Origin of the sequence: Collinsella sp. AF33-16 (assembly GCF_003475325.1) — a bacterium.
Classification (GTDB): domain Bacteria; phylum Actinomycetota; class Coriobacteriia; order Coriobacteriales; family Coriobacteriaceae; genus Collinsella.
In genome coordinates this window covers 1-50,865 of record NZ_QRQC01000018.1, presented here as the reverse complement: position 1 = coordinate 50,865, position 50,865 = coordinate 1, and the positions used below count along the sequence as shown (strand labels likewise).

General features: G+C 60.1%; 46 protein-coding genes. 39 read left to right on the top strand and 7 right to left on the bottom strand.

Annotated elements, in window-relative coordinates; all coding sequences use genetic code 11:
- Window positions 1-108: 108 nt before the first annotated feature.
- Window positions 109-765: a transcriptional regulator gene (locus DWZ52_RS07820; RefSeq protein WP_233547289.1), complete on the bottom strand. Its 657-nt coding sequence runs from the start codon at window positions 763-765 to the stop codon at window positions 109-111.
- A 352-nt stretch (window positions 766-1,117) separates the two neighbouring features.
- On the opposite strand from DWZ52_RS07820, the gene DWZ52_RS07815 reads away from it, so the two are divergent.
- From DWZ52_RS07815 to xdh, 5 genes are all read left to right on the top strand, one after another.
- Window positions 1,118-2,512, top strand: coding sequence for a uracil-xanthine permease family protein (locus DWZ52_RS07815; protein ID WP_055285183.1), 1,395 nt, complete (start codon window positions 1,118-1,120; stop codon window positions 2,510-2,512).
- A 195-nt stretch (window positions 2,513-2,707) separates the two neighbouring features.
- Complete coding sequence (ssnA, locus tag DWZ52_RS07810; protein WP_118385267.1) at window positions 2,708-4,063, top strand: putative aminohydrolase SsnA; 1,356 nt, start codon at window positions 2,708-2,710, stop codon at window positions 4,061-4,063.
- 148 nt (window positions 4,064-4,211) lie between these two features.
- Complete coding sequence (gene ygfK / locus DWZ52_RS07805) at window positions 4,212-7,211, top strand: putative selenate reductase subunit YgfK (RefSeq protein ID WP_118385266.1); 3,000 nt, start codon at window positions 4,212-4,214, stop codon at window positions 7,209-7,211.
- A gap of 11 nt (window positions 7,212-7,222) precedes the next feature.
- A complete protein-coding gene (locus DWZ52_RS07800; protein ID WP_055252516.1) occupies window positions 7,223-7,702 on the top strand; it encodes a 4Fe-4S binding protein in 480 nt (159 codons plus the stop codon).
- Between the two features lie 12 nt (window positions 7,703-7,714).
- The gene (gene xdh / locus DWZ52_RS07795) at window positions 7,715-10,492 is read left to right on the top strand and encodes a selenium-dependent xanthine dehydrogenase (protein ID WP_118385265.1); all 2,778 of its coding nucleotides are present in this window, start codon (window positions 7,715-7,717) and stop codon (window positions 10,490-10,492) included.
- A gap of 599 nt (window positions 10,493-11,091) precedes the next feature.
- Here xdh and DWZ52_RS09860 read toward each other — a convergent pair.
- On the bottom strand, window positions 11,092-12,090 hold the full coding sequence (locus tag DWZ52_RS09860) for a hypothetical protein (protein WP_147352151.1): 999 nt from the start codon (window positions 12,088-12,090) through the stop codon (window positions 11,092-11,094).
- Between the two features lie 529 nt (window positions 12,091-12,619).
- Between DWZ52_RS09860 and DWZ52_RS07785 the strand changes: the two genes are divergently transcribed.
- A complete protein-coding gene (locus DWZ52_RS07785; RefSeq protein WP_118385264.1) occupies window positions 12,620-13,999 on the top strand; it encodes an ATP-binding protein in 1,380 nt (459 codons plus the stop codon).
- A gap of 499 nt (window positions 14,000-14,498) precedes the next feature.
- On the opposite strand, the gene DWZ52_RS10240 is transcribed toward DWZ52_RS07785, so the two are convergent.
- Window positions 14,499-14,624, bottom strand: coding sequence for a hypothetical protein (locus DWZ52_RS10240; protein ID WP_255412934.1), 126 nt, complete (start codon window positions 14,622-14,624; stop codon window positions 14,499-14,501).
- A 258-nt stretch (window positions 14,625-14,882) separates the two neighbouring features.
- Between DWZ52_RS10240 and DWZ52_RS07780 the strand changes: the two genes are divergently transcribed.
- The 3 genes from DWZ52_RS07780 to DWZ52_RS07765 all read left to right on the top strand — a co-directional run bounded on the left by DWZ52_RS07780 (window position 14,883) and on the right by DWZ52_RS07765 (window position 20,928).
- Window positions 14,883-15,617, top strand: a complete 735-nt coding sequence (locus DWZ52_RS07780) for a 3'-5' exonuclease (RefSeq protein ID WP_158572430.1) — start codon at window positions 14,883-14,885, stop codon at window positions 15,615-15,617.
- Window positions 15,618-15,867: 250 nt separating this feature from the next.
- Complete coding sequence (locus tag DWZ52_RS07770) at window positions 15,868-18,354, top strand: hypothetical protein (protein WP_118385261.1); 2,487 nt, start codon at window positions 15,868-15,870, stop codon at window positions 18,352-18,354.
- 450 nt (window positions 18,355-18,804) lie between these two features.
- The gene (locus DWZ52_RS07765; protein ID WP_158572429.1) at window positions 18,805-20,928 is read left to right on the top strand and encodes a DUF262 domain-containing protein; all 2,124 of its coding nucleotides are present in this window, start codon (window positions 18,805-18,807) and stop codon (window positions 20,926-20,928) included.
- 130 nt (window positions 20,929-21,058) lie between these two features.
- On the opposite strand, the gene DWZ52_RS10265 is transcribed toward DWZ52_RS07765, so the two are convergent.
- Both DWZ52_RS10265 and DWZ52_RS07755 read right to left on the bottom strand, forming a co-directional pair.
- Complete coding sequence (locus DWZ52_RS10265; protein ID WP_118385259.1) at window positions 21,059-22,045, bottom strand: hypothetical protein; 987 nt, start codon at window positions 22,043-22,045, stop codon at window positions 21,059-21,061.
- 122 nt (window positions 22,046-22,167) lie between these two features.
- On the bottom strand, window positions 22,168-22,821 hold the full coding sequence (locus DWZ52_RS07755) for a transcriptional regulator (RefSeq protein ID WP_022094290.1): 654 nt from the start codon (window positions 22,819-22,821) through the stop codon (window positions 22,168-22,170).
- A gap of 277 nt (window positions 22,822-23,098) precedes the next feature.
- Between DWZ52_RS07755 and dpaL the strand changes: the two genes are divergently transcribed.
- From dpaL to hydA, 5 genes are all read left to right on the top strand, one after another.
- Window positions 23,099-24,313 (top strand): diaminopropionate ammonia-lyase, encoded by a 1,215-nt coding sequence (gene dpaL / locus DWZ52_RS07750; RefSeq protein WP_118385257.1) that lies wholly within the window; start codon window positions 23,099-23,101, stop codon window positions 24,311-24,313.
- Between the two features lie 74 nt (window positions 24,314-24,387).
- Window positions 24,388-25,773, top strand: coding sequence for a YgeY family selenium metabolism-linked hydrolase (locus tag DWZ52_RS07745; protein ID WP_055252228.1), 1,386 nt, complete (start codon window positions 24,388-24,390; stop codon window positions 25,771-25,773).
- 201 nt (window positions 25,774-25,974) lie between these two features.
- Window positions 25,975-27,177, top strand: a complete 1,203-nt coding sequence (gene ygeW / locus DWZ52_RS07740) for a knotted carbamoyltransferase YgeW (RefSeq protein WP_118385256.1) — start codon at window positions 25,975-25,977, stop codon at window positions 27,175-27,177.
- Between the two features lie 150 nt (window positions 27,178-27,327).
- Window positions 27,328-27,942, top strand: a complete 615-nt coding sequence (locus tag DWZ52_RS07735) for a nucleotidyltransferase family protein (protein ID WP_158551151.1) — start codon at window positions 27,328-27,330, stop codon at window positions 27,940-27,942.
- 9 nt (window positions 27,943-27,951) lie between these two features.
- On the top strand, window positions 27,952-29,319 hold the full coding sequence (gene hydA / locus DWZ52_RS07730) for a dihydropyrimidinase (RefSeq protein WP_117786812.1): 1,368 nt from the start codon (window positions 27,952-27,954) through the stop codon (window positions 29,317-29,319).
- A 79-nt stretch (window positions 29,320-29,398) separates the two neighbouring features.
- Here the strand turns inward: hydA and yqeC are convergent, their stop codons facing one another.
- Window positions 29,399-30,136 carry a selenium cofactor biosynthesis protein YqeC gene (yqeC, locus tag DWZ52_RS07725; RefSeq protein WP_117786813.1) on the bottom strand — a complete coding sequence of 246 codons (738 nt, stop codon included), beginning with the start codon at window positions 30,134-30,136 and terminating at the stop codon, window positions 29,399-29,401.
- 102 nt (window positions 30,137-30,238) lie between these two features.
- Between yqeC and yqeB the strand changes: the two genes are divergently transcribed.
- The 23 genes from yqeB to DWZ52_RS07610 all read left to right on the top strand — a co-directional run bounded on the left by yqeB (window position 30,239) and on the right by DWZ52_RS07610 (window position 44,950).
- The gene (gene yqeB / locus DWZ52_RS07720) at window positions 30,239-31,033 is read left to right on the top strand and encodes a selenium-dependent molybdenum cofactor biosynthesis protein YqeB (protein WP_117786814.1); all 795 of its coding nucleotides are present in this window, start codon (window positions 30,239-30,241) and stop codon (window positions 31,031-31,033) included.
- 9 nt (window positions 31,034-31,042) lie between these two features.
- The gene (locus tag DWZ52_RS07715) at window positions 31,043-32,086 is read left to right on the top strand and encodes an XdhC family protein (protein ID WP_118385254.1); all 1,044 of its coding nucleotides are present in this window, start codon (window positions 31,043-31,045) and stop codon (window positions 32,084-32,086) included.
- 321 nt (window positions 32,087-32,407) lie between these two features.
- Complete coding sequence (gene rplE / locus DWZ52_RS07710; RefSeq protein ID WP_006235260.1) at window positions 32,408-32,965, top strand: 50S ribosomal protein L5; 558 nt, start codon at window positions 32,408-32,410, stop codon at window positions 32,963-32,965.
- A gap of 79 nt (window positions 32,966-33,044) precedes the next feature.
- A complete protein-coding gene (locus tag DWZ52_RS07705) occupies window positions 33,045-33,230 on the top strand; it encodes a type Z 30S ribosomal protein S14 (RefSeq protein WP_022094280.1) in 186 nt (61 codons plus the stop codon).
- Window positions 33,231-33,349: 119 nt separating this feature from the next.
- On the top strand, window positions 33,350-33,748 hold the full coding sequence (rpsH, locus tag DWZ52_RS07700) for a 30S ribosomal protein S8 (protein WP_006235262.1): 399 nt from the start codon (window positions 33,350-33,352) through the stop codon (window positions 33,746-33,748).
- Between the two features lie 33 nt (window positions 33,749-33,781).
- Window positions 33,782-34,318 (top strand): 50S ribosomal protein L6, encoded by a 537-nt coding sequence (rplF, locus tag DWZ52_RS07695; RefSeq protein WP_006235263.1) that lies wholly within the window; start codon window positions 33,782-33,784, stop codon window positions 34,316-34,318.
- A gap of 75 nt (window positions 34,319-34,393) precedes the next feature.
- Window positions 34,394-34,762, top strand: coding sequence for a 50S ribosomal protein L18 (gene rplR, locus DWZ52_RS07690; RefSeq protein WP_006235264.1), 369 nt, complete (start codon window positions 34,394-34,396; stop codon window positions 34,760-34,762).
- A gap of 14 nt (window positions 34,763-34,776) precedes the next feature.
- Window positions 34,777-35,301: a 30S ribosomal protein S5 gene (gene rpsE, locus DWZ52_RS07685; protein ID WP_055252236.1), complete on the top strand. Its 525-nt coding sequence runs from the start codon at window positions 34,777-34,779 to the stop codon at window positions 35,299-35,301.
- A 2-nt stretch (window positions 35,302-35,303) separates the two neighbouring features.
- Window positions 35,304-35,486: a 50S ribosomal protein L30 gene (rpmD, locus tag DWZ52_RS07680; protein WP_006235266.1), complete on the top strand. Its 183-nt coding sequence runs from the start codon at window positions 35,304-35,306 to the stop codon at window positions 35,484-35,486.
- Between the two features lie 3 nt (window positions 35,487-35,489).
- A complete protein-coding gene (gene rplO / locus DWZ52_RS07675) occupies window positions 35,490-35,939 on the top strand; it encodes a 50S ribosomal protein L15 (protein WP_006235267.1) in 450 nt (149 codons plus the stop codon).
- On the top strand, window positions 35,933-37,219 hold the full coding sequence (gene secY / locus DWZ52_RS07670; protein WP_035137447.1) for a preprotein translocase subunit SecY: 1,287 nt from the start codon (window positions 35,933-35,935) through the stop codon (window positions 37,217-37,219). The genes rplO and secY overlap by 7 nt, the downstream gene beginning before the upstream one ends.
- A gap of 18 nt (window positions 37,220-37,237) precedes the next feature.
- The gene (locus tag DWZ52_RS07665) at window positions 37,238-37,864 is read left to right on the top strand and encodes an adenylate kinase (RefSeq protein WP_055252238.1); all 627 of its coding nucleotides are present in this window, start codon (window positions 37,238-37,240) and stop codon (window positions 37,862-37,864) included.
- Complete coding sequence (map, locus tag DWZ52_RS07660) at window positions 37,861-38,649, top strand: type I methionyl aminopeptidase (protein WP_006235270.1); 789 nt, start codon at window positions 37,861-37,863, stop codon at window positions 38,647-38,649. Before DWZ52_RS07665 ends, map begins: the two co-directional genes overlap by 4 nt.
- A gap of 234 nt (window positions 38,650-38,883) precedes the next feature.
- The gene (gene infA, locus DWZ52_RS07655; protein WP_035137443.1) at window positions 38,884-39,102 is read left to right on the top strand and encodes a translation initiation factor IF-1; all 219 of its coding nucleotides are present in this window, start codon (window positions 38,884-38,886) and stop codon (window positions 39,100-39,102) included.
- Window positions 39,103-39,252: 150 nt separating this feature from the next.
- Window positions 39,253-39,366 carry a 50S ribosomal protein L36 gene (rpmJ, locus tag DWZ52_RS07650; RefSeq protein ID WP_006363204.1) on the top strand — a complete coding sequence of 38 codons (114 nt, stop codon included), beginning with the start codon at window positions 39,253-39,255 and terminating at the stop codon, window positions 39,364-39,366.
- 14 nt (window positions 39,367-39,380) lie between these two features.
- Window positions 39,381-39,755 (top strand): 30S ribosomal protein S13, encoded by a 375-nt coding sequence (rpsM, locus tag DWZ52_RS07645; RefSeq protein ID WP_022094275.1) that lies wholly within the window; start codon window positions 39,381-39,383, stop codon window positions 39,753-39,755.
- Between the two features lie 14 nt (window positions 39,756-39,769).
- Window positions 39,770-40,174 (top strand): 30S ribosomal protein S11, encoded by a 405-nt coding sequence (gene rpsK / locus DWZ52_RS07640; protein WP_006235274.1) that lies wholly within the window; start codon window positions 39,770-39,772, stop codon window positions 40,172-40,174.
- Window positions 40,175-40,193: 19 nt separating this feature from the next.
- Window positions 40,194-40,790, top strand: a complete 597-nt coding sequence (rpsD, locus tag DWZ52_RS07635) for a 30S ribosomal protein S4 (protein WP_006235275.1) — start codon at window positions 40,194-40,196, stop codon at window positions 40,788-40,790.
- Between the two features lie 32 nt (window positions 40,791-40,822).
- Complete coding sequence (locus tag DWZ52_RS07630) at window positions 40,823-41,764, top strand: DNA-directed RNA polymerase subunit alpha (RefSeq protein WP_006235276.1); 942 nt, start codon at window positions 40,823-40,825, stop codon at window positions 41,762-41,764.
- Window positions 41,765-41,794: 30 nt separating this feature from the next.
- On the top strand, window positions 41,795-42,262 hold the full coding sequence (gene rplQ, locus DWZ52_RS07625; RefSeq protein ID WP_006235277.1) for a 50S ribosomal protein L17: 468 nt from the start codon (window positions 41,795-41,797) through the stop codon (window positions 42,260-42,262).
- A 91-nt stretch (window positions 42,263-42,353) separates the two neighbouring features.
- Entirely contained in the window at window positions 42,354-43,178 is an 825-nt protein-coding gene (gene truA, locus DWZ52_RS07620) for a tRNA pseudouridine(38-40) synthase TruA (protein WP_118385253.1), read from the top strand.
- A gap of 161 nt (window positions 43,179-43,339) precedes the next feature.
- Window positions 43,340-44,380, top strand: a complete 1,041-nt coding sequence (locus tag DWZ52_RS07615) for a glycosyltransferase (protein WP_158572428.1) — start codon at window positions 43,340-43,342, stop codon at window positions 44,378-44,380.
- Between the two features lie 132 nt (window positions 44,381-44,512).
- A complete protein-coding gene (locus DWZ52_RS07610) occupies window positions 44,513-44,950 on the top strand; it encodes an arginine repressor (RefSeq protein WP_006235280.1) in 438 nt (145 codons plus the stop codon).
- A gap of 184 nt (window positions 44,951-45,134) precedes the next feature.
- Here DWZ52_RS07610 and DWZ52_RS07605 read toward each other — a convergent pair whose 3' ends face one another.
- On the bottom strand, window positions 45,135-47,339 hold the full coding sequence (locus DWZ52_RS07605; RefSeq protein ID WP_118385251.1) for a transglycosylase domain-containing protein: 2,205 nt from the start codon (window positions 47,337-47,339) through the stop codon (window positions 45,135-45,137).
- A gap of 162 nt (window positions 47,340-47,501) precedes the next feature.
- On the opposite strand from DWZ52_RS07605, the gene DWZ52_RS07600 reads away from it, so the two are divergent.
- Window positions 47,502-49,460: a U32 family peptidase gene (locus DWZ52_RS07600; protein ID WP_158567540.1), complete on the top strand. Its 1,959-nt coding sequence runs from the start codon at window positions 47,502-47,504 to the stop codon at window positions 49,458-49,460.
- A gap of 96 nt (window positions 49,461-49,556) precedes the next feature.
- Window positions 49,557-50,768 carry a tyrosine--tRNA ligase gene (gene tyrS / locus DWZ52_RS07595; RefSeq protein ID WP_117758837.1) on the top strand — a complete coding sequence of 404 codons (1,212 nt, stop codon included), beginning with the start codon at window positions 49,557-49,559 and terminating at the stop codon, window positions 50,766-50,768.
- The last annotated feature ends 97 nt before the right edge of the window (window positions 50,769-50,865 follow it).

The following is a 50,865-nucleotide window of genomic DNA, read 5'->3' as shown; positions in this document are numbered from 1 at the left end:
AGCCTCCCATTTCTCATGTCCAAGAAATGGGAGGCAGTTCAGCGTGCGAGCTGCAGGGTCTTTTGTCAGGTGACGAATCGCTTGTGGAGCCGCGCTCCATTTTGCTCGTTAGCCCTCCTTGCGGACTTTTTGCAGGTAGCGGTAGACGCTGGGCTCCGAGATGCCCAGCGAGGTGGCGGCGCAGGCCACGGCGCCCTTGAGCATGAACACCCCGTTGCCGTTGAGGTGGCGAATGACGTCCACGCGGTCGCTCTGACCAAGCGACGCTACATCCAGCCCGCGCGCGCTCAGCAACTCGGCAATGCTGCGGTCGATGAGCTCCTGTGTGGACTCCGAAAGGCTTTCGACCTCGATAGGGGCGGGCTCCGTGCGCGTCGGCGCCGCGTCGAAGCACGCCATGAGCTGCTGCGCCATGGCGTTGATGGAACGCACGGTCGAGAGGTCGGTGTTGACGCAGAGCATACCGACGATCTCGTCATTCTCGCGGATAAAGTACGTCGCTGACTCCAACGTCTTGCCGCCGGCGCCGCGGCCCTCGTAGCCCGTAATAAACGGCAGGTCGCGATACTTGGCGTCGTGCATGATCTTGAGTGCCAGATCGGTGGCGGGGCCGCCGACCTTGCGGCCGCTCACGATGCCGTTGCGAATATCGACGATGGCGTGGTCGGGATCCGAGAAATCGTGCAGCACGATTTCGCTGTTCTTGCCGAGTACCTGCTCCAGAAAATCGACCATCGGCAAAAAGCGACGTACGGTCTCGTTCACGGGCAACTCCTTTGGGTGAAATCGGAAATGTTCATAACAATTTTTTCTCATGGTAACACGCTGCCCATCATCTCGTATATCCGCAGGTACATTGCGTAATGCAGACGAACGGTAGGAATTTAGCGGTAAACGGTTGACCAAAAGAAAAGTTAGATGTTATTTTGACCAGACACTTTCCTGAACTGCGGAAATGCGTGATTTCAGCTGAAGAATAGTCTGATAACAAAAAATTATTATTGAGAATGAGAATCATCTTTAATACGATATGCAATGAAGGCACAACCTCAACCCCGCACTGCGTCACAATAGAGCGTTAGATGCGAAAACAACTACTTCGAGGATTGGTGGTCAAATGACCCAGGAGACGGTTACGAACGGCACTGAAGCCCTGTTCACTCGCGAAGGCATGCCTCCCGTTAAGGAAATGATCCCGTGTGCCCTTCAGCACGTACTGGCATCGTTTGCCGGCATCATTACCCCGGCGGTCATCATGGCCGGCGTCTACGGCTTTAATAGCCAGCAGAGCACCGACATCATCCAGGTCGCGCTCATTCTTTCGGCGATCGATACGGCCCTTCAGGCCTTCGCTCCCTTCCGTCGCATCGGCGGCGGCCTGCCCATCGTCATGGGCGTTTCGTTCGCGTTCCTGCCGGCCCTGCAGGCCATGGGTGCCTCGGGCTTTAGCTTTGGTGCGCTGCTGGGCGGCGAGATTGTCGGCGGCGCCGTCGCGGTCCTCTTTGGTCTGGCCTACAGCAAGATCAAGTGGCTGTTCCCGCCCGTCGTGACCGGTACGGTCATCTTCTCCATCGGCGTTTCGCTGTATCCCACGGCCGTCAAGTATATGGCCGGCGGTATGGGTACGCCGCTGTGGGGCACCCCGCAGGCCTGGTGCGTCGCTCTTATCACCTTCGCCGTGGTCTTTGCGCTCGCCAACTTTGGCAAGGGCACGCTCAAGCTGGGATCCGTGTTCTTTGGCATGATCGTCGGTATGATCGTCTCCATCCCCTTTGGCATGATCGACTTCTCCAGCGTCGCCACCGCTCAGGTCTTTGCCCTTCCCAAGCTCATGCCCTACGCGCTCGAGTTTGATCCCGAGGTCTGCATTACCCTCGCCGTCGTGTTCCCCATGGTTGCCATCCAGGTTATTGGTGACGTCTCCGCCGCCTGCCTGGGCTCCATCGACCGTATGCCCACCGAGCGCGAGCTCTCCGGCGCCATCGTGTCCCAGGGCCTCACCTCTATGGTCGGCGGTCTGCTGGGCGGTCTTCCCACCAGCGCCCTTGGCCAGAACGTGGGCATCATCTGCTCCAACAAGGTCGTCAACAAGTGGGTCTTTGTGATCATCGCGGCCGTCTTTGCCATCGCCGGTCTGTTCCCGCAGCTCTCTGCCGTCCTTTCCGCTATCCCGCAGCCCGTCATCGGCGGCGCGACCGTCGGCGTCTTTGGCACCATCACCATGAACGGCGTGCGCATGTTTACCCGCGAGGGCCTCACGCAGCGCACTACCACCATCGTCGGCACCTCCGTCGTCTTTGGCCTGGGTATCTGGATGGCCAGCGGCTGCCTTGCCGGCGAGGGTATGCCCGCCTGGGTGTCCACCGTCATCGGCTCCAATGCCGTAACTCCCACCGCCATCATGGCCATTGTCCTTAACCTGATCCTTCCGCAGACGCCGGTTGTGGCTCAGCACATCGATGCTGCCAAGGACGCTGCCGTGGATCTGGTCTTGCCCGAGAGCAAGAAGTAACCAATTCGGTGCTATTCGTCGGCGGACGCATCGCCTCGTCCGCCGACGTCATGCGGCGCCAAGCCGCACTTCAAAGGGTTTGCCCCTTTGGTGAAGCGTTGACGGGAGAGGGCCCGTTTCCGGTGTAGGCCGGCGCTTCGCACTCCGCTATGTCAGAGGTGTCAAACCCCGCCTCTGATGTTGAAGGGAGCATTTATGCTTCTGGTCGCTAACGGTTCCGTCTTTACTCGCAACGCTCAGGCCCCGTTCATTCCAAACGGTGCGGTCGCCATTGACGGAGATACGATCGTCGAAGTAGGTCCCGAGTGCGAGCTCAAGGCCAAGTACCCGGATGCCGAGTACGTCGACGCCCAGGGCAACCTCATCATGCCCGGACTCATCAACTGCCACACCCACATCTACTCGGGTCTGGCCCGCGGCCTTGCCATTAAGGGCTGCAACCCCACCAACTTCCTGGAGAATCTTGAGCAGCAGTGGTGGAAGATCGACGACAACCTGACGCTCGACGGCACCAAGGCCAGCGCCTACGCCACGATTCTTGACTCCATCCGCGATGGCGTCACCACGATCTTCGATCACCATGCGAGCTTCTGCGAGATCCCGGGAAGCCTCTTCACCATTAAGGACGCAGCTCAGGAGCTAGGCATGCGTTCGTGCCTGTGCTACGAGGTCTCCGATCGCCGCGGCCAGGAAAAATGCGACCAGGCCATTGCCGAGAACGCCGAATTTGCCCAGTGGGCCGCCAAGGAGCGTCGCGATAACGACAACCACATGATCGCCGCCATGTTTGGCGGACATGCCACCTTTACGCTTTCGGACGAGACCATGGACAAGATGGCCGAGGCCAACAACGGTCTGACCGGCTTCCACATCCACGTGTGCGAGGGCATGAACGACGTGTGGGATTCCCGCCTCAACCGCGGCGGCATCAGCCCCGTCGAGCGCCTGCTGCAGCACAACCTGCTGGGTCCCGACACCATGCTGGGCCACTGCATCCACGTGACGCCTGCCGAGATGGATATCGTCAAGGAGTCCGGCACCTGGCTCGTCAACAACCCCGAATCCAATATGGGCAACGCCGTGGGCTGCGCCCCCGTGCTCGAGTTCTTCCGCCGCGACATCCCCGTGTGCATGGGCACCGATGCCTACACCCACGATATGCTCGAGAGCCTCAAGGTCTTCCTGATCATCCAGCGCCACAACGCCGCCATGCCCAACGTGGGCTGGTGCGAGGCCATGACCATGCTGTTCGAGAACAACGCCAAGATGGCGAGCAAGTACTTCGATCGCAAGCTCGGTGTGCTCGAGGCCGGCGCTGCCGCCGACGTCATCGTCATGGACTACAAGCCCTTTACGCCGCTGAGTGAGGAGAACATCGACGGCCACATGCTCTTTGGCATGATGGGCAAAAACTGCCGCACCACCATCATCAACGGCCGCGTCCTGTACAAGGATCGCGAGTTTGTCGGTATTGATGAGGACAAGATCAACGCGTGGACCATGGCTGAGTCCAAGAAGCTCTGGAGCACGCTCAACGATCGCGCCTACTAATTACAAGTAGATTCACGCGCGTCGGATGTTTCGCCACATCCGACGCGCGTATAGGCGGCCTCCGCGGGGTCGCCGGCGCTGTGCTAGCGCTGCACCGTATTTGCGCCCGCCGCGCGGTCTCGCCGGGCGTTACAGAGAGGAGCTCATTATGAGCGACATCATGAGGCCGATCCCGTTTTCGCAGCTGATGAACTGGATCATCGAGGAGCACAAGACCCAGGACGCCATCTTTGGCGTGCGCAAGATGGTCACGACCAACCAGGAGGGTGCGCTTCCCATTTTTGACGAGCGCATCGAGACTCCGTTTGGCCCGGCCGCCGGTCCCAACACGCAGCTTGCCCAGAACATCGTGGCCTCTTATGTGGCCGGTTCCCGCTTCTTTGAGCTTAAGACCGTTCAGGTTATGGACGGCGAGGAGCTCTCCAAGTGCGTCAACAAGCCCTGTATCGTGGCGCAGGACGAGTGCTACAACTGCGAGTGGTCGACCGAGCTCGAGGTTCCGCAGGCCTTTGCCGAGTACGTGAAGGCATGGTTCGCCTGCCACCTGATCGCTCGCGAGTATGGTCTGGGCAGCCCGGACGGCTTTGTCTTCAACATGTCCGTGGGTTATGACCTGGAGGGCATTAAGAGCCCCAAGGTCGATGCGTACATTGAGGGCATGAAGGACGCCAGCGGCTCCGAGGTTTGGAACGAGTGCCGCACGTGGGCGCTCGCTAACCTGGACAAGTTTGAGCATGTCGATGCCGCGTTTGTCGAGTCCATCCCGTCGCGCGTCTCCAACTCCATTACCGAGTCCACGCTGCATGGCTGCCCGCCGGCGGAGATTGAGCGCATCGCGACCTACCTCATCACCGAGAAGGGCCTCAATACCTACATCAAGTGCAACCCCACGCTGCTGGGCTATGAGTTTGCCCGCCAGCGCCTCAACGAGCTGGGCTTTGACTACATCGTCTTCGATGACACGCACTTCCGCGAGGACCTGCAGTGGGCCGACGCCGTGCCCATGTTCGAGCGCCTGATTGCCCTGTGCGCCGAGCACGGCCTGGAGTTTGGCGTCAAGCTGACCAACACGTTCCCCGTCGACGTGACCAAGGACGAGCTGCCCTCCACCGAGATGTACATGTCCGGCCGTTCGCTGTTCTCGCTGACGATCGAGGCCGCCCGCCGCATCACCGAGCAGTTTGACGGCAAGCTGCGCATCAGCTATTCCGGCGGTGCCACGGTCTACAACATCCGCGCCCTGTATGACGCCGGCATTTGGCCCGTTACCCTGGCGACCGATGTGCTCAAGCCCGGTGGCTACGAGCGCTTTAGTCAGATGGCCGGCGAGTTTACCGACCTGGACGGCAAGCCGTTCGCGGGCGTCTCTCTCGAGGCCGTGACTGCGATCCAGACCGACTCGCTCACCAACCCGCTCTACAAGAAGCCGCTGCGCCCGCTGCCCGACCGCAAGGTCGCCGGCAAGAGCCCGCTTTCCGACTGCTTTACCACGCCGTGCCGCACGAGCTGCCCCATCCAACAGGATATTCCCGCCTATCTGGCGGCTGTTGACGAGGGCCGCTACGAGGACGCGCTCAACATCATCATCGAGCGCAACGCCCTGCCGTTCATTACCGGCACCATCTGCCCGCATCCCTGCGGCCGTGCCTGCGAGCGTGCATTTTACGAGCCCGAGGGCGCCCAGATTCGCGCCAGCAAGCTCAAGGCCGCCCGCGAGGCCATGACCGCCGTGCTGCCCAAGCTGCGCGCCCAGGCCATCGCAAACGACGGCGAGCGCAACGTTGCCGTTATCGGCGGCGGCCCGGCCGGCCTGGCGACGGCGTTCTTCCTGACGCGCGCCGGCGTGCCCGTCACCATCTTCGAGGCCCGCGATTCGCTCGGCGGCGTGGTCCGCCACGTGATCCCCGAGTTCCGTATTGCGAGCGACGATATCTCCCACGATGCCGAGCTCTGCCTGGCCTTTGGCGCCAAGGTGCAGCTCAACGCTCGCGTGGATTCCATTGAAGAGCTCAAGGCCCAGGGCTTTACCGACGTGGTCGTGGCCACCGGTGCCTGGATGCCCGGCTCTGCGGGCTTGGGCGAGGGTGCCGAGCTCGACGTGCTGGAGTTCCTCGAGACCGCCAAGAAGGGCGAGAAGCTCGAGCTGGGCGAGGACGTCGTGGTCATCGGCGCCGGCAACACCGCCATGGATGCTGCCCGCGTGGCCAAGCGCCTGGCTGGTGTGAAGAACGTGCGCCTGGTGTATCGCCGCACCAAGAAGCAGATGCCCGCCGACGAGGAAGAGCTTGATCTTGCTCTTGCCGACGGCGTTGAGTTCTGCGAGCTGCTGGCGCCCAAGGCACTCAACGGCGCCGTGCTGACCTGCGACGTTATGGAGCTTGGCGAGCCGGATGCAAGCGGCCGTCGCAGCCCCGTCGCCACGGGCGAGACCGTCGAGCTTCCCGCCACCACGGTGATCTGCGCCGTGGGCGAGGGCATCGATGCCAGCCTGTACGATGCTGTGGGCGTCGAGCACGACCGTCGCGGCCGCCTTGCCGCCACCTCCACCGGCGTTGAGGGCGTCTGGGCTGCAGGCGATTGCCGTCGCGGTCCGGCCACCGTGGTCGAGGCTATTGCCGACGCCGCCGAAGTCGCCCGCGCCATCGCCGGCGTGGACTTTAACAAGTACGCCGACTGCAACGAGCAGGCCGGTCGCGAGGACACCTGCTACGAGCGCAAGGGGTCGCTGTGCCGCGACAAGCGCAACTGCACTAAGACCCGCTGCCTGGGCTGCGGTTCGGTGTGCGAGGTCTGCTGCGACGTGTGCCCCAACCGCGCCAACGTGGCCATTAAGGTGCCGGGCCTGGCCAAGCATCAGGTCGTCCACGTCGATGGCATGTGCAACGAGTGCGGCAACTGCGCCGTGTTCTGCCCCTACCAGGAGGGTCGTCCCTACAAGGACAAGCTCACCCTGTTCTGGAGCGAGGAGGACATGGAGAACTCCGAGAACGAGGGCTTCCTGGCCGTGGGCGAGGATCACTTTAAGGTCCGCGTCGCCGGCACGGTCCGCACCGTCTCGGTCGATGCCGTCAACACTGGCCTTCCCGAGGCCGTCCGCCTGACCATCAGGGCTGTGCGCGACAACTATTCGTACCTTCTTAAGAAATAGGCGAGTCTCTTATGGCCAAATCCATTCAACATAACGTGGCCTACGTTGCCTGCGGAAGCGGTTGCGCCTCCGCAGGCGGCGACGCCCGCTGCAGCGAAGGCTGCATTGGCTGTGGTGCCTGCGTCACGGCCTGCCCCCACGGCGCCATTGCGCTGGTCGATGGCATCGCCCGTGTGGATCGCTCCAAGTGCACGGGCTGCGGCCTGTGCGGCATGGCGTGCCCGCAGCGCGTGATTGCCTTCGTTCCCGGTTATCAGAACATCCTGGTGCGCTGCAATAACACCGATAAGGGCGCCATTGCGCGCAAGATCTGCGACACGAGTTGCATCGGTTGCGGTATGTGCGCCAAAAAGTGCCCCGCCGGCGCTATCCGCATCGAGGACAACTGCGCCCATATCGATGGCGCGGATTGCTTGTCGTGCGGCATGTGCGCCGTCGTCTGCCCGCATGGCGCCATCCACGACCGCACCGGCATCGCCGCCGGCGTGTAGAAGGGAATCACCATGGCACAGGAATTCACTTTTACCGTTAACGGTGTCGAGCACACGACGACGGAGAATAAACCACTGCTGCGCTATCTGCGCGACGACCTGCACATTCACTCCGCCAAGGACGGCTGCTCCGAGGGCGCCTGCGGCACCTGCACCATCCATGTGGACGGTGCGGCCGTCAAGGCGTGCGTGCTGACCACCGCTCTTGCCGCCGGCCGTAACATCGTGACCGTCGAGGGCCTGCCCGAGGACGTGCGCGAGGCCTTTGTGTACGCCTTTGGCGCTGTGGGCGCCGTGCAGTGCGGTTTTTGCATCCCCGGCATGGTCATGGCGGGTGCGGCGCTCATCGCCGAGGACCCCGAGCCCACCGAGGAGCAGATCAAGTACGCCATTCGCGGCAACGTCTGTCGCTGCACCGGCTACAAAAAGATTATCGAGGGCATTTCGCTGGCAGCTGCGGTGCTCCGCGGCGAAAAGCAGATCGACGAGGATCTGGAGCGCGGCGATGACTACGGCGTGGGCAAGCGCGCCTTTCGTATCGACGTGCGCAAGAAGGTGCTCGGCGAGGGCAAATATCCCGACGACATCGACGAGCTCGATCAGCCGGGTCTGACCTACGCCAGCGCCGTGCGCTCCAAGTATCCGCGCGCCCGCGTGCTCTCCATCGACACCTCCAAGGCCGAGGCCCTGCCCGGTGTGGTGGGCATCCTGCGCGCCGAGGACGTGCCGGTCAACCAGGTCGGCCACCTTATCCAGGACTGGGACGTCATGATCGCCCAGGGCGATATCACCCGCTGCGTGGGCGATGCCATCGTGCTGGTGGTTGCCGAGGACGAGGCGACGCTCGAGAAGGCCAAGAAGCTCGTAAAGATCGATTACGAGCCGCTGGAGCCCGTGCGTAACATTGTCGAGGCCAGGGCTGCCGACGCCCCGCGCCTGCACGACAGCTTCTTTGCCTTTGGCAACACGGTGGAGCTCAAGGACAACGTGTGCCAGAGCCGCCATGTGACGCGCGGCGACGCCGCCAAGGCGCTGGCAGAGAGCGCGTTTACCGTGACGCAGCGCTTTACCACACCCTTTACCGAGCATGCCTTCTTGGAGCCCGAGTGCGCCGTCGCCTTCCCGTACAAGAACGGCGTCAAGGTGCAGTCGACCGACCAGGGTGCCTACGACACGCGCAAAGAGTGTGCCCACATGTTTGGCTGGGATAACGAACCCGAGCGCGTGGTTGTCGAGACCATGCTCGTGGGTGGCGGCTTTGGCGGTAAGGAGGACGTTTCGGTCCAGCATCTGGCCGCGCTTGCTGCCTATAAGCTCCAGCGTCCTGTGAAGTGCAAGCTCACGCGTGCCGAGTCGCTCGCGTTCCATCCCAAGCGCCACGCCATGGACGGCACCTTTACGCTGGGTTGCGACGCCGAGGGCAACTTTACCGGTCTGGACTGCGAGATCAACTTTGACACCGGCGCCTACGCGTCGCTGTGCGGCCCGGTGCTCGAGCGCGCCTGCACGCATGCCGTGGGCCCCTACAAGTACCAGAACACCGACATTCGCGGCTTTGGCTACTACACCAACAACCCGCCCGCCGGCGCGTACCGCGGCTTTGGCGTGTGCCAGTCCGAGTTTGCACTCGAGAGCCTGATTGACTTGCTGGCCGAGAAGGTCGGCCTGGATCCGTGGGAGATCCGCTACCGTAACGCCATCGAGCCGGGCGAGGTTTTGCCCAACGGCCAGATTGCCGATTGCTCCACGGCGCTTAAGGAGACGCTGCTTGAGGTCAAGGATGCCTACTATGCGCATCCCGGACACGCCGGTATTGCCTGCGCCATGAAGAACGCCGGCGTGGGCGTGGGCCTGCCCGATGCCGGCCGCTGCAAGATTCGCATCGAGGACGGCGTGGCTGTGGTCTATGCCGCCACGTCCGACATCGGCCAGGGCTGCAACACCGTCTTTTTGCAGGACGTTGCCGAGGCCTGCGGTCTGCCGCTGAGCTGCATTGCCAACGGCGAGTGCTCCACCGAGAACGCTCCCGACTCCGGCACCACGTCTGGTTCGCGTCAGACGGTCGTGACCGGCGAGGCCGTGCGCGGTGCCGCCTTCCTGCTGCGCGATGCCATGGTTGGCATCGAGGCTGGCAAGCCCGCGCCCGATGCTCCCGTGAGCGCGCATGGCGACGGCGTCAAGATCGAGTACGACGACGGTCGCGCCTACCAGCTGCGCACGCAGGAACTCGTCGCCGGCCAGGGTATGCATCCTCAGGACCCCGTGACTGCCATCAAGGCGCTCGAGGGCTGTGAGTTTGGCTACGTGTACCTGGAGCCGACCGACAAGCTGGGTGCGGACGTTCCCAACCCCAAGAGCCACATCTGCTACGGCTTTGCCACACATGTGGTCATTTTGGACGACGACGGCCGCGTGAGCGAGGTCTATGCCGCGCACGATTCCGGCAAGGTGGTCAACCCCATCTCCATCCAGGGTCAGATCGAAGGCGGCGTGCTTATGGGTATGGGCTATGCGCTTACCGAGGACTGGCCGCTCAAGGACTGCGTGCCCCAGGCAAGGTACGGTACGCTCGGGCTGTTCCGTGCGCCCGAGATTCCGGATATCCACGCCATTTACGTGGAGAAGGACGAGCTGCTGCCCGTGGCATACGGCGGCAAGGGCATCGGCGAGATCGCGACGATTCCCACGGCGCCTGCCGTGCAGAACGCCTATCGCGCGTTTGACGGCAAGCTGCGTCCCGATCTGCCCATGGTGGATACGCCCTACAGCCGCGCCCGTCACCGCGGGTAGGGTAGAGCGCGGACAGCCATTGCTGACGGGCTGTTCGCGCTCAACACCAACTGCATATGCTGCATCTTTGGCCCCAGCTCCATCGCGAGCCGGGGCCTTTTGCTTAGAGCGGAAACTGCGTCCCGAAATGAGCGCTCAGAATGGGATTCGTTTTCCGAATCGGCCCTCCAGCGGAAAGCGTGTCCCGGAATTCGGCTCCAGAGTGGGATGCGTTTTCCGGCTGAAGCCTCAGGCGGAAACGGCGTCCCGGAATTCGGTCTCAGAACGGGATGAACTTTCCCAACGGGGCCGCATGCGGAAGCTGTGTCCCGGAATCATGCCTCAGAATGGGATGCGTTTTCCGCTGGCCGGTCGTTTGGAAAGCGCATCCCAGTTTGAGTGTTTATTCCGGGATGCGGTTTCCGCTGAAGGACTCAACCGGAAAGCCTGTCCAGCTCTGAGACGGGATTCCGGGACACGCTTTCCGCCAGGCCCGCCATCCGGAAAGTGCATCCCGTTTTGAGCGTCCAGGCTAGGACGCACTTTCCGTTGGCGTGGTCGTTGGGAAAACGCGGCCCAGATAGGGGGATGCGATCTGGCGATGCGTGGCCTAGCAGCTTCTACAGGTCTACCTCGTTGAGCCATGTCGGCAGCGCGGTCTGCCGGATGCCTGCCGTCTGCAGCTTTTTGGCGAGCATTCCTGCCGGGCGGACCTCGTTCATGGTAAAGCGCAGCAGAGGGTGGCCGTAGAGCGATAGGTGCGCCTCGCGCTGTCGTTCGGCAACGAGCGCCTCGGCGGTGGTGCGTCCGGCCAGCATGGTCTGGTCGGTATATTTGATGAGCCCGTCGAGCTCGCCCAGCGTGAGTTCCTGCGCCTGGCGCTCCCAGGCAAAGTCCGTTCGTATGGGTTTGGCCGAATCGAAGGGGTCCGTCAGCTCGTATTGAAGCCAGTCGGGTGCAAAGCCCGTCTCGATCATGACGGCTCGGGCGACCGATTCTCCACCACTCTCGGCGCGGGCGTCGGCATATCGAAGTGTTGTGAGGGCGGTGCGAATCGCGCGACCATTGCAGGCGGTCGCTCGTTGCTCGACGGCCTCCATCAGCTGTTCCCGCGCAAGGCCGAGCTTTGAGATCGTCGAATCGGCAATGGGCATGCCGTCGGCAAAACCGGTCTGCAACAGGCAATCTGTGACCGTTTGGATGGGCGGCGTTACCGATATGCCGGCTCTGCGTATTGCTCCGGCCGGCTCAATCTGGTGCCGCTGAATATGTGCGCCCGGGCGAGCCGACGGCTTTGTCGAGCTGCAAACATGCACGACATTCAGGTGTCGCCACGAGACCTCGAGCCCCAGCAGGCAAGCTGCCGAAAACGAGCAGAACGTCCAATCGGGGTGGATGATCGCAAGGGCGCGGAGGATTTCGCAATGGCGTTGCGCTCGGTTGAGTTCATCCCAGCGCGTTTTTCGCGCAAACAACCCCGGCATGGGCGAGACAACCGTGCCGCCGGTGCGCCGAAGGAACGCTTTTCGGATTGCCGTGCTCGGGGGAATCAGACAGCGCCCCTCTTGTTCGGCTTGAGTGAGCAGTTGGTCGATGAGTTGGTCATTGCAATGGGTCATGAGCTACCGCCTCCTTTTGGGTAGCAAAAACGTATCAGCTGGAACTTGCCGCTCAGCTGACCAAAAGCTGACCAAAATCTAACCATGCAGGTAGATGACCTGCTTTTGGCGACATATTTCTTGTTTGAATCGGTGGGCGGTAATCGGCGACCGTGAACGGTAACTGGATATGAAGTCTTGGTAAGTTTCGGGACGTGTACTTTTTGAAAAAGAGCATTCTATCTGCTGTTTTGTGTTTCTGGATCGCATATTTGAAGGCATGTGATAAGGGCGGCGGACTGTCGCCTTGTATCTGCGGAAACTGTGTCCCGGAATTGCCACTCGGAATGGGATGCGCTTTCCGGATGGGATGCTTGGCGGAAACTACGGCCCAGTTTTTGGCTCCAGAACGGGATACATTTTCCGAAACGGTCCACGTACGGTGGTGTACCGCCCCTTTTCGTGCTCCGCTTGTCGAATTACGTTATAGCTAGCCATATTATAGGAAGGTATAATATAGCTAGCTATAACGTAAAGGAAGGATGGCCCTATGTTTATCGGAAGAACAGTGGAAATGTCCGAGCTCAATCGACTGTATGGCACGGGCTCCTTTGAAATGCCTGTGATTTACGGCCGCCGCCGTGTGGGTAAAACGCGCCTTATCACAGAGTTCATCCAAGGCAAGAAGGCTATTTACTTTCAAGCTCGTCGTACCAATGCAGAGGCAAACCTGCACGGCTTTAGCCAGGCAATACTTGCAAGCTCGGTTGGTGCTGCGGGCGTGTCGTTTCGTAGTTTTGACGAGGCGTTCGATGCATTGGCCACCATGGCTCGCACGGAACGTTTGGTTGTCGTGATTGACGAGTATCCCTATCTCGCCCAATCGAATCCCGAAATCAGCTCGTTGCTGCAAGACAAGATCGACCACTTATACAAAGAGACCAGGCTCATGCTGATCCTATGCGGCTCGTCTCTTTCGTTTATGGAGGAACAGGTGTTGGGCTACGAGAGCCCACTATACGGTAGGCGTACGGCCCAGTTTAAGATCATGCCGCTCGATTTTACGACGACCCTCGGGTTGTGGCAGAGCATGGGTCGCGAAGACGCTGCAGTTTGCTATGGCATGACGGGTGGCATTCCTGCATATATCGAGAAAGTCGATCCTGCCGCACCGCTCAAGGACAACATCAAACGTCTTTTTCTTACTCCTACGGGCTATCTCTTTGAGGAGCCGAGTAACCTGCTATTGCAAGAGTGCCGCAATCCCGAGCAATATGATGCGATCGTACAGGCAATTGCCCAGGGACGCTCGAAGAACTCGGAGATTGCGAGCTCTACGGGAATCCCTGCGAGCAACGTAAAGAGCTATGTGGATAAGCTGGCGTCGCTTGGGATTGTCGAGCGCGAGCTGCCCCTAAACGAGACGAGCAATAAGCGAGCCGTGTATCTGCTGAGCGATCAGATGTTTAGGTTCTGGTACAAGTTTGTTCCGCAGAACATCGGGCTGATTCAAAACGATATGGCCGCGATGGCGTATAAGCGCATTGAGCCGCATCTGTCCGACTATATGGGCGCGGTTTTTGAGCTTATCTGCCGGCAGTACGTGTACGAACTTGCGCGCGCGGGCGAGCTCGATGTGATTCCGGCAACGGTGGGCCGTTGGTGGGGAACGGACAATCGGACGCGTACGCAGGAAGAGATCGATTTGATTGTCGACGACGGAGAGGGCGCGGCGCTCTTTGCGGAGTGCAAATGGCGTAACGAACCGGTAGGCGAGGATGTTCTGGAAAAGCTCGTGTACCGAAGCGAGCTCTTTAGGCGGCAGCATAAAAGCTACGTGATCTTCTCGAAGCGTGGCTTTACGCAGGGATGTCGGGATGCCGCGGAGAGTAGGGGAGACGTCAAGCTGATCTCGTTTGCCGAGATGTGAGGGCGGGGATAATGAAGCGCGTCCTGATTTGATGCTGGGAATGGGATGTGCTTTCCTTTTGCGACCTTTGGCGGAAAGTGCGTTCCAGATTTCGGCTTCAGAATGGGATGCCGTTTCCGGATCGGCCCTCAGGCGGAAACTACGACCCGGAATTCGGCTCCAAAACGGGATACGCTTTCCCGGTGGCATCTCTAGCGGAAACTGCATCCCGGAATGAGCTCTCGGAACGGGACACGCTTTCCCATCGGGGCTTCAAACGGAAACCGTGTCCCGGAATCGAGCCTCAGGGTGGGACGCATTTTCCGGTAGAGGCCTGGGACGGAAGGCGTGTCCCAGAATCCGGCTAATCCGATGGCCAGGTGGTTGAGCGAGCGGGCTCCGAGGCTCCATTACTGAAAATTCATTTGTTAAACCTGGCAACCGTAGGTAGAATAAAGTCGACGGCAGCCCAAGGGTGATAGCTGGGCAGCGCCGTTACTTAGTTCAAGGGGTCAATGCCTTAACGGCGTCGACCCCTCTTCTTTTGCTTCGTACGCTGCTTAAGTGCCTCGGAAAGTCCGATAAGCGCCGTGAGGAGCGAGACCAAAGCGGTCAGGAGCTTCACGAAATCAATCAGATCGGTCATGGGCATCACCTCCCGTCGCATGGAGGGCGCTGCCCGGCACATGGAACTGCCGTCAACAACTGCAATTCTATCAAAGTACTGCTATAAATACGAATATATGTTCGATAATAACAGTGACGTGATTCTCTCAAAGTGTGGCTTTACGCAAGGATGCCGGAAAGCCGTGCTGTGCGATTTCATGTCCGCGCGGGCGCCTATCCTTACGGCAATGTAGCCGCCTATGTAACGAGCGGCAGTTGACGGAGAAAGGCCCTGACCGTGCCAGACAAAAAGACGCCGGGTATCTCGGCTATCGATACGACGAACTTTGCGCGCCAGATTGTGCTGGACTTTGAGTTTGCGCCGGTGCCAAAGCAGCGCCAGCGCCGTGGGCTGCGCAACGAGATTATCGAGGTCAGCGCCGTCAAGCTCGATTACCACGGCAACGTTATGGGCGAGTTCTCGCAGTTTGTGCAGACGGAGTTTGCCGAAGGCGTTGCGTTTCCCGTCCGCGAGCTCACAGGGATATCGGCCGTGGACACCGCGATGGCCGATCCGCTCTATGTGGTGATCAAAAGGCTCGGCGATTGGATCGGTCGCTACTCCGCCCAGATAGTTTGCTGGAGCGGGACGGACCGTCGACAGCTTTTGACCGAGTGCCAGGCAAAGCACATCGACCTTTCCGCATTTCCTACGGACTGGGCCGACCTGCAGGCGTTTTACACCTCGATCATGGACGTGGGCAGCCACGGGCGTGTCTCGCTGGGCGACGCGGCAACGTGGTTTGGCATCGAGTTCGACGAGTCGACGGGGCACGCCCACAGCGCTCTGGCCGATGCGCGCGTGACCGCCAAGCTGCTCAGGCAGGTGATGGACGGGGACTATCACGTGAGCCCGCGCGCCCAGGAGATCCGTCAGCGGTGGGGGATGGGCGAGCGAGCTCAGACGCGTCTTTCCAGCAAGTGCCCCGAGCTGGGCGACCTGCTGCTAAAGCTGAAGACGGAGGGGAGGTAGGGGGCTCATTTGGCGACAAGCGGACGGAATGGTTGCGCGAGGGATTCCGGAATCAGCATCAGAGGGCTGTGCTTGAGATGCTATTTAAGGACACGCTGACACTCGCCGAGACCAAGCAGGTCAAGAGTATGGACATCGAGATGGCATCCATTGTCGGAGAGCGGCTTGCTAACATGATTCGCTGGACGGATAGGCAGAGACCCGTGACGCTGTGTGCGTTATCGTACACAATGAGGTGTATAGGCTGCCAGTGGCGAACTATCCCGACGAGGTTCTGAGCAACTGCATCACCGAGATTTTCGAATACTTCTACGAAGAGGGATTTGGCGGCGTAGAGCAATCTGATTTTACGCGTTTGCAGGAGGAAGCCGGTATGGCAGACGAACTTGTTTTTAGTGGTGGCGAGATAGTCTACACCATGTCTCAACTGCCCAAAGTTACATCTGCGCCGCTGAACGGTAGCGCCGTACTGGTCGGTTTTAAGGACGCTCCCGATGGGGAGGAGGTCCTTTTTGATTTTGACCCTCGGGCTGAAAAGGCTACGAAGCTCGACTATGAACTTGCAGCCGTTAGCGGGCTCCTCACGGGCGCGTTGAATATCCTTTGGCAGAAAGACTTCAACCTAGAGGGTGCCAAAGAGTGGGGCGACGAGAAGGTTGGTAAATTTGTTCTTACGATTGCCAAGTCTGCGGGTATGGCAAAGGCGGATGCAACTCTAGAAGACGCTATTCGCTTTCTAGAGAAAGAGTTTCCTCTTGCCGCGGACAAGCTGACTGCCGAGTTTGGCGGCGGGCTCCAACATCATCTGCGGGATTTCTCGCACCACCCGAGTTTGGTTGGCCTTGCGTGTTCGATCCTCTCGCAATTCACGGGCAAAGGCTATGGTACCGATACAGCCGGCCGGTTTGTCGCCTTTGACCTGCCTGCCACCGCCTTCGATCCCGACTGCCCTCTTATAGGCAGGAACGTTCCAGAGAAGATCGCGTTTGGCACTCTGTTCTGGGCGATGCATCTCGTGAGCGACATGGCGGGGTCTAGTTCAAACCCCGGTAAGGGGACGGGCATTCCCGGCGTCGTGCTGTCCCTGCTAAAGGAGCTCTCCTCCCTGCCTGTTTTTCAAGACATGCAGATTGCCTATAAGGGCGAGGATATTCGCATTCAGCAATGGATTTCAAAGCTGTTTAACGGAACGGCGTTCAAAACCGAGGACGGCAAGCCCATTCGTTTCGACCTTCGGACGGAAGTCGGCCTCCTCGACCAAGCTTTAAGCCAGGTGCCAGCAGTCGTGGCCAACGAGGTTATCGTTCGTTGTCTCTATATGCTTTCAAGGCTCAAGGCCGAGCTAGAACGTTGCGAAGTGAGCAAGGTTTCCGGCTTGCACAAGCTCAAGGCTTCGTATTTTATGCCCTATAACAGCAGGGTCCTCACTCGCATGGTCACGGTTTCGAGCACTTCGTTCGTTTTGGCGAATCTAGCGACGGCGGCGGTCAGGGCGGGTATCGAATGCGAGGGGAACAAGGTCGTGTTCGCCCAGAAGCTCTTCTTGCGAATAAACTACGTTGGAGTTGGACGCCTTGCGTTTGCCCTCCATGCCGACTGGGGCTATATGGCGGAGGAAATGTCCGAGGCTTGGACTGAGCGCGCCAGGCGCCGCCAGGATATCTTCGATGGATTTCACTTTTATAGCCTAGATAGAGAAACGACGAGGATTGCCTTCTCGCTGAAGCTTGCCGCCATCAACTACGACTGCGGGAACGAGAAGAACGAAGTGCGCAAAGGGCAAAAGAGGAGCTGGGCCCGCGCGTGGCAGGATTCGGTCGCGGATGGCCTAGGCATTGATGCAGACGGCTACTTTTTGAGCGAGGAAGATGCGTGCGGAGCCCTTGAGACAGTTTCGCGGCGGCGAGGCGGTAAAGTTCGCGCCTTACTTGTTGCACAGGAGCTGGTTGAGTTTCGCCTCTATTCCCAGATGGGAGATGAAGAGAAGAAGGAATACAAAGGTTTGAAGGAGAGTGGATCTTGGGTTAAACGAGAATTTCCCAGGAGACAAGACGCGGTTGATTTGGACGCCGTACGTTCCCTAGAGAAGCAATGCGGGGCGCATATCCGTGAGCTCTCAGGTACATTGCCAAAGGTCTTGGTAGGCGGCGCCATTGCCGTGGCGGCGGCCCTGGGCACAGGAGGAGTGGCCGCGGCATTGGCTCCGGATATTGCTGTCGGTATCTTTGGAGGCTCGTTTGTCGGCCTTCACGGGGCTGCGCTCGTCAATGCGAGTCTTGCTGCTGCTGGCGGCGGCGCCTTGGCCGCCGGCGGCATGGGCATGGCCGGTGGCACCGCTTTAATTGCTGGCGGCGGCGCTGCGTTTGGCCTTTTGGGTTCTAGCGGCGTTGCCCTGGCGGCGTCGATGGGGGAGGACTATGCGCAGTTCGTGCTCGTTGAATGCTCAAGGCTTCTCGCATTTCTTGATGTGGCAACTGACCGCTGCCCGCATGAGGGAGCCATTTTGGTGCAGAAGGCGGCCGAGGCCGTGCAGCGCAGCATCGCTGGTGTTGAGGAGGATGTCGAGAAGGAGAATGGAAAGGGGGACCGTAGGAATGGCAGGTTGCTTAAGCAGTTGAAGAAGGGTCTTGGGTATTTGACTTCGACCCTTAAGCAGATCGAGAAGATGCAGAAGCGCCTTGGTGCCGCCGGTGAGAGCGAGCCGCTCAACAGCTTGCCGGCATCGGGTGGCGAATAGGTCGGGGCGATTCGGCTGCAATTCCGTGTCATCATCGCCACCGCTTAAGATGGTCCCGTGTTTGCCCATCTTTTTGCGAGGCGCGATGAGCATGTCGGCGACTTGCTCGATGTCTGATTTGCCCTTCGATCAGTTCTTGTCGAGCTCCTTTGGGCGGGAGGGGCAGCGATCTAGATATCCGCTCTTGGCATATGAGACAAGAAACCCGTAAGTCTGTGGCAATGTCAAAAGGCATACACAAGTGTCAGTCTTTTGACATCGTATGATTTTGGGGAGTGGCGTGCAGCGATCGCGCGCCACCATGACGGCGTAAGTGTTTGCTTTCGTTGTAGAATCTAACGATATGAGCATCCCGGTTGCTCCAGTGCTTCGATGCTCTGGTCTTTAGCGCCTTTCGTTCAGTGGAGGACTGACCGCAAGCGGCGTAAACAAGAAAGGGGACAACCACAAATGAAAGCAACCGAGGCAAATCTACTCGACCTTATGGGCGTGGCGAAGATGCAATTCGTCATTCCCGTGTACCAGCGAGTTTACTCGTGGAGTGTAAAAGAGTGCGAGGTGCTTTGGGATGACGTTATGCGAGCGGGTCGTGATGGCGTATCGCACTTCGTGGGGTCGATGCTCTATATCCCCGAGTCCGAGAGCTCTGCCACGAGTATTTCGCGCGTGCTCCTGATTGACGGGCAGCAGCGCATGACGACGTTTTCGTTGATGATCGCTGCTTTGGCTGACTATCTGGAGGGTAATCCCGACAAGGCCGACTTCCTTGGCGATCTCAAGATCTCAGCGCTGCGGAAGAACTACCTCTTTAACGATGACGACTACAACGGTCTGGCGCGCTATAAGCTGGTGCTCTCGCAGGACGATAAAGAGACGCTGTTCTCCATCGTGTCTGGGGCTCCCGTGCCAGATGAAAAATCGGATCGCATTGTCGAGAACCATGCGTTCTTCTGTGAAAAGATGCACGGGAAATCATTCGACCCTGCAAGGCTTTGGGCGGGGCTAAACCGCGTGCAGGTCATCGACACTAAGCTCACCGCTGGCGTTGATAATGCACAGCTCATATTTGAGTCCATGAACTCCAAGGGCAAGCCGCTCACGCCCATTGACCTCATCCGTAACTACGTTCTAATGTCGCTTCCCAACGACGAACAGACCAAGCTTTATGAGGGTTATTGGCATCCACTCGAGTGCTTGTTCGGAAAAGGCGGCGAGGACGAGTTCAATGCATTTATCTGGTACTGGCTGTGGCTTAAAGTTCCCAATAGGATGCCGAAGGAGAACGAGGCCTACTACGAGTTTAAGCGCTATTTCGCCGACGACTACGATGGTGACACCGAGGGTCTGCTTAAGGAGCTGCGTGGGTATGCACATAGATACGCCAGCCTGTTCCTTGGTAAGGAGAAGGACGACGGACTACGCCGAGTGTTCGGCAGAATCGTAAGCCTCGACGTGAAGCAGATAAGGCCCCTCTTAATGTTGCTTTACTCGGTTTACGAGGGGAATGGGCTAGACCGCAATGCGTTTCTGCGTATCTGCGAGACTATCGAGTCGTTCCTGTTCAGGCGGGCGGTTTGCGGCAGGCTTACCACGGGCCTAAATAATTTCTTTGCCGGCATGTATCGCAATCTCGAGCAACGGGACGATATAGAGGAGTACGTTACGGCTATGCTCCTTATCCATAGCGGCGGCATGACCGCGTACTTCCCGACAGACGAGTATTTTGTCGAGGAGTTTAAGACGCGTGACTGTTACAACCGCTTCTCCAAAAAGCGCTATTACTTGGAGCGCATGGAGAACTGGCACCACCCGAAGGAGCCCATCTCGGCTGATAATTACCAGATCGAGCATGTCATGCCCCAAACGATCGATGATGTGCACGGCTGGAAGGAATCGCTTGGCGAGAACTGGGAAGACATCCACGACAGGCTGTGCAACAACTTGGGAAATCTAACGCTGACGGGCTACAACCAGGAGTACTCAAACCGGTCGTTCTCGGACAAGCTCAATCTTCCTGGCGTGGGGCTTAGGTGCAGTCCGCTCCACCTGAACAAGTCAATCGCCTCGCATGAAAAATGGGGTGAGGAAGAGATTGGGCAGCGCGCGGACGAGCTGGCGAAAGAGGCGTGCGAGATATGGAAATATCCCGACCTTCCGGCAGATGTCGTCGACAAGTATCGTCCCTCTCGCGGTGAGTCTGACGAGGCTCCTGTCTGGACTCTGCAGGAGAACCACCCCACCTTTGCCGAAGGCGGACTCAACCAGAAGCTTTTCGATGAGGTGTGCGAGTCCGTTCTGAGTGGCAACTCTTCGTGGGAGTCCTATATAGCCAAGTACTACGTGGGCTTCAGGTCGGGCAAGCGAAAACTGCATGCCGTGTTAGAAGGCAGGACCAGCAACGGTGGTTGGATCGCCGTTGGCCTGGCAAAGAGCGTGGACGACCTAATTGATCCAGAGGACATGTGTCAGGACAAACGCGCACAGGGCGGATTTGGCCCGGGCTTACCCACTTACGTTGCGCTTCGGAACGCCGATGACATTCCTGCGGTGCTCGATCTCATAAAGCAGTGCTAGGTTGAAGGCCGGGAATCTAATTCCCGGCCCTTGCCAGCTCAAAATCGTCGATGGCCCATTCGCCCGTCTACGCCCCCACAATCCCGCGAGTCGCTTGATTTGGTTTACGGCCCTCAGTTTTCGGCATCTGTTACTCGTCGTCTCCGTCGTTGGGGTCGCCCTTGAGGGTGTTGATGTCCAGGTACTGGTTGTCGTCCTCTTTTTCCTGCGTTGCCGACTCCGCTTGGGTGGGGCCGGAGAACAGCCGGAATCCCTCAAACGCAATGACACCGAGCAGGGCAATGACAATGGCGATAAAGGCAACCTTGACTGCCTGCGGAAATTCCGAAAAACGCAGCGCCTTTTCCTCGGCGTAATAATCGGCGAAGCGCTCTTCGCCCGTGCTTTTGGTATACGCCGGTGCGGACGCGGCCTCCGGGTCACATTCCGGTGCAGGCGTGGCGGCGTACGGATCGTTGAGATAATCGCTCGATGTGGTGCCATAATCCTCGGTCTCGATGCGACCGGCGTCAGCATAGCCATCGGAATAATCGGAATATGCCGCACCGCCTTCATAGTCCGCGGCGCTCGTGTTGGCGGCAAAAAGCGGGTTAACTGGAACGTCGAGCGCCGACATGCCGGTAGAGGTCTCATCCAGATCGGCTGCAGCCCAGGAATCGTAGGCAACCTGACGGGCAACGGGCTCATCGAGCCTTGTGATCGGAGGCTTGCGTGCCGCAGGAACGGGCAACTGCTGGGCGTTGTACATAACGGTGCTGTCGGCCGATTTGCCCTGCGTCGCTGCAGCGAGAAATGCCGCCGTCTCGGACGGGTCGCTTGCAGGGCGGGGAGCGGGCGTGGGCGCCGAAGTGGGTGCGGGCGTAGGCGCGGGCGTCGAAACAGACGACTGCGCAGGAGTCGGCGCAGATGCGGGCTTAGGCGCAAGTGCGGGATTGGGGCTTGACGGGCGAGCCCCGCCGCCCATGAGTTCGTCGGCGGTCCACGGGCGATCATCCATCACGTCGTCAAGGCTCAGCGAAAACAGGTCGTCTTCACCCTCATCGAACATGCGGTGCACATGTCCATCAATTGCCGGAATCAATCCGCGACCGGTGCATGATGCCTTGCTCAACGCCATTCTGTTCCACCCTTTCGAAATACCAATGACATCGATTATATGGAACTTCCCAAGCGGCTCGGTCTTGGATTCATGCTTTCCAGAACTCGCGCCCAAAAAGGGGAGGGGTGCAGGCGCGCTGACTATTTGTCGCCGGCCGCCGCCTTGGCCTCATTGAGGTAGCTATAGAAGCTGTATTTGGAGATGCCAAAGAACTCGCAGGCGCGCTCGCTCGACTTGGAAATGAGGAAGGCGCCGCGACGGTCGAGGTAACCAATGGCACGAATGCGCTCGTCTTTGGTCATGAGTGCCGCGGGCTTGCCCACAAACTGTTCGCACTCGTGCAGCAGGTCCTCGAGCAGGTCGCCGATGTTCTTGGTAATGGGCTCGGGCTCGGTATAGCCCGTGCCGCCGGTGCCGGTAAAGGCGTCGAGTGAACGCTCAAAAGCCTTCATAAGCGTAATGTCAAAGTTGATGCCCAAAATGCCGACGGGCTTGCCCTCGTCGTTGCGGATAAAAATGGTCGAGGACTTGAGCAGCTTGCCATCGGTGGTTTTGGTGAGGTATGGTTCGCGGTCGTGCACGTCGGTGGTGCCCTCGTGCATGGACTCAAACACAATATGACTGGGGCCGTCACCCAGTTTGCGCCCGCTGACGTGGCCGTTTTCGATCACTACGATGGAGTGGTCCACGTCCTCGGTCTCCAGATCGTGGACGACGACTTCGCAGTTGGGGCCAAATTGGAGCGCCAGACCGTGTGCGAGGCGCTTGTAGAACTCAATCTGTGCGGGGGTCATGGGTGCCTTCCTAAAAATTAGTTTGGGCTCACTTTGCCATAAACCACACTTGACCGCAAACAAATCCATCAACAAGGCAATTCATGACCGTTCGGCGGCGAAAAGGTACCGATTACGGCAACAAACAATTTGTTAGGTTTACCAATCAAAAAGTGTGATAGAACAGTACTAACAAACTTTTTGTTTGGCATCCACATAAAAGTTCAGTCGCATGAATGGGAATGGGCTGAAACGCGTATGCGGGGGCCGGCAAGAGAGGACTTAAGGAGTTCACCGTATGGCCGATAAGATCCAGTGGGCGGGCAACACGATGCCCAAGAGCGATGACAAGCACTTGGGAATCATGAGTCTCGACCACGTGAAGAAGGCCCGTGCCTTCCACCAGTCGTTCCCTCAATATACCGTCACCCCGCTTGCCCGCCTGGACGGTCAGGCTGGGCGCCTGGGTCTGTCCAACCTGTGCGTTAAGGACGAGAGCTATCGCTTTGGCCTCAACGCCTTTAAGGTTCTGGGCGGCTCGTTTGCCATGGCCAACTACATTGCCGACGAGACCGGCAAGGACGTTGCCGAGTGCACTTTCGATTACCTGACCTCCGATCAGCTTGCCAAGGACTTTGGCCAGGCAACCTTCTTTACCGCCACCGACGGCAATCATGGCCGCGGCGTGGCATGGGCTGCCAACAAGCTGGGCCAGAAGGCCGTCGTGCACATGCCCAAGGGTTCCACCAAGCCCCGCTTTGATAACATCGCCGCCGAGGGCGCCACGGTGACCATCGAAGAGGTCAACTACGACGAGTGCGTGCGCATGGCGGCCGCCGAGGCCGACGCCTGCGAGCGCGGCGTTATCGTTCAGGACACCGCCTGGGAGGGCTACGAGAAGATCCCGTCCTGGATCATGGAGGGCTACGGCACCATGGCTTCCGAGGCTGCCGAGCAGCTGCGCGAGATGGCCATCAACCGCCCGACGCACGTGTTTGTCCAGGCTGGCGTAGGCTCGCTCGCCGGCGCCGTGGTGGGCTACTTTACCAACCTGTATCCCGATAACCCGCCCACCTTCGTCGTGGTTGAGTGCGCGCCTGCCGCCTGCCTGTACAAGGGCGCTGCCGCCGGCGACGGCGATCCGCGCATCGTGGACGGCGACATGCCCTCCATCATGGCCGGCCTGTGCTGCGGCGAGCCCAACATCCTGGGCTGGGATATCCTGCGCAACCACACCACTGCCTTCGTGTCCTGCCCCGACTGGGTCACCGCTCGCGGCATGCGCACCCTGGGCGCTCCCGAGAAGGGCGACCCGCGCGTCATCTCCGGCGAGTCCGGCGCTGTGACCACCGGCCTGGTCGAGACTCTCATGCTCGATCCCGAGTACGCCGAGCTCACGGAGCTCATCGGCCTGGACAAGACGAGCTCCGTGCTCTGCTTCTCCACCGAGGGCGATACGGATCCCGACCAGTATCGCCGTATTGTTTGGGAAGGCGAATATCCCACTTGCTAATCGTTAGGGCGGAGTAAATAGGTATCGCTCCGCCACCTCACAGGTAGATTCCTTCGTTTGAAAGGTTATGAACAATGGCTAAAGAACTCGATTTCGACGCTATCAAGGCTGCTGCTGAGTCTCATCGTGCTGATATGACTCGCTTCCTGCGCGCTATGATCTCCCACCCCTCTGAGTCTTGCGAGGAGGGTGAGGTTGTCGCCTGCATCAAGGCCGAGATGGAGAGCCTTGGCTATGACGAGGTCAAGGTCGACGGCCTGGGCAACGTCATGGGCTTTATGGGCGAGGGCGACAAGATCATCGCCATCGACTCCCACATCGACACCGTCGGCATCGGCAACATCGAGAACTGGGACGCCGATCCCTATGAGGGCTACGAGACCGACGAGATCATCTACGGCCGCGGCGGCTCTGACCAGGAGGGCGGCATGGCTTCTGCTACCTACGCTGCCAAGATGATGAAGGACATGGGCCTCATCCCCGAGGGCTACAAGATCATGGTCGTCGGCACCGTCCAGGAAGAGGACTGCGACGGCATGTGCTGGCAGTACATCTACAACAAGGACGGCATTAAGCCCGAGTTCGTCATTTCCACCGAGCCCACCGATGGCGGCATCTATCGCGGTCACCGCGGCCGCATGGAAATCCGCGTCGACGTTCACGGCACCTCCTGCCACGGTTCCGCTCCCGACCGCGGCGATAACGCCATCTACAAGATGGCCGACATCATCGCCGACGTCCGCGCCCTCAACAACAACGGCTGCGACGAGTCGACCGACATCAAGGGCCTCGTCAAGATGCTCGACCCCAAGTACAACCCCGAGCACTTCGAGGATGCCCGCTTCCTGGGCCGCGGCACCTGCACCGTCAGCCAGATCTTCTACACCAGCCCCAGCCGTTGCGCCGTGGCTGACTCCTGCGCCATCTCCATCGACCGTCGCATGACCGCCGGTGAGACCTGGGAGTCCTGCCTAGACGAGATCCGCAACCTGCCGGCTGCCAAGAAGTACGGCGACGACGTGAAGGTCTCCATGTACATGTACGACCGTCCGTCCTGGACCGGCGAGGTCTACGAGACCGAGGCTTACTTCCCCACGTGGATCAACAAGGAGACCGCTCCGCACGTCAAGGCCCTCGTCGACGCCCACAAGGCCATGTTCGGTGACGAGCGCATCGGCTGCGAGCCCAGCATGGACAAGCGCACCGGTCGTCCGCTGTGCGACAAGTGGACCTTCTCCACGAACTGCGTTTCCATCCAGGGCCGCTATGGCATCCCCTGCGTCGGCTTCGGCCCGGGTGCCGAGTCTCAGGCTCACGCTCCCAACGAGGTCACCTACAAGGACGACCTGGTCACCGCTGCCGCCATGTATGTGGCTGCCCTGAACCTCTACGATCCGAGCCAGGCCGATGGCGACGCCACCGTGTTCCGCGCCGGTCTGACCAACAACAAGATCGATTAGTCCCATTCCTCGATCTTGTTGAGCCGGGGACAGCTCGTGTCCCCGGCACCCCCTGTTGACTTGGGGCCCGCGGTCGTTATCTCCCATGCTTCCTCAACGGTAGCGGGTCCTCGTCATAGTGCTCTGCATGTTCTAGCCACACGCGCATGCCGGAGCACATCTACTCATTGCGATCGTTTCATCTTTGGAAAGGACATTTACATGGACGCCAAGTTTACCGAGCTCGTCGAGCAGCTGAACGGCCTCGATTTTAAGGGCATGTACGGCAGCGACTTCCTGCACACCTGGGATAAGACCACCGATGAGCTCAAGGCGCTCTACATCGTCGCCGACGCCCTGCGCGAGCTGCGCGAGAACAACGTTTCGTCCAAGATCTTCGATTCGGGTCTGGCCGTCTCCCTGTTCCGTGACAACTCCACCCGTACGCGCTTCTCCTTCTCTAAGGCAGCCAACCTGCTCGGTCTTGAGCTGCAGGACCTGGACGAGAAGAAGTCCCAGATCGCTCACGGCGAGACCGTCCGCGAGACCGCTACCATGATCTCCTTCATGGCCGACGTCATCGGCATCCGCGACGACATGTACATCGGCAAGGGCGACGCCTACATGGCCGAGGTCTCCGAGTCTGTCCAGCAGGCCTACGAGGACGGCGTTCTGGATCACCGTCCCACGCTCATCTCCCTGCAGTCCGACTCCGATCACCCCACGCAGTCCTCTGCCGACATGCTCTACCTCATCAACGAGTTTGGCGGTCTTGAGAACCTCAAGGGCAAAAAGGTTGCCGTCACCTGGGCCTACTCGCCCTCTTACGGCAAGCCGCTGTCCTGCCCGCAGTCGCTGATCAGCCTGCTGCCCCGTTTTGGCATGGACGTCACCTTGGCCCACCCCGAGGGCTACGACCTCATGCCCGAGGTCGTCGAGCGCGCCAAGGGTTATGCCGCCGAGTCCGGCACCACCTTTAAGCAGGTCAACACCATGGCCGAGGCCTTCGAGGGCGCCGATATCGTGATCCCGAAGAGCTGGGCTCCGTTTGCCGCCATGGAGAAGCGCACCAACCTGTACGCCGAGGGCGACGACGCCGGCATCGCTGCACTCGAGAAGGAGCTGCTCGCTCAGAACGCCACGCATCAGGATTGGTGCTCCACGACCGAGCTCATGGAGAAGACCGCCAACGACCAGGACACCATCTTTATGCATCCGCTGCCCGCCGACATCTCCGGTGTCTCTTGCGAGCACGGCGAGGTCAACGCCGACGTCTTCGACATGCACCGCGTGGGTATGTACAAGGAGGCCAGCTACAAGCCGTACGCCATCGCAGCCATGATGTTCCTGCAGAAGGTTGCCGATCCCGCCGCTACCCTCAAGGCCCTCGACGAGCGCAACACCGCCCGTTGGTTCCAGGCCTAAAGCTGGGTTGAGGTAAGCCATGTAAAGGGGGCGCTCTGCCAACCGGCGGGGTGCCCCTTTTTGCATCGTGGGCGTGCGGGATAAGCGCTTTCGATGTAGATGCCCCGCGACGCGAGTTATGGGTACGATGGTTCCAGGGGAGGTATCGCCATGAAACTTGGTTGCGTCATTATGGCTTCGGGCGAGGGCAAGCGATTTGGCTCTAACAAGATGCTCGCCGATATCTATGGCGAGCCGCTGATTGCCCGGACCATTGATTCGGTTCCCCGGGGCTTTGACGTTGTGGTTTCGACGCGTTGGCCCGAGGTCGCTCAGATTTGTGATGACAAGCATTGCCCGTGCGTGCTGCACGATGGCGAGCTGCGCAGCGAAAGCGTCCGTGCGGGCCTTTCGTGGGGAGTCGAACGCAACTGGAAAGGTTGCCTCTTTTTGCCGGGCGACCAGCCGCTCGTGAGTTCGGATTCTTTTGAGGCTATGGTTCGTGCATTTGACGAGCGTGGCCGCAAGCATCCGGTGCGTCTTGCGTGCAACGGTGAGCCTTCGAGCCCGGTGCTCTTTCCGGCGGAACTGTTCGATGCACTTATGTGTCTTGAGGGTAAGGACGGCGGCGGTTCGATCCTCAAGGACCGTACCGACGTGGTGCTGGTCGAGGCGCGTGCCTACGAGCTGTGGGACGTCGATACCGTCAAGGGACAGCGACGCATAACGGAGCATATCGCCGCCTGCTCGTATTTTGATCGCGTGGCCAACTGCATCAATCAATAAGGAGCAATTATGATCATCATCAAAAACGGCGCACTCGTGACGCCCCAGGGGCTTCGCCGCGCCGATCTTGCCATGGATGGCGATAAGATCGTGCGGATTGCCGCGGCGATTGAGCCGGCCGAGGGCGATACCGTCGAGGATGCTGCGGGCTGCTGGGTGTTCCCGGGCTTTATCGATGGGCACACGCACATGCAGTGCTGGACCGGCATGGATTGGACAGCCGATAGCTTTGAGACCGGCACGCGCGCGGCTGCCTGCGGCGGCACGACGACCATTGTGGACTACGCGACGGCCGATCGCGGCGTGACCATGCCCGATGCCTTGGTCGAGTGGCGTCATCGCGCCGACGGCACCTGCACCGCCAACTATGCCTTCCATATGGCGCTTGCCGAGTGGAATGAGCGCAACCGCGCCGATCTTTCGGCCATGCGCGAGGCGGGCGTGTCGTCGTTTAAGACCTACTTTGCCTACGACCATCTGCGCCTGGACGATGCCGAGACGCTCGAGGTGCTGGAGGAGCTCAAGCGCGTGGGCGGTATCCTGTGCGTGCATTGCGAGAACGGCACGTTGGTCAACGCGCTGCAGAAGCGCGTGTTTGAGCAGGGTATCCACGGGCCCGAGGGCCATGCGCTCAGCCGTCCGGACGTGTGTGAGGCCGAGGCCGTGAGCCGCCTGCTGTATCTGGCGCACTTGGCCGGGGACGCTCCGGTCAACGTGGTGCACCTTTCGACCAAGCTGGGGCTCGAGGCCATTCGCGCTGCCAAAGCGCGCGGGCAGAAGAACATCTATGTCGAGACATGCCCTCAGTATCTGATGCTCGACGACACCTGCTATCTGGAGCAGGGCGAGGACGGCTTTGCGGGCGCCAAGTACGTGATGAGCCCGCCGCTGCGCCATGCCGGTGACCGTGCCGCGCTGCGCGAGGCGCTTGTGGCTGGCGAGATCGATACTATTGCCACCGACCACTGCAGCTTTAATCTGCACGGGCAAAAGGACCGAGGACGCGATGATTTCCGCGCGATTCCCAACGGCGGGCCCGGCGTGGAGCATCGTCCCGTTGCGATTGCCACGAGCTTTGAGGGACAGCTGGGTCCCGAGGATCTGTGCCGCTTGATGAGCGAGAACCCGGCGCGCGTTTTTGGCATGTATCCGCGCAAGGGCTGTCTTGCCGAGGGCGCCGATGCCGACGTGTGCGTGTGGGATCCGTGCGCGCGTTGGACGATCAGCGCCGCGACGCAGCATCAGGCCGTGGACTACACGCCGCTCGAGGGCTTTGGGGCACATGGCCGCGCCAAGGCCGTGTTTGTGAACGGCGTGCTGGCGGCACGCGACGGCGAGCCCACCGGAGCCCAACCCGGCCGCTACGTGCCCCGCTAACAGGAAGACCGCCGGGGTAGCTAATTTGGGAGATGATTTTTCGGGACGGGGTAGCAAAAAGAGCCCCGTCCCAAATTTGCTACCCCTGGAGGCTGGTGGCGATGAGGGGGCGGTTGAGGGCTGCCTCGAAGCGATCTGCCATTGTTGGGTCGGCAAGCGTGTCGGCTTGGTTGAGCATGACGCGTGCGGTGCTGAGTCCCAGCGCCTGCATCTCGGCATTGAGCACCTGGGCGACGCGCTCGGGCGTGGCGATGTCGGTAGGCTCGCAGCCGCAGCGCTCGCAGAAGAGCTCGGGGCGGTGGACAACCTCGGCGACGGGCCTGCCCAGCCCCGAGGCGCCGACGACCCAGACAACGTTTGCCGTGGCGGCGGGAATTACCGGCTCCCAGGCGGCATGCGCCTTGAGCGGGAGTCGCTTGCTGCCATCTGCCTCGGCCAACACATAGTCAAAGCGCTGCGCCAGCTGGTCGATCGGCTCAGCGGGGGCGGAGAGCTTGCCTGTCTCCGGGTCCAAAACACCCGCCTGGCAGATGCTTCCGCGGACAAGTTCCGCGCATGCCTCGCAGGTGCAGCCGGGAACATGCGGGGTCCCCGGCTTCCAAGGCGCGGCGTCCAGGCGACGGCTCGACCCGTCCCATGGCACGCCGGCGACGGGAAACATGTGCGTGGTGGTGCAGAGGAGCACGCGCCCGCCGCCGCGCATGAGCTCGAGACCCAGCATCTTCAGCAACGTCGACTTGCCGCCGCTGCCGATAATCGCGGTAATGCCCGGCTCGATCTTGAGCGCGGAGGCAAGGTTTCCGCTCGTCGTTTCCATCTGTTCACCGCCGTATAATACTGTGATAATAAATAATCATCAGAGTAGCGGCCGAACCGCTTTTGCTCTGCTCAAACCGTAGCACAGGGAGGTGCCCCGGGAATGCTCGTTTATGTTCGCGGCGCCGGCGATATCGCCACGGGCGTCGCCGCTCGCTTGGTGCGCGCCGGCGTTTCGGTCGTTATGGCCGATATCGCGGTTCCCACGTGCATCCGCCGCACAATCTGTTTTTGCGAGGCCATTCGCCTGGGCGAGGTCGAGGTCGAAGGCATTCGCGCTCGCTTGGCACGGACGCCGGCTGAGGCGCTTGAGATTACCGAGGCTGGAGACGTCGCCGTTGTGGTGGACCCTCAGGCCAAGATGCTCGATGAGCTTAAACCCGCGGCTGTGGTCGACGCGATTTTGGCTAAGCGCAACTTGGGCACCACGCGCGACATGGCGCCTGCCGTCATCGCTGTGGGGCCGGGCTTTACCGCGCCGGTTGACTGCGACGCCGTGGTCGAGACCATGCGCGGACATTTTCTCGGCCGTGTCATTACCCAAGGTTCGCCCCAGCCCAACACGGGCGTGCCGGGCATTATCGCCGGCTATGGCAAGGAACGTGTTATCCACAGCCCCGCCGCCGGCGTGTTTAGGTCCGACCGCACCATCGGCGACATCGTGAGTGCCGGCGATGTGATCGGGTATGCGGGTGATACTCCCATGGTCACGCAGATTGACGGCTGCTTGCGCGGGCTTTTGGCGAACGGCGTGCAGGTGACTGAGGGCTTTAAATGCGCCGATGTCGATCCGCGCGGCGATGCCAGCTATATCAACTACATTTCGGACAAGGCGACGTCGGTCGGCGGCGGTGTGCTCGAGGCGCTCGCTATGCTCACCGGTGTCTTTAGAGGATAGAAGGCGGCAATGGAAAAGCTCGATGTTGTGAATGCGGCGCTTGCCGCCTTGCGTGCTGGTGAGACGTGCGAACTGGTGGTAGTGGCCGGCACGGCAGGGTCGTCACCGCGCGGCGTGGGCGCCTGGATGGCCGTCCTTGCCGATGGCAGCCAGGCGGGCACTATCGGCGGTGGCAAGATTGAACTCTTTGCGCTGGATGAGGCGCGCGAGCTCCTGAGCGCGGGACAGTCGCGTCTGGTCCGCTACACTATGGGCGGCGAGAACTCCGATACCGGCATGATCTGCGGCGGAGCCATCTGCTTGTGCTACCTGCATCTGGATGCGACCCAGGTACCGTTGTTCCAGGAAATTGCCGACGTCTTGGCCTATCGGCGCATCGGCGACTTCGTCATCGACTTTGAGCCGTTTGTCGCGAGCGCGCTCGAGGGCGATGTGGCCGAGTACCATGGCGAGGAATCGCGCCGTACCATTGCGGGCTGCCCCGGGCTTTCGCTGGTGGAGGAGGGGAGTAAGGTCAGCTACACCAACGCGGCCTCCGAGATTCCCGTGGCGCACGTCGAGACGCTCTGCCCCGAGGGCCTGACTTATATCTTTGGCTGCGGCCACGTGGGCGCTGCGACGGCGCGGGTGCTCACGGCGGCGGGTTTTGCCGTCGTGGCCTGCGACGACCGCCCCGGCACGCTGACCCCCGAATGGGTGCCCGGTGTCTACGACCGTCGTCTGGTCGACTACAAGAACCTGAGCGAGCAGTGCCCAATCGGCCCGCGCGACCTGGTGGTCGTTGCCACAGCAGGCCACAAGTCCGATATCGACGTGGTGATTCAGGCCATGCGCGCCAAACCCGCCTATCTGGGCTGTCTGGGTTCGCGCCGCAAGACGGCCTTTGTGCGCGCCCGCCTGGAGCAGGAGGGCTTTACGCAGGACCAGATCGACGGGCTGCACCTGCCGATCGGCGTTGCCATCGAGGCCGAGGATCCCGAGGAGATTGCCATCTCCATCGCTGCCGAGATGATCCACCTGCGCCGCACCAAGCTCGTCCCCCGCAAGCGCTAGTCGCATCCCCATCAATAAGATGCGGTGAAATACGGACTGTTTAAGCCGGTTAAGCCGTCAAACAGTCCCTATTTCACCGCAACTGCCATTTTGATCCCCTAGGGATCAATATGTGCGGGGGAGTTGTGGAGTTGTGCAGGCAGACGAGGTTTTTCTGGAAATACGCTCCCGATGCGCGTATAGTACCGATTGTTTTGTCGGCTCCTGCTGCGTCGAGTCCAAACCGCGAAATGCCATGAGCGGCGCGGATGCAGCCAGGAGGCACGAGGACAACCCATCGTGGCCACGCCCCGTGCTTAAAACCCCAAGAAGGAGTGAACAATGGCAGAAGAGAAGTATGTGCCGCGTCTGAAGACCAAGTACAACAACGAGGTCAAGCAGCAGCTTCAGGACAAGTTCCAGTACGAGAACGTCATGATGATCCCCAAGTTTGAGAAGATCGTCGTGAACATGGGTGTCGGCGAGGCCGCTACCGATTCCAAGGCCATCGACGGTGCCGTGCGCGACCTGCGCGCCATCACCGGCCAGCAGCCGATGATCACCCGTGCCCGCAAGTCCATCGCTACCTTTCGCCTGCGCGCTGGTATGCCGATCGGCTGCAAGGTTACCCTGCGTGGCGACCGTATGTGGGAGTTCTTCGATCGTCTGACCTCCGTCGCGATCCCCCGTATCCGCGACTTCCGCGGCATCTCCGCCAAGAGCTTCGACGGCCGTGGTAACTTCTCCATGGGCGTTACCGAGCAGCTCATCTTCCCCGAGATCGACTTCGACTCCGTCGATCACCAGCGTGGCATGGACATCACTTTCGTGACCACCGCCAACACCGATGAGGAGGCCAAGGCCCTTCTGGACGCCTTCGGTTTCCCGTTCAAGAAATAGGTTCACCTGCCCTATAAGCGCCGTTCCCACAAGGGGGCGGCGCTTGGGGCGAACAATACTCTATGTGAGGAGGATATAAGTGGCTAAGACATCGATGATCGTCAAGTGCAATCGCAAGCAGAAGTTCTCTACTCGTGAGTACACGCGCTGCCAGCGCTGCGGCCGTCCGCACTCTGTGTACCGCAAGTTCGGCCTGTGCCGTGTCTGCTTCCGCGAGCTTGCACTCAAGGGCGAGCTTCCCGGCGTTAAGAAGGCCAGCTGGTAAGTCACTACCAGCGTTTCAAGCATCAGTTTGGAACAGGGAAAACGCGCTAAAAAGGCTTTGCCGTTAAGGGCGGCGAAGAACCAAGAGCACGTGTTCATCAAGAACGAAGGAGAATCTGTATGAACCTTACAGACCCGATCGCAGATATGCTTACGCGCATCCGTAACGCTAACTCTGTGAACAAGGCCACGGTCTCCATGCCGAGCAGCAAGAAGCTCGTCGAGATCGCTCGTGTTCTGCACGAGGAGGGCTACATCGAGGGCTACGATGTCGAGGACACCGTTCCCCAGAAGACTCTGCACATCACGCTTAAGTATGGTCCCAAGAAGGCTAAGGTCATCAACGGCATCCGCCGCATTTCCAAGCCGGGCCTGCGTAAGTACACCGGCGTTGCCGACATGCCCCGCGTCCGCGGCGGCCTTGGTACCGCCATTATTTCCACCAGCCATGGCGTCATGACCGACCGCGATGCTCGCAAGCACAACGTCGGCGGCGAGATCATCGCTTACGTCTGGTAATTCGCTCGGTAGGTAGAAGGAAAGGAGATCACCGTGTCTCGTATCGGTAATAAGCCTGTCCAGATTCCCGCCGGAGTCGAAGTGGCAGTCAACGGCAACAACGTTGTCGTCAAGGGCCCCAAGGGCCAGCTCGAGCTCGATGTCTTTGAGAAGCTCGCTATCAACGTCGAGGACAACGTCCTCACCGTTTCCCGTCCCGACGACGAGCGTGAGACCCGTGCCCGCCACGGCCTCACCCGCGCCCTCATCCACAACATGGTTGTCGGCGTTTCCGAGGGCTTCGAGAAGAAGCTCGAGCTCGCCGGCGTCGGTTACCGCGTGCAGCAGAAGGGCAAGAACCTCGAGTTCTCCCTGGGCTTCTCGCACCCCGTGATCGTCGAGGCTCCCGAGGGCATCACCTTCGAGGTTCCCGACAACACCCACGTGAACGTCAAGGGTATCAACAAGCAGCAGGTCGGTCAGATCGCCGCTGAGATCCGCGGCCATCGTCCTCCCGAGCCTTACAAGGGCAAGGGTATCCACTACGTTGGCGAGCACATCCGCCGCAAGCTGGGTAAGGCCGCCAAGTAGTCGTAACCGACTCACTCGCATAAGACCAGCACCCCGTCAGGTGCTGGCAAGATCAACCTTTTTAGGAGTTTACGTATGAACAAGCATAAGGCGAAGCTGGAAGGCCTCAAGCGTCGTCAGCGTCGTGTTCGCGGCAAGGTCTCGGGTACCTCCGAGCGTCCGCGTCTTCGCGTGACCCGTACTAACGCCAACATCTATGCCCAGATCATCGACGACAGCAAGGGCTCTAGCCTGACGCTCGTCTCTGCCTCGACCCTCGAGGCCGAGTTCAAGGGCACCCACACCTCGAACAAGGAGGCTGCGGAGAAGGTCGGTCAGCTCGTTGGCAAGCGCGCCATCGAGGCCGGCATCACCAAGGTCGCCTTCGATCGCGGTGGCCGTATCTACCATGGCCGCGTCAAGGCCCTCGCCGACGGTGCTCGTGCCGCCGGTCTCGAGTTCTAGGAGGTATGTAGCACATGGCTCGTAATCAGAAGCAGCAGCGCGAGGCCTCCGAGTTCGAGGAGCGCGTCGTTTACATCAACCGCGTGTCGAAGACCGTCAAGGGTGGTCGTCGCATGAGCCTCGTCGCTCTCGTCGTCGTTGGCGACGGCAAGGGCAACGTCGGCGTTGGCATGGGCAAGTCCGCTGAGGTGCCCCTGGCCATCTCCAAGGCGTCTCTCGATGCCAAGAAGAACATGTTCCACGTGCCGGTGACCGAGCAGGGCACCATCCCGCACGAGGTTCTCGGCCACTTTGGTGCCGGCCGCATCATCATCAAGCCCGCTGTCGAGGGTACCGGCGTTATCGCCGGCGGCGCTGTGCGTCCCCTCTTCGAGCTTGCTGGCATCAAGAACGTCCTGTCCAAGTCCCTCGGTACCGACAACGGCCTCAACATCATCAAGGCTGCCGTCGAGGGCCTCAAGGAGCTCTCCAGCCCTGAGGACGTCGCGGCTCGCCGTGGCCTGACGGTCTCCGAGATGTTCGTCGGTAAGGAGAACTAAGCATGGCTGACACCATCAAGATCAAGCAGGTCCGCAGCACCAACGGTTGCAAGCAGGACCAGGTCCGTACTGTCCGTGCCCTCGGTCTCCACAGGATCCGCGAGGTTCGCGAGATTGCTGACAACGAGTCCGTCCGCGGCATGATCTTCAAGGTCAAGCACCTTGTCGAGATTGTAGAGGAGTAGCAAATGCAGCTTCACGATCTTACTCCCGCGCCCGGTTCCACCAAGAACCGCAAGCGCGTCGGCCGTGGCAATTCTTCGGGTCACGGCACCACTTCTGGCCGCGGCCAGAAGGGCCAGGGTTCCCGCTCTGGCGGCACCAAGGGTGCCGGCTTCGAGGGTGGCCAGACTCCGCTGGCTATGCGCCTGCCCAAGCTTCCGGGCTTCCGCAACCCCCGTCGTATCGAGTACACCGCTGTTAACGTTGAGCGTCTCGAGCGTAAGTTCGAGGATGGCGCTGTGATCGACGGTGCCGCTCTTAAGGCCGCTCGCATCACCAAGAGCGAGTTCGAGCCCGTCAAGGTGCTCGGCAATGGTGAGCTCACCAAGAAGTTCACGGTCAAGGTCGACAAGGTAAGCGCTTCTGCGCAGGCCAAGATCGAGGCCGCCGGCGGAAAGGTCGAGCTGCCGTGCTAAATGGTCTTAAGAATGCTTTCCGCATCAAAGAATTGCGCGAAAAGATTCTTTTTACCATAGCTATGCTCGTCGTGTACCGCATTGGTGCGCACGTTCCTGTGCCCGGCATTCCCTTCCAGGGGATGCTGGGCCTTTTCTCGACCGATAACAATTCGGTCGCCGCAGGTGCTATGGCCCTCCTGAATCTTTTCTCTGGCGGCGCGTTGAGCTATGTGTCGGTGTTTTCGCTGGGCATCATGCCTTACATCACCAGCTCAATCATCCTCCAGATGCTCCAGGCCGTTGTGCCTTCCCTGCATGAGCTTGCCCGCGAGGGCGAGGTCGGTCAGACCAAGATTACGCAGTATTCGCGTTACCTCACCCTGGCTCTGGCAATCCTCAACTCCGTGGGTTACCTCTTCCTCTTTAAGAGCTTCGGCATCAGCTTTAATGGCGCCGGCGCTCCCGAGATCATCTTCGACCTCATGATCGTCGGCACGCTCACTGCGGGCGCTATGCTGATCATGTGGATTGGTGAGCTCATCACCCAGCGCGGTATCGGCAATGGCATGTCCCTGATCATCTTTGCGAACATCATGGCCGGCCTGCCGCAGGCGATCTTCTCCAGCACCGAGGGTAATGCCGGTGGCATCATCACCATGGTGATCATCTGCGCCATCATCCTGCTGGTTATCCCGCTGATTGTTTTTCTTGAGCGCGGCCAGCGCCGCATCCCGGTCTCCTACGCTAAGCGCGTCGTGGGCCGTCGCATGATGGGTGGCCAGACCACCTACCTGCCCATCAAGGTCAATACCGCGGGTGTCGTGCCGATCATCTTCGCTTCGGCGCTGCTGTACTTCCCGGCTCAGATTGCCGTGTTCTTCCCCGGCATCGGCTGGATTCAGGCAGTTGCCTCTGCGCTTTCGACCGGTTGGCTCAACTGGGTGCTTAATGTTGTCCTCATCGTGTTCTTCGCGTACTTCTACACCTCCATGGTGTTCAACCCCGATGACACGGCCGACAACCTTAAGAAGCAGGGCGGCTTTATTCCGGGCGTCCGTCCGGGTAGGGCTACCGCGGCCTACATCAAGAACGCGCTCAACAAGATCACGCTTCCCAGCGCTGTCTTTTTGGCGCTCATCGCCATCGTGCCTTCGATCATCTTCTCCTTCACGGGTAACCATCTGATCCAGGCATTTGGCGGCACGTCCATCCTCATCATGGTCGGCGTCGTGCTCGACACGGTCGATAAGCTCGAAGGCCAGATCAAGATGTATGATTACGATGGATTCTTTAAATAGGCTAGAGGAGGATTGCTCATGAACCTCGTATTGCTCGGAGCTCCGGGTGCCGGTAAGGGCACCGTCGCACAGGAGCTCGTCGCCGAGTTTGGCGTCGCTCACATTTCCACGGGCGACCTGCTGCGTGCTGCCGTCAAGGGTGGCACCGAGCTTGGTATTCAGGCTAAGAAGTACATGGACGCTGGCGAGCTCGTTCCCGACCAGCTCGTGATCGACCTTGTCAAGGAGCGCCTTGCTGCCGATGACGCCCAGCAGGGCTTCATCCTCGACGGCTTCCCGCGCAACACCGCCCAGGCTGTGACGCTCGATTCCGAGCTCTCCGCCATGGGTCGCGAGATCGACTGCGCCCTTCTGGTCGACGTGGCCCCCGAGGTCATCATCGATCGTCTGTCTTCGCGTCGCACCTGCCGCGCCTGCGGTTACACCGGCACCGCTGCCGATGCTACCTGCCCCAAGTGCGCCGGCGAGATGTATCAGCGCGACGACGACAAGCCCGAGACCATCAAGAACCGTCTCGACGTCTACGAGAAGTCCACGAGCCCGCTCGTCGACTACTATCGTGGCCAGGGTCTGCTCAAGTCGGTCAACGGTGACCAGGCTCGCGAGACCGTGTACGGGGATGTCAAAGAGGCTCTTGGTCTATGATCAAGATTAAGTCTGCAACGCAAATCGAGCAGATGAAGAAGGCAGGAGCGCTATCTAAGATGGCGCTCCGCCACGTTGGAGCCATGGTGCGCCCTGGTGTTTCGACCTTTGAGCTCGATCAGCTCGCGGAGCAGATTATCCGTATGCATGGCGGCACCCCGGCCTTTAAGGGTTACGGCGGGTTCCCCGGTACCATTTGCGCATCGATTAACGATGCCGTGGTCCACGGTATTCCCAACCCCGACATGATCCTGCGCGATGGCGATATCATCTCCATCGATACGGGAGCCGTTGTCGACGGTTGGGTTGGCGATAACGCTTGGACGTTTTTTGTCGGCACACCCACGCCCGAGGCCAAGGCCCTGTGCGAGGTCACGCGCGATTGCCTTAAGGCTGCCATCGAGCAGGCTGTTCCCGGTAACCATATCGGGGATGTTGGTTACGCCGTTCAGTCCCTCGCCGAGTCTCACGGTTACGGCGTGCTTCGTGACTATGTGGGCCATGGCATTGGCCGCGTGATGCACGAGGACCCCAACGTTCCTAACTATGGAAAGAAGGGGAGGGGCGTTCGCCTCCAGGCCGGCATGGTCATTGCCATCGAGCCGATGGTTACGATGGGTTCCAACCATGTGAGCACGGGCTCCGACGGTTGGATTGTTACGACCAACGACCACCTGCCCGCCGCACACTACGAGAACACCGTCGCCATTACCAATGACGGTCCGGTGATTCTCACCACGGATGCCCAGGGTGCTTGGTGTTCCTTGCAAGGCGGTGAAATGTAAAAGTCGCCGCCCCCTGATGCCCAACCTCGCCTTTCAATTTCGAAGGCATGACCCCAAGGTCTATGCCTTCTCATTTCAAGGCGATCTTGGGCATCAGGGAACGGCTTTGTTTTACATTTCTCAAATGTAACAAGTTCCGCTTAGTTGTGGAGCCATTACGAAGATACTACGATACGTGCATGCGTATTGTAGAATACTCAATCGCTGTCGTTTTCTAGAGAAAGATGATTGCTTGTGAAGAAGGAAGACGCAATTGAGCTCGAGGGTACGGTAAAGGAACCGCTGCCCAACGCCATGTTTAAGGTCGAGCTCGAGAACGGTCATTCGGTTCTGTGCAACATTTCTGGCAAGATCCGAATGAATTACATCCGTATTCTCCCCGGTGACAGGGTTGTCGTGGAGCTTTCCCCGTACGACCTGACCCGCGGCCGCATCACCTATCGCTACAAATAGCGGCACGCATACACGCACTCCATTTCCGGCTGCAGGCTTAGCTCAACCTACGGTCGGATTGTGTGTGAAGACCAGCCATAGTTTTAAACGCCTGCGGCTGGGCGAGTAGATAGTAGGGAAGTAGTTTGAGCGCTACCGAAAGGAAGAACGATGAAGGTACGTCCTTCGGTCAAGAAGATGTGCGATAAGTGCAAAATCATTAGGCGCCATGGCAAGGTCCTCGTCATTTGCGAGAACCCCCGTCATAAGCAGCGTCAGGGTTAAGAGAGGAGACTACGTTGGCCCGTATTAATGGTGTCGACCTCCCGCGTGAGAAGCGCGTTGAGATCGGTCTGACCTACATTTACGGCATCGGCCGCACCACTGCGACGAAGATCTGCGTCGAGTGCAACGTTAACGTGGATACGCGCGTTAAGGACCTCACCGAGGATGAGGTTAACGCCATCCGCGATTATATCGATAAGAACCAGATCATGGTTGAGGGTGACCTCCGCCGTGAGCGCAACCAGAACGTCAAGCGCCTTATGGACATCGGCTGCAACCGCGGCCTTCGTCACCGCAAGGGCCTCCCGGTCCGCGGCCAGCGCACCCACACTAACGCTCGTACCCGCAAGGGCCCGAAGCGTCAGATCGGTGCTAAGAAGAAGAAATAAGGAGCGCTAGATAGATGGCTACTGCTAAGAAGAACGTTCGCGCTGCCCGTCTGAAGCGCGCGGACCGTAAGAACATTTCCGTGGGCCAGGCTCACATTCGTTCTACGTTCAACAACACGATCGTTTCGATCACCGATCCCCAGGGCAACGTCATTTCCTGGAAGTCGGCTGGCCAGGTGGGCTTCAAGGGCTCCCGTAAGTCCACGCCGTTCGCTGCCCAGATGGCTGCCGAGGCTGCTGCCAAGCAGGCCATGGAGCACGGTATGAAGAAGGTTTCCGTCTTCGTCAAGGGCCCCGGCTCCGGTCGTGAGACCGCCATCCGCTCCCTCCAGGCTGCTGGCCTCGAGGTCTCGAGCATCCAGGACAAGACCCCCATCCCGCACAACGGCTGCCGCCCCAAGAAGCGTCGCCGCGTGTAACTGAAAGGATCGTATCAATATGGCAATCGACAGGACTCCTGTTCTTAAGCGCTGCCGTCAGCTCGGGATCGATCCCGCTGAGCTCGGTTACAGCAGCAAGAAGGAATCTATCCGTCAGCCCAAGCGCCGTCGCAAGGAATCTGAGTACGGCATGCAGCTGCGCGAGAAGCAGAAGGTCAAGTTCATCTATGGCGTTCTGGAGAAGCAGTTCCACGGCTACTTCAACAAGGCCCGCAAGATGAACGGCGTCACCGGTGAGAACCTCATGATCATCCTTGAGTCTCGCCTCGACAACGTCGTCTTCCGTCTTGGCTTCGCCCGCACCCGCAAAGAGGCTCGTCAGTCCGTCCGTCACGGTCACTTCACCGTGAACGGCAAGCGCGTGGACATCCCGTCCTACCGCGTCAAGGCCGGCGACGTCGTCGCTGTCGGCGAGAAGTTCCGTGACCTCCTCCCCATCAAGGAGGCTCTGATTTCCTCCGAGCGCTTTGAGGTCCCTGGCTGGCTCGAGGTCGATATCGAGAAGCTGTCTGGTAACGTGCTCGCTCTGCCGACGCGTGAGCAGATCAGCGGTGATATCAACGAGCAGCTCATCGTCGAGCTCTACTCTAAGTAGTCCATCCGGGCTGCTGAGGCTGGAGGTAATACATGTCAGAATTCATTAGGCCTCAGGTTCAGGTCGAAGAGATCAACGAGACGTCTGCTCGTGTCTCCGTCGAGCCGCTCGAGCGTGGCTACGGCGATACGCTGGGTAACTCCCTTCGTCGCGTACTTCTGTCCTCGCTCGAGGGTGCCGCCGTCGAGGCTATTCAGATCGATGGTGCACAGCACGAGTTCATGACCATCCCTAACATGGTCGAGGATGTCACCGACATCGTCCTGAATGTCAAGGGTCTTGTCTTCAGGGCTCTCGGCACGACCGACGAGGCGACCGCCACCATCTCGGTTGACGGCCCCTGCGAGGTCACCGGTGCGGACTTCTTTATTCCGTCCGAGTTTGAGCTGGTCAACCCCGAGCAGCACATCGCTACGCTCACCGAGGGCGGCCATCTCACCATGAGCATGCGCATCGGCTATGGCCGCGGCTATGTCTCTGGCGAGGCTAACAAGCGCGACAACGATCCCATCGGTGTGATCCACGTCGACTCGCTGTACTCGCCGGTGTCCCGTTGCGCCAAGCTCGTTGAGGCTTGCCGTGTCGGTCAGCACACCGACTACGACCGCCTTGTCCTCGAGATCGAGACCAACGGCTCCATCGCTCCGCGCGACGCCGTGGTCCAGGCTGCCAATATCATCAACCAGCATATGGCTGCCTTTATGAACCTTGCCGAGACCCCCGAGGTCGAGGAGGAGGCTTCGATCTTCGCTCCCGAGGTCACCAACGACAACGCCGAGCTGGACAAGCAGATCGAGGATCTGGACCTTTCTGTCCGTTCCTACAACTGCCTTAAGCGCGCCAGCATTCACTCGGTCCGTCAGCTCGTTGAGTTCTCGGAGAACGATCTGCTCAACATCCGTAACTTCGGTGTTAAGTCGATCGAGGAAGTGAAGGACAAGCTTGAGTCCATGGGCCTGAGCCTGAAGGCTTAATGCTTCGCATATTTGAGGAGAAACTAGACCATGCGTCACAACGTTAAGAAGGGCCTGAAGCTCGGCACCGATGCGAGCCACACCAAGGCCATGAAGAAGAGCCTTGCTAAGGCCCTCTTCGAGAACGACCGCATCAAGACCACCGAGACCCGCGCTAAGGCGCTGCGTTCGGTCGTCGACCCGATCATCACTTGGGCCAAGAAAGGCGACCTGCACTCTCGTCGTCTGGCTATCGCCAAGCTCGGCGATAAGCAGCTCGTTGCCGAGATCTTCGACAAGGCTGCCCAGGGCATGTGGCAGGACCGCAACGGCGGTTACACCCGCATCATGAAGCTCGGCAACCGCAAGGGCGACAACGCTCCCATCGTTATCATGGAGCTCGTCACCGAGCCTTGCACGCCTAAGGCCAAGAAGGCTGCTCCGGCCCCCAAGAAGGCCGCTGCTCCCAAGAAGGTCGAGGCCGTCGAGGAAGCTCCTGCTGAGGAGACCGCTGAGTAGACTTTCCGTCTGCATAGGCTATATTCGAGGGGTACGTTCGCGTACCCCTCTTTTTTGTCGCGATACCGTTGCTTGTTTGTTGGGAGCGCCCATGACTGCGCCGTCTGATTTCAATTCGATTTCCGAGCTTGACGCCACACTCGTATTTCGTGTGGCCTATGATGGCTCGTCGTATAGCGGATTTGCCGAGCAGCCGGGACAGACGACGGTTGCTGGTGAGCTACGTCGAGCCATCGAGACGCTGCTTCGCCGCCCGATCGATCTGACGTGCGCGGGGCGTACCGATGCCGGCGTGCATGCCGTGGCTCAGTACATCAGCGTGCCCGTTACGGACGCTGAGCTCGCTCTGACGCGCCGTAGGTGGCTGCGGGCCATGGATGCCCTGCTGCCCAAAGATATCGCCATAAACGAGGTCTACAGGGCCCGTAAAGGCTTTTCTGCACGCTTTGACGCGCATTCCCGTACGTATACATACCGTATTGCCGATCGCGATGCGCGCCCCGTGCTGTCCCGCGGTGCCGTGTGGTGGCATCGCTATCCCTTGGATGTTGAGGCTATGTCTTCTGCCTGCCCCGCGCTGCTGGGCGAGCAGGACTTTAAAAGCTTTTGCAAGGTTGCCTCGGCCGTTGGCAAACCCACGCATCGCTGCGTGATGCGTGCCGAATTTGGCCATGAGGTTGCGTTTGGCGAGGACATCCTGACGTTTACCATCGAGGGCAATGCGTTTCTGCATTCGATGGTCCGTACGATCGTGGGCACGCTTGTCGAGATTGGCATGCATCGCCGTGAACCCGAGTGGATGCGCGAGGTTATCGATGCTTGCGACCGTACCGCTGCGGGCCCCACGGCTCCTGCCTGCGGCCTTGCGTTTATGGGCGTGGATTACGATCCCGCCGAGCTTGTCGTGCTCGACTAGGGGAGGGCTCGACGTGTCGTGCGTCGACACCTGTCATCTGTGGGCTGCGCGTGTGCAACATCTGTTCTTGGCGTGCAATGCAACCGGTGTCTCATTGCTTTTATTGCCGGGGTGTACCATGAACCACGGTTTGATTCATTGCTGTCGAGAGGACGGATAATTTGGTTCGACGTGGTTCGCATCCGCGACTTTCGGTGATCCTTGTGGTAGAAGGTTCGCCCAGCTATGCGATGCGTGCGCTCGAGAGTATCCAGAACCAAGACCTCTACGATTTGCAGATTGTCGTTGTCTGCCGCGATGCTGCGCCCGGTGTGCGCCATTCGCTTCAAGTTGCTGCCGACAGGGACATCCATATTGATTTGATTGACGTCGAGGACGCGAAGCGCGGCGCTTGTCTTCGTGCCGGTTTTGATGCCTCGCGCGGCTCTCAAATCATCGCCATGAACGCCGATGAGTGGTTTGCTCCGCAGGCCCTTTCCAAGATGGTCGATATCGCGTGCGATACTGCGGCAGACATTGTGCTCCCCTCGGTGTCGCTCGATCGATACGATGCGCATCGCGAGCGTCATTCGCGCGTCTTGGATGCTGCCTCTATTGCCATAGAAGACGAGTCTTCTATGGTGACTGGGCTGCCCCAGTTGATTTTGGGCGGCCTAGTCGCTCAGACCTCTGGCGTGATGTATAGCCGTCCGCTGTTTGAGGCATGCCTGTCGCGCGGCAAGGCGTACCGTACGGTTGAGTTTATGGCTTATGCGCTCTCGCAGGCACGATTCGTGTCCGGCTGCGGCGACGCTTGTTTCCACGCGGCGGCACCTAAGCTTACAGATGCCTTTGATCCCACCATGTATGCCAGGATATCCGATGACACTCGAGCGCTCGACGAGCTTGCGGACTCACTCTCGGAAGCAGATAGCGGTGGTCGGCTCAAGCTGGCAAGCCAAAAGTTCTACTTTGCCGGACTGGTCGCCTGCATCGAGAATTTGTGTCTGAGCCCGCATGGGGTGTCGTCAATCGAGCGTTCCACCCGCATGCGTGATATGCTCGAGGCGCCTCGAACCCGTCAGATGGTCGCCGCGCTCAAGGATAACCATCGGGGACTCGGTCTGTTGTTTGGGCCGATCGCCAGCGCCAAGCCCGCGCGCTGCGTGATGTGTACGCATCTGGCAGCTTTTCTTAACCGGACGGGCGCAAAAACCGCCTAAACGGCTCATTACGAAACAAACTTGCATAGAATTGTTTCGAAATGCGTTCTTATACACAAAAGCCTTCAAATAGCGTTAAACTATTCAATCACTGATTGATTGTCTCCGCCATCTTTTGGAGAGAGGGTTTGTATGGCTAAAAAACGCAATGGGCGCCAGGATGCCATTAGAGATATTGTGCGCAATAAGGATGTCCGCACGCAGCGCGTGCTGGTCGATGAGCTCCGTGCTATGGGCTTTGATTGCACGCAGGCGACTGTCTCTCGCGATATTGCCGATATGGGGCTGCGTAAGCTCCCTGAGGGCATCTATGTTCTGGCAGAGGACCTGCACCTGCAGCGTATGGTTTCCGAGCTCGTAACGGGCGTTCTGCGTACTGATAATCTGGTTATGATCAAGGCTCAGCCTGGCACGGCTTCCGGCATCGCCGCCGCCGTTGATGCGGCAGAGTTACCCGATGTGCTTGGCTCGCTTGCCGGCAACGATACGATTTTGGTTATTGCCCAGACGGCCGAGGACGGCGAGCGTCTCGAGGCGCTGATCAATAAGTTGAGCAATTCTCGCAAGTAGGTGTGCGGGTCGTGCGCTCGGCATTGTGTGCGCTGACATAGTGGCTTGTAAGGGGCATCGACGTTGGTCGGTACCCCTTTTTGTTTGCCGGTATAAAGACCGCCCACCAGGTCGCTTCAAACTAAAAGGCCCCGAGCAGTTCAATAAGCTGCTCGGGGCCTTGTTGGCTTTAGTCGCGTACTTCTTAGCCGACCGTATCGTCAGGCGTGGGCGAGGGGTCGGGAGTGGGCGTAGGCGTAGGCGTAGGCGTAGGCGTGCCGCCATCGCCGCCGGTCGAACCACCAGTGGAGCCACCCGTCGAGCCACCGGTCGTACCGGTGCCGCCGGTGGTGTCGCCGCCCGTGGTCTCGGTGGTCGTGGTCGTCGTGGTAGTCGTTGTGGTGGTTTCCTCTTCCTCTTCGTCCTTGTCCTTGTCGTCGTTCTCCGACTTCTTGGTGTTGTTGGTGCCGTAGAACTTCCAGACGCTGTTGTTCTTGTAGGTGGGCGCCGTTCCGGTCGCAAACTCCTCGCGCTCGGTACCGGTCAGAACGGTGTTCATAAACCGCTTAAAGACAGGCAGGTTGGTGCTGTCGCCCAGCAGGTCCGTGCCGTACTTTTGGATGGGGATCTCGCCCGCGGAATAGCCGGTCCACAGGGCGCACGCCAGCTGCGGGGTATAGCCGCAGAACCACAGGTTGGTGGTGTTGTCGGTGGTGCCCGTCTTGCCGGCATAGGGCTGGTTGACGCTTAGGGCACCGGCAGCGCCCGTACCGCCGCCCTGCATGACGCCGGACAGAACATCGGTGACCGCGGCGGCCTCGCCCTCGGTAAGCACCTGTGAGGGATTGTCAGTGTGCTGGTACAGCACCGAGCCGGTACGAGAGTCAATCTCGGTGATGGCGATCGGCTGGCGATAGTAGCCGCCATTGGCAAACGTTGCGTAGGCGGCGGCCATCTCGAGCGGCGAGATCGAGCCGGTGCCGAGCGTCATGACGGGAACGTCCTCGATGTTGTCCTTGGCGGGATCGATGCCGAGCTTTTTGACGAGCGAGATGATCTTGCTGTTGCCGACGGCTTCCGCCACCTGGATGTAGCCGGTGTTGGAGGAGTATGCCGTCGCCTGCTTAAGCGTGATGTTGCCATAGCTATGGTTGGCGTAGTTTTGGACCTCGGTCGTGGTGCCCTTGGCCTTGAGCGGCGAGTTGCAGTTGAGGGTGACGTTGGGGTTCATGCCGTTTTGGATGGCAGTTGCCAGCGTAAAGGCCTTAAAGGTGGAGCCGACGGGACGCTTGGCCGTGGCATGGTTTACGTGGTTCTCGTCGGCGTTGTAGTCGTAGCCGCCCACCATGCACTTGATGTAGCCGGTCTTGGGGTCGACGACGACCATGCCCATGTCCAGGCCGTCGAGCGAGAGCGTGTCGAGCTGCTCGCGAACGGCATTCTCTGCCACCTGCTGCATCGTGGGATCGATGGTGGTCTTGACGGTCAGACCGCCCTTAAAGAGCACGTCGGTCGAGAACTCCTGCTCCAGCAGCTGCTTAACATAGGCGACAAAGTAGGGCTGCGAGTATACGTCGACGCCGCTGCCCGAAATCTCGGTCACGTTGAGGGTGATGGGCTCGGCCTGTGCGGCATCGTGCTCCTCCTGCGTGATGTGGCCCAGGCGCAACATGTTGTCGAGGACCTTGTTGCGACGGGACAGCGCCAGGTCGGGGTTGACCGTGGGGTCGTACTGCGAGGGCGAGTTGGGAAGGCCGATCAACAGCGCGGCTTCGCTCAGGGTGAGGTCGGCGGCGCTCTTGGATAGGTAGGTCTCGGCGGCGGCCTCGATACCGTAGGCGCCGTGGCCGTAATAGATGGTGTTGAGGTACATCATGAGGATCTCGTCTTTGGAGTACATATCCTCCATCTTGACGGCGATGTAAGCCTCGCGCACCTTACGCTCGATGGTCGAGTCGAACTGCTCCTCCTGCAGGATGGTGTTGCGCACCAGCTGCTGGGTGATAGTCGAGGCGCCTTCGTGACCGCCGCCGAGGGTTGCCACCGCAGCGCGCGCGATACCCCACAGGTCGATACCGCCGTGCTCGTAGAAGCGCTCGTCCTCGACGTCAACGGTGCCCTGCAGCACGTAGGGGGAGACCTCGTCCTTGGTGATAGACTTGCGGTTTTGCGTGTAGAAGCTCGCAATCTTGTTGCCGTTGCAGTCGACGATCTCGGTGGGCTCGCTCACCAGATACGCGTTGGCGTCGGTGTAGTCGGGCAGATCGGACAGCCAGCGGTTGACGTTGCCGACCATGCCGATGCCAAATGCCACGCCCGCGATAAGCAAAAAGCCCAAAAACGAGAGCAGGATTATGGGCAGAGCATGCGTCTTTGAACGGCTGCGTCCCTGTCGTTGGCGAGGACCCATATATTGACCTCCAGGTATGTCGTGCCGGACGGTGGATGTGCCGTCGGGGCAGGATGGACATAAGTTATTACACGATAAACCAAACGGGGCGCGCGAGGCCTCGTGTATGCTGGAAGACGGCATTTTTCAGAGTGAATGCATACCTTGGTAAGGAGTTTGTCGATGGCGATTCGGACGATGGGGCCGAGCGGACAATACGAGACTGGATTGGATGCTGCCGGTGCGGCGCTGCCCGAGCTGCTGGCGCCGGCGGGCGGGCTCGACCAGATGCTTGCGGCCATCGCCGCGGGTGCCGATGCCATCTATGCGGGGTTGGGCGGCTTTAACGCCCGTGTGAGTGCGCACGGTTTTACCGACGACGAGTTTGCACGCGGCTGCGCCGTGGCGCATGCCCATGGCGTGCGTGTGTACGTAACGCTCAACGTGTTCGTATTTGACGACGAGTTGTCCGACGCGGTGGCGTTGGGAGCTCATGCACTAGAGCTGGGCGCCGATGCTCTGATTGTCGCCGATGCCGGGTTGGCCTGCGCGCTGCGCGCGGCGATTCCCGGGGTCGAGATTCACCTGTCCACGCAGGCGGGCGCTCATAGCGAAGGCGCCGTGCGGCTTGCCGCCGATGAGCTGGGGGTCGAACGCGTGACGACGGCACGCGAGCTGACGGTCGACGAGATTGCCTCCTTGTGCGGTACGGGCGTGCCTATCGAGGTGTTCTGCCACGGGGCCATCTGCATTGGCTACTCGGGTGCTTGTGAGTTCTCAGCCCTGAGACGCGGGCGCTCGGCGATGCGCGGGGAATGCACACAGCCGTGCCGTCTGGCGTACGACCTGGTGGACGAGGCGGGACAGAGCGTTGTCGCCGTCGAGGGAGATCGCCTGCTGTGCCCGCGCGACTATCTGGGTATTGCGCATCTGCCCGAGCTTGTAGATGCCGGCGTGGCGTCGCTCAAGATCGAGGGGCGCATGAAGAATCCCGACTACGTCTTTAACGTGGTGCGGGTGTGGCGCCGGGCGCTCGATATGCTGTGCGACGGCGCGTGGGACCCCGGTGCCGTGGAAGAGCTTGAACGCGAGCTGGGCCGGTCGTTCAACCGCGGGTTTACCGACGCGTATCTGCGGGGGCGTTCGGGCGCCGAGCTTATGAGCTTTGAGCGTGCGATCAACCAAGGTGTGCGCGTGGGACGCCTGGTGGCCGTTGGCCACGAGGAAGTGACCGTCGAGCTCGATGCCGCCGTGGCGGCGGGTGACACGCTCGAGATTCGGTTCTATCCGGGTGCCGACGCGCGTCCCGATGTGCCCAAGCGCTGGCCGCAGGTGCCCTGCCCGGTGGATGCCGCAGCGGGGAAGCGCGTCGTCGTGCATTGCAAGCGTAAGGTGGACGCGGGCTGCGAGGTGTACCTGATTCGCAGTGCCGGCGTGCTGGGGCAAACGGCAACGGTGTTGGAGCGCATGCGGGCCGAGGCAGATGCGATTGCGCCCGTTGCACGTGCCGTTGAGGTACTGCCCTTTGAGGACGTTGCGGTGGATGGCGGTGCGTCGACGGAGTTGGTGGAGTGCACGGCTCCCGCTCGCATGGTTTTTGCTTGGCAGCTGATGGATGCCGACCCGCGCGGAGAACTCGATTTGTCCGACGCCGCTGTGGTGCTTGACGAGGTGTGCCGCACGGGTGACGCTGACCGGACCCGCTCACTGACACAGCGTGCCGGGCGCGTCGTCTGCCGCAACCTAGGACAGGTGGTGATCGCTCGCGAGCTGGGCGTGACGTTTGACGTGGCGGCGCCGGTGTTCTGCGCGAATCGGGCCACGCTTGCCTGGCTGCGCGAACTCGGTGCGGGGCGGGTGTACTTGCCGGCCGAGTTGCTCGGCAATGATGCGGAGCGTATTGCCGAACTGGCTGCTGAACCCGGCGTCTGGGGTCCGGTCGACGCCGATCGTCCCGAGCTTATGGTGTGCGAGCACTGCCTGCTGACCGCCGAGGGCGTCTGCGCTACCGATGCGACGGGACAGGTCCGTTGCCGCGACTGCTTGCGTCGTCGGCGGGTACGCTATCTGGTCGAGCGTGACGGTACACGTCTGCCGGTCGCCGTTGACGCGTGCGGCAGGACGAGGATTTTCCTGTCGTAGGTGCCGCGTCGCGTCAGTTTGTTATCATATGAGAGTTTATGGACTTCCAGCACCGCCGTATCCGGTGAGGGTGCTATAGCAAAAGGAGGATACCCAATGCTGTCTGTTGACGAGCAAATGCGTATCATCACCTCGGGCGCTGCGAAGATCGTCCCCGAGGCCGACCTTCGTAAGAAGCTTGAGAAGGGCGAGCCCCTCAACATCAAGCTCGGCGTCGACCCCACCAGCCCCGACCTGCACCTGGGCCATGCCGTGCCGCTGCGCAAGATGCGCCAGTTCCAGGACCTGGGCCACAACGTCACCCTTATCATCGGCAACGGCACCGCGCTGATCGGCGACCCCTCGGGCAAGAACTCCACCCGCCCGCAGCTTTCGCAGGAGCAGATCGAGGCCAATGCCGAGACCTACGTGAGCCAGGCCATGAAGATCCTGGACCCCGAGAAGACCACCATCGTGCACAACGGTGACTGGATTCTGTCGATGGATCTGGCCGGTCTGCTGCAGGTGTGCTCCAAGTTCACCGTTGCCCGCATCCTTGAGCGCGACGACTTTACCAAGCGCTACCAGTCTCAGACGCCGATCGCCCTGCATGAGTTCCTGTATCCCGTGATGCAGGCCTTCGACTCTGTGCAGATCAAGGCCGACGTGGAGATGGGTGGCACCGATCAGCTCTTCAACCTGCTCGCCGGCCGCGAGCTCATGGAGAAGATGGGCATGGAGCCCCAGATCGCGCTCACCATGCCGCTGCTCGAGGGCACCGATGGCGTTCGTAAGATGTCCAAGTCCTATGGCAACTACATCGGCCTGACCGACGCCCCCAAGGATATGTTCGGCAAGACCATGTCCATCCCCGACGAGATGATCGGCAAGTACTATCGTCTGGCCAGCTCGCTCACCCCGGCCGAGGTCGACAAGATCGACGCCGCTTTGGCCGATGGCTCTGCCGACCCCTATGAGCTCAAGCGTGCCCTGGGCCGCGACCTGTGCGACACCTACCACGGCGCCGGTGCCGGCGACGAGGCTCAGGCCGAGTTCGACCGCGTGTTCAAGGAAGGCCAGCTCGCCGACTTCCCCGAGAAGCATGTCGAGCTGACCGTCAACGACGAGGGTCAGATCTACCTCGCCGGCCTGCTCAAGGATCTGGGACTTTCGGCCAGCGCCGGCCAGGCCCGTCGCGATATCGACGGCGGCGGCGTCAAGATTAATGGCGAGGCCGTGGCTCCCAAGAGCTACAACATCGACCCCAGCGCGCTCAAGCTGGGCGACACCCTCTCCGTGGGCAAGCGCAAGGGCTTCAAGCTTATTTAGTTACGCGGTTTTACCAAACCGCGTAACCGGTCGACGCTGCAAACCCGCCAGCGCGGCAATCTGCCTTTCAACTTCGGCGGCATGACCAGAAGGTCAA

Bases quoted from the DNA above. Each gene is read 5' to 3' on its own strand.
- DWZ52_RS07815 (WP_055285183.1), top strand. From the start codon at position 1,118: ATGACCCAGGAGACGGTTACGAACGGCACTGAAGCCCTGTTCACTCGC.
- ssnA (WP_118385267.1), top strand. From the start codon at position 2,708: ATGCTTCTGGTCGCTAACGGTTCCGTCTTTACTCGCAACGCTCAGGCC.
- ygfK (WP_118385266.1), top strand. From the start codon at position 4,212: ATGAGCGACATCATGAGGCCGATCCCGTTTTCGCAGCTGATGAACTGG.
- DWZ52_RS07800 (WP_055252516.1), top strand. From the start codon at position 7,223: ATGGCCAAATCCATTCAACATAACGTGGCCTACGTTGCCTGCGGAAGC.
- xdh (WP_118385265.1), top strand. From the start codon at position 7,715: ATGGCACAGGAATTCACTTTTACCGTTAACGGTGTCGAGCACACGACG.
- DWZ52_RS09860 (WP_147352151.1), bottom strand. From the start codon at position 12,090: ATGACCCATTGCAATGACCAACTCATCGACCAACTGCTCACTCAAGCC.
- DWZ52_RS07785 (WP_118385264.1), top strand. From the start codon at position 12,620: ATGTTTATCGGAAGAACAGTGGAAATGTCCGAGCTCAATCGACTGTAT.
- DWZ52_RS10240 (WP_255412934.1), bottom strand. From the start codon at position 14,624: ATGACCGATCTGATTGATTTCGTGAAGCTCCTGACCGCTTTGGTCTCG.
- DWZ52_RS07765 (WP_158572429.1), top strand. From the start codon at position 18,805: ATGAAAGCAACCGAGGCAAATCTACTCGACCTTATGGGCGTGGCGAAG.
- DWZ52_RS10265 (WP_118385259.1), bottom strand. From the start codon at position 22,045: ATGGCGTTGAGCAAGGCATCATGCACCGGTCGCGGATTGATTCCGGCA.
- DWZ52_RS07755 (WP_022094290.1), bottom strand. From the start codon at position 22,821: ATGACCCCCGCACAGATTGAGTTCTACAAGCGCCTCGCACACGGTCTG.
- dpaL (WP_118385257.1), top strand. From the start codon at position 23,099: ATGGCCGATAAGATCCAGTGGGCGGGCAACACGATGCCCAAGAGCGAT.
- DWZ52_RS07745 (WP_055252228.1), top strand. From the start codon at position 24,388: ATGGCTAAAGAACTCGATTTCGACGCTATCAAGGCTGCTGCTGAGTCT.
- ygeW (WP_118385256.1), top strand. From the start codon at position 25,975: ATGGACGCCAAGTTTACCGAGCTCGTCGAGCAGCTGAACGGCCTCGAT.
- DWZ52_RS07735 (WP_158551151.1), top strand. From the start codon at position 27,328: ATGAAACTTGGTTGCGTCATTATGGCTTCGGGCGAGGGCAAGCGATTT.
- hydA (WP_117786812.1), top strand. From the start codon at position 27,952: ATGATCATCATCAAAAACGGCGCACTCGTGACGCCCCAGGGGCTTCGC.
- yqeC (WP_117786813.1), bottom strand. From the start codon at position 30,136: ATGGAAACGACGAGCGGAAACCTTGCCTCCGCGCTCAAGATCGAGCCG.
- yqeB (WP_117786814.1), top strand. From the start codon at position 30,239: ATGCTCGTTTATGTTCGCGGCGCCGGCGATATCGCCACGGGCGTCGCC.
- DWZ52_RS07715 (WP_118385254.1), top strand. From the start codon at position 31,043: ATGGAAAAGCTCGATGTTGTGAATGCGGCGCTTGCCGCCTTGCGTGCT.
- rplE (WP_006235260.1), top strand. From the start codon at position 32,408: ATGGCAGAAGAGAAGTATGTGCCGCGTCTGAAGACCAAGTACAACAAC.
- rpsH (WP_006235262.1), top strand. From the start codon at position 33,350: ATGAACCTTACAGACCCGATCGCAGATATGCTTACGCGCATCCGTAAC.
- rplR (WP_006235264.1), top strand. From the start codon at position 34,394: ATGAACAAGCATAAGGCGAAGCTGGAAGGCCTCAAGCGTCGTCAGCGT.
- rpsE (WP_055252236.1), top strand. From the start codon at position 34,777: ATGGCTCGTAATCAGAAGCAGCAGCGCGAGGCCTCCGAGTTCGAGGAG.
- rpmD (WP_006235266.1), top strand. From the start codon at position 35,304: ATGGCTGACACCATCAAGATCAAGCAGGTCCGCAGCACCAACGGTTGC.
- rplO (WP_006235267.1), top strand. From the start codon at position 35,490: ATGCAGCTTCACGATCTTACTCCCGCGCCCGGTTCCACCAAGAACCGC.
- DWZ52_RS07665 (WP_055252238.1), top strand. From the start codon at position 37,238: ATGAACCTCGTATTGCTCGGAGCTCCGGGTGCCGGTAAGGGCACCGTC.
- map (WP_006235270.1), top strand. From the start codon at position 37,861: ATGATCAAGATTAAGTCTGCAACGCAAATCGAGCAGATGAAGAAGGCA.
- rpmJ (WP_006363204.1), top strand. From the start codon at position 39,253: ATGAAGGTACGTCCTTCGGTCAAGAAGATGTGCGATAAGTGCAAAATC.
- rpsK (WP_006235274.1), top strand. From the start codon at position 39,770: ATGGCTACTGCTAAGAAGAACGTTCGCGCTGCCCGTCTGAAGCGCGCG.
- rpsD (WP_006235275.1), top strand. From the start codon at position 40,194: ATGGCAATCGACAGGACTCCTGTTCTTAAGCGCTGCCGTCAGCTCGGG.
- DWZ52_RS07630 (WP_006235276.1), top strand. From the start codon at position 40,823: ATGTCAGAATTCATTAGGCCTCAGGTTCAGGTCGAAGAGATCAACGAG.
- rplQ (WP_006235277.1), top strand. From the start codon at position 41,795: ATGCGTCACAACGTTAAGAAGGGCCTGAAGCTCGGCACCGATGCGAGC.
- truA (WP_118385253.1), top strand. From the start codon at position 42,354: ATGACTGCGCCGTCTGATTTCAATTCGATTTCCGAGCTTGACGCCACA.
- DWZ52_RS07610 (WP_006235280.1), top strand. From the start codon at position 44,513: ATGGCTAAAAAACGCAATGGGCGCCAGGATGCCATTAGAGATATTGTG.
- DWZ52_RS07605 (WP_118385251.1), bottom strand. From the start codon at position 47,339: ATGGGTCCTCGCCAACGACAGGGACGCAGCCGTTCAAAGACGCATGCT.
- DWZ52_RS07600 (WP_158567540.1), top strand. From the start codon at position 47,502: ATGGCGATTCGGACGATGGGGCCGAGCGGACAATACGAGACTGGATTG.
- tyrS (WP_117758837.1), top strand. From the start codon at position 49,557: ATGCTGTCTGTTGACGAGCAAATGCGTATCATCACCTCGGGCGCTGCG.